Source organism: Rhodovulum tesquicola (genome assembly GCF_024128855.1).
In the GTDB taxonomy this organism is placed as follows: Bacteria; Pseudomonadota; Alphaproteobacteria; order Rhodobacterales; family Rhodobacteraceae; genus Rhodovulum; species Rhodovulum tesquicola.
Genome location: NZ_JAMYDV010000002.1, coordinates 1 through 57,671, shown reverse-complemented (window position 1 = coordinate 57,671; position 57,671 = coordinate 1). Strand labels below are relative to the sequence as shown.

At 68.3% G+C, this 57,671-nt stretch carries 46 protein-coding genes (1 of these 46 running past the window's edge); 28 read left to right on the top strand and 18 right to left on the bottom strand.

Features of this window, described 5'->3' with window-relative positions:
- Positions 1-2,718: the 3' portion of an error-prone DNA polymerase gene (locus tag NHN26_RS02795; RefSeq protein WP_253088010.1), read on the top strand. The gene continues 171 nt to the left of window position 1, outside the view; 2,718 of the gene's 2,889 nt are visible here — the last part of the coding sequence; its start codon lies off the left edge, out of view; it ends in the stop codon at positions 2,716-2,718.
- 242 nt (positions 2,719-2,960) lie between these two features.
- On the opposite strand, the gene NHN26_RS02790 is transcribed toward NHN26_RS02795, so the two are convergent.
- The 7 genes from NHN26_RS02790 to thrC form a co-directional block, all read right to left on the bottom strand.
- Positions 2,961-4,232, bottom strand: coding sequence for a lytic murein transglycosylase (locus NHN26_RS02790; protein ID WP_253088009.1), 1,272 nt, complete (start codon positions 4,230-4,232; stop codon positions 2,961-2,963).
- Between the two features lie 138 nt (positions 4,233-4,370).
- Entirely contained in the window at positions 4,371-6,623 is a 2,253-nt protein-coding gene (rnr, locus tag NHN26_RS02785) for a ribonuclease R (RefSeq protein ID WP_253088008.1), read from the bottom strand.
- Positions 6,624-6,677: 54 nt separating this feature from the next.
- Positions 6,678-7,826 (bottom strand): succinyl-diaminopimelate desuccinylase, encoded by a 1,149-nt coding sequence (gene dapE, locus NHN26_RS02780; protein WP_253088007.1) that lies wholly within the window; start codon positions 7,824-7,826, stop codon positions 6,678-6,680.
- Between the two features lie 82 nt (positions 7,827-7,908).
- Positions 7,909-9,081, bottom strand: a complete 1,173-nt coding sequence (locus NHN26_RS02775) for a type III PLP-dependent enzyme (protein ID WP_253088006.1) — start codon at positions 9,079-9,081, stop codon at positions 7,909-7,911.
- Positions 9,082-9,304: 223 nt separating this feature from the next.
- Complete coding sequence (locus NHN26_RS02770) at positions 9,305-9,895, bottom strand: GNAT family N-acetyltransferase (RefSeq protein WP_253088005.1); 591 nt, start codon at positions 9,893-9,895, stop codon at positions 9,305-9,307.
- Complete coding sequence (locus tag NHN26_RS02765; RefSeq protein WP_435594169.1) at positions 9,895-11,136, bottom strand: M16 family metallopeptidase; 1,242 nt, start codon at positions 11,134-11,136, stop codon at positions 9,895-9,897. The genes NHN26_RS02770 and NHN26_RS02765 overlap by 1 nt, the downstream gene beginning before the upstream one ends.
- A 17-nt stretch (positions 11,137-11,153) precedes the next feature.
- Positions 11,154-12,545, bottom strand: coding sequence for a threonine synthase (thrC, locus tag NHN26_RS02760; RefSeq protein WP_253088003.1), 1,392 nt, complete (start codon positions 12,543-12,545; stop codon positions 11,154-11,156).
- Between the two features lie 331 nt (positions 12,546-12,876).
- Between thrC and tldD the strand changes: the two genes are divergently transcribed.
- From tldD to NHN26_RS02720, 8 genes are all read left to right on the top strand, one after another.
- A complete protein-coding gene (tldD, locus tag NHN26_RS02755) occupies positions 12,877-14,298 on the top strand; it encodes a metalloprotease TldD (RefSeq protein WP_253088002.1) in 1,422 nt (473 codons plus the stop codon).
- Positions 14,299-14,726: 428 nt separating this feature from the next.
- Positions 14,727-15,881, top strand: a complete 1,155-nt coding sequence (gene dprA / locus NHN26_RS02750) for a DNA-processing protein DprA (protein WP_253088001.1) — start codon at positions 14,727-14,729, stop codon at positions 15,879-15,881.
- Positions 15,882-16,018: 137 nt separating this feature from the next.
- Positions 16,019-18,640: a type I DNA topoisomerase gene (gene topA, locus NHN26_RS02745; RefSeq protein ID WP_253088000.1), complete on the top strand. Its 2,622-nt coding sequence runs from the start codon at positions 16,019-16,021 to the stop codon at positions 18,638-18,640.
- A gap of 87 nt (positions 18,641-18,727) precedes the next feature.
- Positions 18,728-19,423 carry a CoA transferase subunit A gene (locus NHN26_RS02740; RefSeq protein WP_253087999.1) on the top strand — a complete coding sequence of 232 codons (696 nt, stop codon included), beginning with the start codon at positions 18,728-18,730 and terminating at the stop codon, positions 19,421-19,423.
- A 10-nt stretch (positions 19,424-19,433) separates the two neighbouring features.
- Entirely contained in the window at positions 19,434-20,063 is a 630-nt protein-coding gene (locus NHN26_RS02735) for a 3-oxoacid CoA-transferase subunit B (RefSeq protein WP_253087998.1), read from the top strand.
- A 113-nt stretch (positions 20,064-20,176) separates the two neighbouring features.
- The gene (locus NHN26_RS02730; protein ID WP_253087997.1) at positions 20,177-21,175 is read left to right on the top strand and encodes a lysylphosphatidylglycerol synthase transmembrane domain-containing protein; all 999 of its coding nucleotides are present in this window, start codon (positions 20,177-20,179) and stop codon (positions 21,173-21,175) included.
- Positions 21,156-22,472, top strand: coding sequence for an FAD-binding protein (locus NHN26_RS02725; RefSeq protein WP_253087996.1), 1,317 nt, complete (start codon positions 21,156-21,158; stop codon positions 22,470-22,472). Before NHN26_RS02730 ends, NHN26_RS02725 begins: the two co-directional genes overlap by 20 nt.
- The gene (locus NHN26_RS02720) at positions 22,469-23,206 is read left to right on the top strand and encodes an SDR family NAD(P)-dependent oxidoreductase (protein WP_253087995.1); all 738 of its coding nucleotides are present in this window, start codon (positions 22,469-22,471) and stop codon (positions 23,204-23,206) included. The genes NHN26_RS02725 and NHN26_RS02720 overlap by 4 nt, the downstream gene beginning before the upstream one ends.
- A 114-nt stretch (positions 23,207-23,320) precedes the next feature.
- Here NHN26_RS02720 and NHN26_RS02715 read toward each other — a convergent pair whose 3' ends face one another.
- Positions 23,321-24,754, bottom strand: coding sequence for a UbiA family prenyltransferase (locus NHN26_RS02715; RefSeq protein ID WP_253087994.1), 1,434 nt, complete (start codon positions 24,752-24,754; stop codon positions 23,321-23,323).
- Positions 24,755-24,756: 2 nt separating this feature from the next.
- On the bottom strand, positions 24,757-25,587 hold the full coding sequence (locus tag NHN26_RS02710) for a lytic transglycosylase domain-containing protein (protein WP_253087993.1): 831 nt from the start codon (positions 25,585-25,587) through the stop codon (positions 24,757-24,759).
- 362 nt (positions 25,588-25,949) lie between these two features.
- Between NHN26_RS02710 and NHN26_RS02705 the strand changes: the two genes are divergently transcribed.
- The 11 genes from NHN26_RS02705 to NHN26_RS02655 all read left to right on the top strand — a co-directional run bounded on the left by NHN26_RS02705 (position 25,950) and on the right by NHN26_RS02655 (position 36,456).
- On the top strand, positions 25,950-26,153 hold the full coding sequence (locus NHN26_RS02705; protein WP_253087992.1) for a Flp family type IVb pilin: 204 nt from the start codon (positions 25,950-25,952) through the stop codon (positions 26,151-26,153).
- A gap of 231 nt (positions 26,154-26,384) precedes the next feature.
- Positions 26,385-27,221: a Flp pilus assembly protein CpaB gene (cpaB, locus tag NHN26_RS02700; RefSeq protein ID WP_253087991.1), complete on the top strand. Its 837-nt coding sequence runs from the start codon at positions 26,385-26,387 to the stop codon at positions 27,219-27,221.
- Positions 27,222-27,428: 207 nt separating this feature from the next.
- Positions 27,429-28,799, top strand: a complete 1,371-nt coding sequence (locus NHN26_RS02695; protein ID WP_253087990.1) for a type II and III secretion system protein family protein — start codon at positions 27,429-27,431, stop codon at positions 28,797-28,799.
- Positions 28,800-28,803: 4 nt separating this feature from the next.
- Positions 28,804-29,430: an OmpA family protein gene (locus tag NHN26_RS02690; RefSeq protein WP_253087989.1), complete on the top strand. Its 627-nt coding sequence runs from the start codon at positions 28,804-28,806 to the stop codon at positions 29,428-29,430.
- A gap of 210 nt (positions 29,431-29,640) precedes the next feature.
- Positions 29,641-30,888 carry a CpaE/TadZ family protein gene (locus tag NHN26_RS02685; protein WP_253087988.1) on the top strand — a complete coding sequence of 416 codons (1,248 nt, stop codon included), beginning with the start codon at positions 29,641-29,643 and terminating at the stop codon, positions 30,886-30,888.
- A gap of 19 nt (positions 30,889-30,907) precedes the next feature.
- The gene (locus NHN26_RS02680) at positions 30,908-32,320 is read left to right on the top strand and encodes a TadA family conjugal transfer-associated ATPase (RefSeq protein ID WP_354595917.1); all 1,413 of its coding nucleotides are present in this window, start codon (positions 30,908-30,910) and stop codon (positions 32,318-32,320) included.
- Between the two features lie 3 nt (positions 32,321-32,323).
- Entirely contained in the window at positions 32,324-33,292 is a 969-nt protein-coding gene (locus NHN26_RS02675; RefSeq protein ID WP_253087986.1) for a type II secretion system F family protein, read from the top strand.
- 11 nt (positions 33,293-33,303) lie between these two features.
- Positions 33,304-34,293 (top strand): type II secretion system F family protein, encoded by a 990-nt coding sequence (locus tag NHN26_RS02670; RefSeq protein ID WP_253087985.1) that lies wholly within the window; start codon positions 33,304-33,306, stop codon positions 34,291-34,293.
- On the top strand, positions 34,256-34,858 hold the full coding sequence (locus NHN26_RS02665) for a tetratricopeptide repeat protein (protein ID WP_253087984.1): 603 nt from the start codon (positions 34,256-34,258) through the stop codon (positions 34,856-34,858). Before NHN26_RS02670 ends, NHN26_RS02665 begins: the two co-directional genes overlap by 38 nt.
- A gap of 29 nt (positions 34,859-34,887) precedes the next feature.
- A complete protein-coding gene (locus NHN26_RS02660; protein ID WP_253087983.1) occupies positions 34,888-35,739 on the top strand; it encodes a tetratricopeptide repeat protein in 852 nt (283 codons plus the stop codon).
- 96 nt (positions 35,740-35,835) lie between these two features.
- On the top strand, positions 35,836-36,456 hold the full coding sequence (locus tag NHN26_RS02655) for a prepilin peptidase (RefSeq protein WP_253087982.1): 621 nt from the start codon (positions 35,836-35,838) through the stop codon (positions 36,454-36,456).
- Here the strand turns inward: NHN26_RS02655 and NHN26_RS02650 are convergent.
- Entirely contained in the window at positions 36,411-38,021 is a 1,611-nt protein-coding gene (locus tag NHN26_RS02650; RefSeq protein ID WP_253087981.1) for a hypothetical protein, read from the bottom strand. The two genes, NHN26_RS02655 and NHN26_RS02650, sit on opposite strands and share 46 nt — an antisense overlap.
- A gap of 147 nt (positions 38,022-38,168) precedes the next feature.
- On the opposite strand from NHN26_RS02650, the gene NHN26_RS02645 reads away from it, so the two are divergent.
- The 5 genes from NHN26_RS02645 (at position 38,169) to NHN26_RS02625 (ending at position 45,441) form a co-directional block, all read left to right on the top strand.
- Complete coding sequence (locus NHN26_RS02645) at positions 38,169-39,479, top strand: DUF8689 domain-containing protein (RefSeq protein WP_253087980.1); 1,311 nt, start codon at positions 38,169-38,171, stop codon at positions 39,477-39,479.
- 543 nt (positions 39,480-40,022) lie between these two features.
- Positions 40,023-42,767: a methyl-accepting chemotaxis protein gene (locus NHN26_RS02640; RefSeq protein WP_253087979.1), complete on the top strand. Its 2,745-nt coding sequence runs from the start codon at positions 40,023-40,025 to the stop codon at positions 42,765-42,767.
- A 53-nt stretch (positions 42,768-42,820) separates the two neighbouring features.
- On the top strand, positions 42,821-43,801 hold the full coding sequence (locus tag NHN26_RS02635) for a CheB methylesterase domain-containing protein (RefSeq protein ID WP_253087978.1): 981 nt from the start codon (positions 42,821-42,823) through the stop codon (positions 43,799-43,801).
- A complete protein-coding gene (locus tag NHN26_RS02630) occupies positions 43,798-44,364 on the top strand; it encodes a chemotaxis protein CheD (RefSeq protein WP_253087977.1) in 567 nt (188 codons plus the stop codon). The genes NHN26_RS02635 and NHN26_RS02630 overlap by 4 nt, the downstream gene beginning before the upstream one ends.
- 306 nt (positions 44,365-44,670) lie before the next feature.
- Positions 44,671-45,441 carry an HpcH/HpaI aldolase family protein gene (locus tag NHN26_RS02625; RefSeq protein ID WP_253087976.1) on the top strand — a complete coding sequence of 257 codons (771 nt, stop codon included), beginning with the start codon at positions 44,671-44,673 and terminating at the stop codon, positions 45,439-45,441.
- Positions 45,442-45,448: 7 nt separating this feature from the next.
- On the opposite strand, the gene NHN26_RS02620 is transcribed toward NHN26_RS02625, so the two are convergent.
- From NHN26_RS02620 to NHN26_RS02585, 8 genes are all read right to left on the bottom strand, one after another.
- Positions 45,449-45,988 carry a 2-oxoacid:acceptor oxidoreductase family protein gene (locus NHN26_RS02620; protein ID WP_253087975.1) on the bottom strand — a complete coding sequence of 180 codons (540 nt, stop codon included), beginning with the start codon at positions 45,986-45,988 and terminating at the stop codon, positions 45,449-45,451.
- Positions 45,988-46,836, bottom strand: coding sequence for a 2-oxoacid:ferredoxin oxidoreductase subunit beta (locus NHN26_RS02615; RefSeq protein ID WP_253087974.1), 849 nt, complete (start codon positions 46,834-46,836; stop codon positions 45,988-45,990). Before NHN26_RS02615 ends, NHN26_RS02620 begins: the two co-directional genes overlap by 1 nt.
- Positions 46,833-47,975, bottom strand: a complete 1,143-nt coding sequence (locus NHN26_RS02610) for a 2-oxoacid:acceptor oxidoreductase subunit alpha (protein WP_253087973.1) — start codon at positions 47,973-47,975, stop codon at positions 46,833-46,835. The genes NHN26_RS02615 and NHN26_RS02610 overlap by 4 nt, the downstream gene beginning before the upstream one ends.
- Entirely contained in the window at positions 47,972-48,865 is an 894-nt protein-coding gene (locus tag NHN26_RS02605; RefSeq protein ID WP_253087972.1) for a 2-oxoacid:acceptor oxidoreductase family protein, read from the bottom strand. The genes NHN26_RS02610 and NHN26_RS02605 overlap by 4 nt, the downstream gene beginning before the upstream one ends.
- A 9-nt stretch (positions 48,866-48,874) precedes the next feature.
- On the bottom strand, positions 48,875-50,686 hold the full coding sequence (iorA, locus tag NHN26_RS02600; RefSeq protein ID WP_253087971.1) for an indolepyruvate ferredoxin oxidoreductase subunit alpha: 1,812 nt from the start codon (positions 50,684-50,686) through the stop codon (positions 48,875-48,877).
- A gap of 95 nt (positions 50,687-50,781) precedes the next feature.
- Positions 50,782-52,125 carry a TRAP transporter large permease gene (locus NHN26_RS02595; protein WP_253087970.1) on the bottom strand — a complete coding sequence of 448 codons (1,344 nt, stop codon included), beginning with the start codon at positions 52,123-52,125 and terminating at the stop codon, positions 50,782-50,784.
- The gene (locus tag NHN26_RS02590) at positions 52,122-52,631 is read right to left on the bottom strand and encodes a TRAP transporter small permease (RefSeq protein ID WP_253087969.1); all 510 of its coding nucleotides are present in this window, start codon (positions 52,629-52,631) and stop codon (positions 52,122-52,124) included. Before NHN26_RS02590 ends, NHN26_RS02595 begins: the two co-directional genes overlap by 4 nt.
- Before the next feature lie 52 nt (positions 52,632-52,683).
- Positions 52,684-53,706, bottom strand: a complete 1,023-nt coding sequence (locus NHN26_RS02585) for a TRAP transporter substrate-binding protein (RefSeq protein WP_253087968.1) — start codon at positions 53,704-53,706, stop codon at positions 52,684-52,686.
- A 294-nt stretch (positions 53,707-54,000) separates the two neighbouring features.
- Here NHN26_RS02585 and paaI point away from each other — a divergent pair, with 294 nt between their 5' ends.
- The 3 genes from paaI (at position 54,001) to NHN26_RS02570 (ending at position 57,201) form a co-directional block, all read left to right on the top strand.
- Complete coding sequence (paaI, locus tag NHN26_RS02580) at positions 54,001-54,426, top strand: hydroxyphenylacetyl-CoA thioesterase PaaI (RefSeq protein WP_253087967.1); 426 nt, start codon at positions 54,001-54,003, stop codon at positions 54,424-54,426.
- 39 nt (positions 54,427-54,465) lie between these two features.
- Positions 54,466-55,776 (top strand): phenylacetate--CoA ligase PaaK, encoded by a 1,311-nt coding sequence (gene paaK, locus NHN26_RS02575; RefSeq protein ID WP_253087966.1) that lies wholly within the window; start codon positions 54,466-54,468, stop codon positions 55,774-55,776.
- A 108-nt stretch (positions 55,777-55,884) separates the two neighbouring features.
- The gene (locus tag NHN26_RS02570; protein WP_253087965.1) at positions 55,885-57,201 is read left to right on the top strand and encodes a hypothetical protein; all 1,317 of its coding nucleotides are present in this window, start codon (positions 55,885-55,887) and stop codon (positions 57,199-57,201) included.
- The last annotated feature ends 470 nt before the right edge of the window (positions 57,202-57,671 follow it).

Here is a 57,671-nt window from a genome sequence, read left to right as displayed (position 1 = left end):
CGCGAGGTGGCGCTGGTGCAGGCGGCCGCGCCGATCGGCCCGCCCTGCCCCGCCCATCTGCCCCGCCCGCCCTCGGCCCCGATCCATACCGTGCCGCGCCTGCTGCCCGCCGCGCGGCTGGTGCTGACCGACGGGCTGGCCGCGACCGTCCTGCCGCGCGACCGTGCCGCCTGGGGACGGCTCTGCCGGATGCTCTCCATCGGCAGGCTGCGGGCGGCAAAGGGCGGCTGCACGCTGACGCTTGACGACCTGCTGGACTGGGGCGACGGCCTCGAAATCCTGCTCCACCCGCCACAGGCCCCGACCTCCCGGCGCGGCGCGGGCGAATGGCGGCCACAGGCGCAGCGGCTGACGCGCCGCTTCCCCGGACAGGTGTCGCTCCTGATGGCGCCCGCCTATGACGGGCAGGACGCCGCTCGCTTCGACCGGCTCGCCTCCCTCGCGCGCGCGACCGGCCTGCCCGCCATCGCCTCGGCCGCCCCGCTGATGCATCACGGCCGCCGCCGTCGGCTGGCCGATGTGCTGACCGCGATCCGCACCAGCACCCGCGTCGACGCGCTCGGCCATGCAGCGCTTGCCAATGCCGAACAGCGCCTGCGCAGCGGGCCCGAGATGCTGCGCCTCTTCGCCGGTCACGAAGCCGCCGTGCACCGCACCGCCGAGATCGCCGCGCGCTGCACCTTCTCGCTGGACGAGCTGCGCTACGAATACCCGTCCGAAGGCGCGCAGGGCGAAACCGCCGCCGCGCGGCTCGCCCGCCTCGCCCGCGAAGGCCTGGCCCGCCGCTACCCGGACGGCGCCTCCGACCGGGTGCAGGCCATGCTCGCCCATGAACTCGCGCTGATCGCGAAACTGCGCTACGAACCCTATTTCCTCACCGTCCACGACATCGTCGATTTCGCCCGGTCCCGCGGCATCCTCTGCCAGGGCCGCGGCTCGGCCGCCAATTCGGTGGTCTGCTATGCCCTGGGCATCACCTCCGTCTCCCCCGAGATCGGCACCATGGTCTTCGAGCGTTTCGTCTCCGAGGCCCGGGGCGAGCCCCCCGATATCGACGTCGATTTCGAACATGAGCGCCGCGAGGAGGTGATCCAGCACATCTATGACCGCTACGGCCGCCACCGCGCCGGGCTCTGCGCCACCGTCATCCACTACCGCGGCAAGCGCGCCGTGCGCGAGGTGGGCCGCGCCATGGGCCTGTCCGAAGACACGCTGGCCGCCATGTCCAGCCAGGTCTGGGGCTGGGGCTCGGGCGCCATCGAGGACCACCGCCTGCGCGAGATCGGCCTCGACCCCGCCGACCCGCGCCTGCGCCGCACGCTCGACCTGATCGCGGAAATCCAGGGCTTCCCCCGCCATCTCAGCCAGCATGTCGGCGGCTTCGTCATCACCGAAGGCCGGCTCGACGAACTGGTGCCGGTCGAGAATGCCGCGATGGAGGGGCGCACCCTGATCTGCTGGGACAAGGACGATATCGACGCGCTGGGCATCCTCAAGGTCGACATCCTCGCGCTGGGCATGCTGACCTGCATCCGCAAGGCGTTCGAGCTGATCGAGCGCCAGCATGGCCACCGGCTCGACCTCGCCACCCTCCCGCCCGAGGATCCGGCGACCTACGACATGCTCTGCCGCGCCGATTCGCTGGGCGTCTTCCAGGTCGAAAGCCGGGCGCAGATGAATTTCCTGCCCCGGATGCGGCCGCGCTGCTTCTACGACCTCGTGATCCAGGTCGCGATCATCCGCCCGGGACCGATCCAGGGCGACATGGTCCACCCCTATCTCAGGCGCCGCAATGGCGAGGAGCAGGTGCGCTTCCCCTCCGACGCGCTGGGCGCGGTGCTGGCCAAGACGCTGGGCGTGCCGCTCTTCCAGGAACAGGCGATGCAGATCGCCATCACCGGCGCGGGCTTTTCACCCGACGAGGCCGACCGCCTGCGCCGGTCGCTCGCCACCTTCAACAAGCACGGCAATGTCTCCGAATTCCGCGACCGCTTCCTCAGGGGCATGGCGCGCAACGGCCATGACCGCGCCTTCGCCGAACGCTGCTTTTCCCAGATCGAGGGCTTCGGCTCCTACGGCTTCCCCGAAAGCCACGCCGCCAGCTTCGCGCTGCTGGTCTACGCCTCGGCCTGGCTCAAGCGCCACCACCCCGCGATCTTCGCCTGCGCGCTGCTGAACGCCCAGCCCATGGGCTTCTACGCCCCCGCCCAGATCCTGCGCGACGCCCGCGAACACGGGGTCGAGATCCGCCCGGTCTGCATCAATGCCAGCCAATGGGACAACGGCGTGGAATCCGACGACCGGGGCGGGCTCTGCCTGCGGCTGGGCTTCCGCCAGATCAAGGCGATCCCCGAGGAAGAGGCCGCCTGGATCGTCGCGGCCCGCGGCAACGGCTATGCATGCGTCGAGGATGTCTGGCGCCGCGCCGGCCTGCCCCCCGCGCTGGTCGCCGCCCTGGCCGAGGCCGACGCCTTCGCCGGGCTGGGGATCGACCGCCGCGCCGCGCTCTGGGCCGCGCGCGCGCTGTCCGGCCCGAAACCGCTGCCGCTCTTTCCAGGCGATCTCGACGGCGAGGGCATCGCCGAACCGCCCGTCACCCTGCCCGCCATGAGCGAAGCCGAAGAGGTGGTCGAGGATTACCTCGCGCTGCGCTTCACCCTGCGCCGCCATCCGGTGGCCCTGATCCGCGACCGCCTGACCCCCGGCGTCGCGCCGTGACGCACCCTGCCTCCGGCGGGGATATTTAAGGCCAGAAGAAGCAACGAAACATTAACCTTGATGCGCCAGTCTGACAGGGCGGTACAGGCGGGGACGCCGATGACCGCGCCAGGAGAAGACCCCCTGTCCCCCCTTCCCGTTCCCCCCCGTGGAAGGCCCGGACAGGGGGTCCACCCTGTCCTTCTTCCGGCTGTAAATATCCTCGCCGAAGGCAGCCGACGCAGTCGGCTTCCCGGGCGGGCTCAGCGCAGCCGGTTCAGCAGATCGAGGCTTGCATAGCCGTCCGGGATCAGGCCCGCGGACCGCTGGAAGGCGCGCACCGCCGCGATGGTGTTCGGCCCGATCCGGCCGTCGATCCCTCTGGTGTCAAAGCCCGCCCGCGTCAGCCGCTCCTGCAATTCCTGCCGCTCGGCAAAGACCAGCGCCCGGTCCTCGCGCGGCCATTCGGACTGGAACGGCCCGCCGCCCGCGATCCGGTCGGCCAGATGCCCCACCCCGATCACATAGGCATCCGCCGTGTTGTAGCGCTCGATCACCGCGAAATTGTCGAAGATCATGAAGGCCGCACCGCGCGCCCCCGCGGGCAGCAGGATCGAGGCGCGCCCGTGATCGGGCACCGCCCGCCCGGCCATGTCGCGCACGCCCAGCGCCGCCCAGTCCGAGGGCATCCGCATCTCGCTGCGCGCGGCAAGCTGGTAGTCGAACCCGCCGGGCAGCCGCACCTCGACGCCCCAGGGCTGGCCCGCCTTCCAGCCGAACCGCGCCAGATAGGCCGCGGTCGAGGCCAGCGCATCGGAGGGATCCTCCGACCAGATGTCGCGCCGCCCGTCGCCGGTGAAATCCACCGCATAGGCCAGATACGAGGTCGGGATGAACTGGGTGTGCCCCATCGCCCCGGCCCAGCTTCCGGTCATGCTCCGCGCATCCGTGTCGCCCGATTGCACGATCTTCAGCGCCGCGACCAGCTGCTCCTCGAAGAATGCGCCGCGCCGCCCGTCATAGGCCAATGTTGCCAGCGCCTCGATGATCGGCGTGGTGCCGCGGAACGTGCCATAGGCGCTTTCCAGCCCCCAGATCGCGACCACCACCTCCTTGTCGACGCCAAAGCGCGCCTCGATCCGGTCCAGCAGGGCGCGGTGACGCGAAAGCGCCTCGCGCCCGTTGGCCACCCGCGTTTCCGAGGCCGCGCTGTCGAGATAGTCCCAGATCGTCTTGGTGAATTCCGACTGGTTGCGGTCGCGCCCGATCACATCGGCATTGTAGCCCACCCCCCGGAAGGCCCGGTCGAAGACCGCCGGCGCGATGCCCTGGGACAGCGCGCGGCCGCGAAAGCCCTCGATCCAGCGCTGGAACCCGATATGCGCCGTCGAATGCTGCGCCTGGTCCATTGCGGCCTCCCTCGTGACGGTGGCGCGGAGCGCGGGGCGCGCGCTTTCGGCCAGGTCGGCCAGCGCGGGGCGCGGCGTCGGGCGCGGCGAGGTTTCCAGCGCCTGGGCCGGGGCGGTCATGCTCATGGCGCACAGCAACGGGACAAGGGCCGCAGCCCGGGCGGGGGAGAATGACATCTGCTCGGACCTTTCCGGTTTTGCCGCAAATGTACCCGCTCTCCGGCCGAACGCAAAGCGCCATTCCCGCCGCCCGCCGGATTTCGCCTAGCGTTTGCGCGTCAGCTTGCGCTTCGCCTTGTCGGCCCTCGCCTTCGACCGGCCGAGGTTGCGTTTCGGGGCCTTGCCACGGGTCTTGCGCGGGCCGGGGCGCATCGCCTTGTCCTCGATCGACAGCAGTTCCAGCACCAGCCCGCCGGTGACCGGCACCGCCTCGGACAGCCGCACGGTGACCCGCTGGCCGATGCCGATGGTCAGCCCGGTATCGGCGCCCATCAGCGTCTGCGCCTCGCGGTCATGGTGGAAATATTCCTGCCCCAGTTCGCGGATCGGGATCAGCCCGTCGGCGCCGGTCTCGTCCAGCTTCACGAACACCCCGAACCGCGCGATGCCCGACACCCGCCCCGCGAACTCGTTGCCCACCCGTTCGGACAGATAGGCCGCGAGATAGCGGTCGGTCGTGTCGCGCTCGGCTTCCATCGAGCGGCGCTCGGTTTCCGAAATATGCTGCGCGGTCGCCTCCAGTTCCTCGATCTCTTGCGCCGACAGCCCGTCCTTGCCCCAGCCATGCGCCGTGATCAGCGCGCGATGCACGACCAGGTCGGCATAGCGCCGGATCGGCGAGGTGAAATGCGCATAGGATCGCAGCGCCAGCCCGAAATGGCCGAAATGTTCCGGCGTGTAATAGGCTTGCGTCATCGAGCGCAGCGTCGACAGGTTGATGAGTTCGGAAAACTCGGTCCCCATCGCCTGGTCCAGCAGGTTGTTCAGGTGCCGGGTCTGCAACACCTGCCCCTTCGCCAGCGTGAAGCCCGAGGCGGCGGCCACCTCGCGCAGCGCGTCCAGCTTCTCGGGGCTGGGTTCCTCATGCACGCGAAAGATCAGCGGGCGGCGCAGCCGGGTCAGTTCCTCGGCGGCCGAGACATTGGCCAGCACCATGAACTCCTCGATCAGCCGGTGCGCCTCCAGCCGGTCGCGGAAACTGACCGAGGTCACATGGCCATCTTCGGACAGCACGATCCGCCGCTCCGGCAGGTCCAGATCCAGCGGCTGGCGGGCCTCCCGCGCCCGGGCCAGCGCCCTGTAGGCGGCATAAAGCGGGCGGATCACGTCGTCGAGCAGCTCCGCGCTGCGTTCGTCCGGCTGGCCATCCTGCGCCGCCTGCACCTGGGCATAGGTCAGCGCCGCGGCCGAGGCCATCAGCCCCCGGGTGAAGCGATGCGACAGCTTGTTGCCATGCGCGTCGATCACCATGCGCACCGCGATACAGGCCCGCGGCACGCCCTCATGCAGCGAACACAGATCGCCCGACAGCCGGTCGGGCAGCATCGGCACCACGCGGTCGGGGAAATAGGTGGAATTGCCGCGCTCGCGCGCCTCGCGATCCAGCGCCGAGCCGGGCCGGACGTAATGGGCCACATCGGCGATCGCGACCCACAGCACATGCCCGCCCTCGTTCTTCGGGTCGTCATCGGGCATCGCCAGCACCGCGTCGTCGCGGTCGCGCGCATCGGCCGGGTCGATGGTCACCAGCGGCAGATGGCGCAGATCCTCGCGATCCCCCAGCCCCGCGGGTTTCGCCCGGTCGGCCTCGGCGATGGCGTCGTCGGAAAAGACATCGGGGATGCCATGCTGGTGGATCGCGATCAGGCTGACGGCCTTGGGAGCCGACGGATCGCCCAGCCGGTCCACGACACGCGCCCGCGGCAGGCCCATGCGGGTGCGCGGGCCGATCTGCTCGGCCTCGACCAGTTCGCCATCCTTCGCGCCATGGGTCGCATCGCGCCCCACCATCCATTCCAGATCGGCGCCCTTGTCGATCGGCACGATCCGCCCGCCCTCGGCGCCGGTGCGAAAGATGCCCAGCACCCGTTTCGGGTTGACGCCGATCTTGCGGATCAGCCGCGCCTCGTATTGGTGATCCTCGCCGCGCACCTCCTGCAGGCGGGCGAGGATCCGGTCGCCCTCGGCCAGCGCGGGTTCTTCCTTGCGCGCGACGAACAGAACGCGCGGCTCCGCCCCCTCGCCATGCCATTCCAGCGGTTTCGCGAACAGATCGCCATCGCGGTTCGGCGCCAGGATCTGCAACACGCTCACCGGCGGCAGCCGGTCGGGGTCGCGATAGCTCCGGCGCCGTTTCTCCAGATGGCCCTCGTCCTCCAGCTCCTTGAGCACGCGCTTGAGGTCGATCCGGTCGGCCCCCTTGATGCCGAAGGCCCGGGCGATGTCGCGCTTCGAGCTTTCGCCGGGATGCGCGGCGATCCAGTCGAGGATTTCGGTCTTGGACGGTATCTGGCTCATGCACGCAGAGCTAGCACGCGCGCCCGCCCCCGTCAGCCGGAAAGCGGGGCCGGATCAGGCGAAATAGGTGGCAAGGATGCGGCCATAGACCCGTTTCAGCGCCTCGATCTGGGCCGGTTCCACCCGCTCGTCCACCTGGTGCATCGTCTTGCCCACCAGCCCGAACTCGACCACCGGGCAGAAATCCTTGACGAAGCGCGCATCCGACGTCCCGCCCGAGGTCGACGGCTCGGGCCGCAGCCCGGTTTCCGCCTCGACCGCGCCCGCCACCAGGTCGGACAGCGCGCCCGGCGGCGTCAGGAAGCTTTCGCCCGAAACCTTCACCTCCAGATCGAAACGGATGCCGGTCTCGCCGGTCACGCGATCCGCCTCGGCGCGCAGCCACTCGGTCAGGCTGTCGGACCCGTGCGCCTCGTTGAAGCGGATATTGACGGTCGCCCGGCACAGCCCAGGGATCACGTTGGTCGCGGGATTGCCGGTGTCGAAACTGGTGACCACCAGCGTCGAGGGATCGAAATGGCGCGTGCCCTCGTCCAGCGGATAGGCCGACAGCCGCTCGACCAGCCGCGCCAGCGCCGGAATCGGGTTCTGCGCGCGCTGCGGATAGGCCGAATGGCCCTGCACGCCATGGGCGGTGAACCAGGCCGTCATCGACCCGCGCCGCCCGATCTTCATCATGTCGCCAAGGCGTTCGCGCGAGGTCGGCTCGCCCACCAGACAGACATCCATCCGCTCGCCCTCTGTCGCCATCCAGTCCAGCAGCGCCACGGTCCCGTCCGTCGCGTCGCCCTCCTCGTCGCCGGTGATCGTCAGCACGATGGCCCCCTCGGGCGGCGTGTCGGTCACAAGGTCGATGGCCGCCGCGACAAAGGCCGCAACCCCCGACTTCATGTCGGTCGCACCGCGCCCCCACAGATAGCCGTCGCTGATCTCTGCCCCGAACGGGTCATGGGTCCAGGCCGCGGTATCGCCCGCGGGCACGACATCGGTATGCCCGTTGAAGCCGAAGGTCCGCGGATGCCCCTTCGCCCCCCAGCGCGCGAACAGGTTCGGCACGCCGCCGCGGTCGACCCGCCGACATTGGAACCCCGCCGCGGCCAGCCGGGTTTCCAGCAGGCGCAGCGCGCCCGCCTCGCTCGGCGTGACCGACGCGCAGCGGATCAGATCGGCGGTCAGGGCAACGGGGTCGGTGGGTCGGGTCATGGGCGCGGATCCTGATGATGCGCCCCAGCGATAGCCCGACCCGCGCCGCGCCGCAATGCAGCAGCGCGGCGCGCAGGCCGTGTCAGATCACCACGACATCAAGCGGCGGAAAGCCGTTGAAGCCGACCGAGGCATAGCTCGACGTATAGGCCCCCGAATTGCGGATGATGACCCGGTCGCCCGCGCTCAGCCCCAGCGGCAGCAGGACGGGGCGCTTTTCATACAGCACATCCGCGCTGTCGCAGGACGGCCCGGCCAGGATGCAGGGGCCGACCGGCTCATGCTCGCGCCCGGTCAGGAACTGGTAGCGGATCGCCTCGTCCATCGTTTCGGCCAGCCCCGAGAACTTGCCGATGTCCAGATAGACCCAGCGATAGGCATCGGTGTCGCATTTGCGCGAGACCAGCATCACCTCGGCTGCGATCGCGCCCGCCTCGGCCACCATGCCGCGCCCGGGTTCCGCCATCACGCGCGGCACCGCCCCGAACAGGTCGGTGACCAGCCGCATCACCTGGGCGGCATAGATCTCGGGCTGCTCGACCTCTTCGCCGTAAAAGGCCGGGAACCCGCCGCCGATATTCAGCAGCTCCAGATCGAACCCGGCGCCGCGCGCGGCATGCCAGACGCCCGCCACCTCGTCCAGCACCGACAGCCACATCCGCGCCACGCGCGTCTGGCTGCCGACATGGAACGACAGGCCCACCGGCCGCAGCCCCGCCGCAAGGGCGCGCGCCAGCAGCGGCTGCACCTTGCCCGGCGCACAGCCGAACTTGCGCGACAGCGGCCAGTCGGCCTCGCTCGCGGTGACCAGAACGCGGATATAGACCTGCGCGCCGGGGGCATGTTCGGCGATCTTGTCGATCTCCTCCTCGGCATCGGCCGCAAACAGCGTGATCCCCGCCTGATGGGCAAAGGCGATGTCCGAGGCCCGCTTGACCGTGTTGCCGAAGGAAATCGCGGACGGTGCCGCCCCTTGCGCAAGGCACAGCTCGATCTCGGCGCGCGAGGCGGCGTCGAAGCCCGAGCCCAGCGCCGCCAGACGCGCCACGATCTCGGGCGCGGGGTTGGCCTTGACGGCATAATGGATCGCCGCCCGGCCCAGCCCGGCCTTCAGCGCGGCATAGCGCTCGGCCACCGCCTCGATGTCCAGCACCAGAGTCGGCCGCTCGAAGCGATGCGCGCGGATGAAGTCTTCGGCGCGGGAGGAGGACAGGACAGAGGATCGACCGACGAAGTCGGTTTGCGTAGCGTACATGGTCATCTCCAATAGACCCGGCCATGACATGGCCGCTCAGTTCCAAGGGAGACGTTACCGTCGCTACGTAACCCGTGAGGGGACAGAGGCGCGTGCGTTGGCGTCCGTAACGCGGGCACATATGGACTTGCGTGAGTCGGTGCAACAGAAATTCGGTTAAAGCCCGATATTTCCACCCCTTGCGCGCGAGAACGTGACCCCGCCGCACCAGAACGGCGCGGCGTCAGGCCAGCCCGGTCTCGGTCCGCCCGCGCCGGTCGCTGCGCAGGTTCGCGTAGAGGACGTGGTTGCGCCAGCGATTGTTGATCTGCAGATAGCTCTGCGCCACGCCCTCATACTTGAAGCCGGATTTCTCCAGCACGCCCCGCGAGGCGACGTTCTCGGGCAGGCAGGCCGCCTCGATCCGGCTCAGATCCCGCATGGCAAAGGCATGGTGAACCACCGCCTCGATCGCCTCGCGCATATAGCCCTGCCGGGCAAAGGGCTCGCCGATCCAGTAGCCCAGCGTCCCCGATTGCGACGGCCCCCGCCGGATATTGTCCAGCGTGATCGCGCCCAGCAGCACGTCATCGGCCCGCCGGAACAGGAACAGCGGGATCGCCGAGCCCGTGCCCATCGCCCGCTGCGCCCAGTAGACCCGGTTGGTGAACGCCTTGCGTGTCAGGTGATCGGGCGCCCAGGCCGGTTCCCACGGCGTCAGGAAGGCGGCACTCGCCGCCCGCAGCGCGGCCCAGTCGCGGAAATCGGCATGGACCGGCGGGCGCAGGAACATCCGGTCCGTCTCGATCCGGACCTTGCGCCTGAGGCCCAGCATCAGGCCGCAAGCCTGCCCTGCAACGCGTCCAGCCCCGGCGCCTTCGAGACAGGGCCATATAGCGCAAGCGCGGCCTGCCCCGCCCCGGCCATCCGCCCGGCGAAGTCGCGCACATCGCCCGTGGTCACCGCGTCGATATGGGCGATGGTCTCCTCGATGCCGGGCACCCGGTCCCAGATCGACACCAGCCGCGCCAGCCGCTCGGTCCGGTTCGACGGGCTTTCCAGCCCCATCAGCAACCCCGCCTTCATCTGCGCGCGCGCCCGGGCCACCTCGGCGGGCGTCATGTCCTGCGCCGAACGCGCGATCTCGGCCATGGTCAGTTCCGCCAGTTCGCCGATCTGCGCCGCGCTGGTGCCCGCATATAGCGTGATCAGCCCGGTATCGGCATAGGCCCCCGCCTGGGCAAAGACGGTATAGCAAAGCCCCCGCTTTTCCCTGAGTTCCTGGAACAGCCGCGAGGACATGCCCCCGCCCAGCGCTGTGGCAAAGATCTGCGCGGTATAGATCGCGGGGTCGCGATAGCTGGGGCATTCGAAGGCCAGCGCCATATGCGCCTGTTCCAGCGTCTTGACCTCGCGCCGCTCGCCGCCGGTAAAGCGGGCGGGCTCATGCACCCCATGCGTGCCGGGCGCCAGATGGCCGAACAGCCCCTCGGCCAGCCGCACGATCTCGTCATGGTCCACCGCACCGGCCGCCGACAGGATCATCCGATCGGGCGTGTAATGCCGCCCGATGAAGGAAAACAGATCGTCGCGCGTGAAGCCGCGCACCCGTTCCGCCGGCCCCAGCAACGTGCGCCCGATGGACTGGCCGGGATAGGCGACCTCCTGCAACCAGTCGAAGATCACGTCGTCGGGCGTGTCCAGCACCTGCCCGATCTCCTGCAGGATCACGCCGCGCTCGACCTCGATCTCGGCTTGCTCGAACAGCGGGTTCAGCAGGATATCGGCCAGCACGTCGAGGGCCAGCGGCACGTCCGCCTCCAGCACGCGGGCGTAATAGGCGGTCATCTCGCGGCCCGTGTAGGCGTTGATATAGCCGCCCACATCCTCGATCGCCTCGGCGATCTGCAAGGTGCTGCGCTTGTCGGTGCCCTTGAAGGCCATGTGCTCCAGGAAATGGGCGATGCCGTTTTCCTCGGCCCGCTCGTCGCGGCCGCCCGCCATGATCCAGATCCCGATGGAGGCCGATTTCAGCCCCGGCATCCGCTCGGTCACAACGCGGAGTCCGTTGGGCATCCTGTGCAGCTCTACGCTCAACCCGCGCGCCTTTCCTCGATCAGGGACTCGATCGCGCCAAGGTCGTTATCGACGACCGTCACGCGCTCGGGGCGCTCATACAGATCCGCCATGCGCTTGGGAAGGGGCGGCCTGATCCCGGTGGCCGCCGCGACCGCATCGGGGAATTTCGCCGGATGCGCGGTCGCCAGCGTGATCATCGGCGTGGCGCTGGCGGGCTGGTCCTGCGCCACCTTCACGCCCACCGCCGAATGCGGGCACAGGATCTCGCCCGTCGCTTCATGGGTGGCGCGGATCGTGGCGCCGGTCTCCTCCTCGGAGGCCCGGCCCGAGGCGAAGACCTCGCGCAAGGCTTCCAGCGCGCCCTGGCTGATGGTGAACCCGCCCTGGTCCTTCAGCGCCTGCATCTGCTGGGCCACCGCCGCCCCGTCGCGGCCATAGGCCTCGAACAGCGCACGCTCGAAATTCGAGGAGACCTGGATATCCATCGACGGGCTGATCGAGGGCGCAACCCCATGGGTTTCATAGGCCCCCGTCGACAGCGCCCGGTGCAGGATGTCGTTCTGGTTCGTCGCGATCACGAGGCGTTCGATCGGCAGCCCCATCCGCCGGGCGATGTATCCGGCAAAGATGTCGCCGAAATTGCCCGTGGGCACGGTAAAGCTGACGGCCCGGTGCGGTGCCCCCAGCGCCACGGCCGAGGTGAAGTAATAGACCACCTGCGCCAGCACCCGCGCCCAGTTGATCGAGTTCACCCCCGCCAGCCCGACGGCATCGCGAAAGGCGAAATCGTTGAACATGTCCTTCACGCGCGCCTGGCAATCGTCGAAATCGCCCCGCACGGCCAGCGCATGCACATTCGCCTCGGACGGCGTGGTCATCTGGCGGCGCTGCACCTCGCTGACGCGGCCCTCGGGGAACAGGATGAACACATCCACATTGTCCAGCCCCCGGAACGCCTCGATCGCCGCCGACCCGGTATCCCCGCTGGTCGCCCCCACGATGGTCACGCGGCTCCCCGACCGCGCCAGCGCGGCCTGAAAGAGCTGGCCGATCAGCTGCATCGCGAAATCCTTGAAGGCCAGCGTCGGCCCGTGGAACAGCTCCAGCAGGAAATGATTGGCCCCAAGCTGCACCAGCGGCGCGCGCGCGGCGTGGCCAAAGCCTGCATAGGCGCGGCCGATGATCGCCTCGAACTCGGCATCGGTGAAGGCATCGCCGATGAAGGGCCGCATCACCCGGAAGGCGGCCTCCTCATAGGACAGCCCCGCCAGCCCCGCGATCTCGCCGGGCGCCATCGCGGGCACGGTCTCGGGGACATACAGCCCGCCATCGCGCGCCAGCCCCGTCAGCATCGCCTCTTCGAATGTCAGGATCGGGGCCGTTCCCCGCGTGGATACATAGCGCATCTGCCTGCCTTCTCTCGCTCTGCGGCCTGATACGCCAGACGCGGGGCGCTGTCACCCCGGACGGAAACGAGATTTTCAGGAGGGTGTGCGGGGGGAGGGGCGTCCGGGCCGCGGGAGCGCGCGGCACCGGACAAGATCAGGGAAAACCCGGCAGTCGAAGTCCGGGCCTCGCGCTGGGCGCTATTCCCCGGTTCCCTTGTGGGCGTTGTCCGCCCTTGGTCGCGATCTCTGCGGAGACAGTTGTATCGCCCCGCCAAAGAAACATATTGAGCGGCAGGATACAAGCGAAAGCTGCGACATTCTGCCGCCTTTCTTCACCCCGAGGACGCGCATGACCCAAGGCCCCTTCCGCCCCTTCGAGACGCTGCTCGACCGCGACCGCGCGCTGGCGCTTCTGCAACAGGCGACCGCCGGGGCCGATGACGGCGAATTGTTCCTCGAACGCACCCGCTCCGAGGTGCTCAGCTTCGATGACGGCCGTGTGCGCACCGCCAGCTATGACGCCACCGAAGGCTTCGGTCTGCGCGCCGTGCGGGGCGAGGCCGCGGGCTATGCCCATTCGACCGAAATCTCCGAAGCCGCGCTGAAACGCGCCACACAGACCGCGCGGCTTGCCGTGGCCGAGGGCGGCGGCACGCTGGCCGATCCGCCGCAGCCGACCAACCGGCGGCTCTATTCGGATGACGACCCGATGGCCGACGCCACATTCGGGGTCAAGCTCGACACGCTGCGCGAGATCGACGCCTTCGCCCGCGCGCTGGACCCGCGCGTGGTGCAGGTGACCGCGACGCTGGCGGCGTCCTTGCAGGAGGTGGTGATCCTGCGCCCCGACGGGCTGCTGTTCACCGATATCCGCCCGATGACCCGGCTGAATGTCGGCGTGATCGTCGAACAGGGCGGCCGCCGCGAATCGGGCAGCCATGGCGGCGGCGGGCGGCACGGCCTTGCCGGGCTGATCGCGCGCACGAACTGGGAGGCCGCAACCCGCGAGGCGCTGCGCATCGCGCTGGTCAATCTCGACGCCGAAGCCGCACCCGCGGGCGTGATGGATGTGGTCCTCGGCCCCGGCTGGCCGGGCGTGTTGCTGCACGAGGCCGTGGGCCACGGGCTGGAGGGCGATTTCAACCGCAAGGGGAGTTCGGCCTTCGCCGGGCTGATGGGCCAGCGAATCGCCGCACCGGGCGTCACGGTGCTTGACGACGGCACGATTCCCGACCGCCGCGGCTCGATCAGCGTCGATGACGAGGGCACGCCATCGGGCCGCACGGTGCTGATCGAGGACGGAATCCTGGTCGGCTACATGCAGGACCGCCAGAACGCGCGGCTGATGGGCGTCACCCCAACCGGCAACGGACGGCGCCAGAGTTTCGCCCACCCGCCGATGCCGCGCATGACGAATACCTGCATGCTGTCCGGAAACGCGGCTCCTGCCGATATCGTCGCGGATCTCAAGGACGGCCTCTATGCCGTTGGATTCGGGGGCGGACAGGTCGACATCACGAACGGCAAGTTCGTCTTCTCCTGCACCGAGGCCTATCGCGTCAGGAACGGAAAGGTCGGCGCGCCGGTCAAGGGCGCCACGCTGATCGGCGACGGGCCGACCGCGATGCAGCAGATCCGCGCCATCGGCAACGACATGGCGCTCGACCCCGGCATCGGCAATTGCGGCAAGCAGGGGCAATGGGTGCCGGTGGGCGTGGGACAGCCGACCCTGATGATCGGCGGGCTGACCGTGGGCGGGGCCGCGTCCTGATCGGGGCGCCCGGGGATTGGCAAAAATCCGCCGATCTTTGCCCGAAGGCGGCTGAAAAAACTCTCCTTTAAGGAGAATTTTTTGAATCTGTTCACCTTGTGTTAACCATTTGCAGCGAAAACTTGTCTCACGGATGAGCGAAGCTGCGAAAACGTGGAGAATTTTTCTTCCTACCACCCCCTCGCACCACCCACCCGGGAAGGCTCCCTGGTCTAGCAGCTTCGTCTCATCCGGTCGCGCCCCCTCGGGCGCGACACGACTTTCAGGCCCCGCCACATGGCCTCCATTCCCTCCCCCCCGACCATTTCCTCCCCCCAACCACAGCCACCCCCCTCGGCATCCGTTCCGCCCCCCGAAGCGCGCGGATTCACCTTCCGTTAACCCTGGCTGCGGCACTCTCCGCCGGTCCCCGACCGGAGTCCCGCGCCGTGCCCGCCCAAGCCGCCCTGCCCCTCATCGCCGCCCCCCTCCCCGAGGATGACCTTGTCGACCGCCTGCGGCTGATCCGCTCGCGCCGCGTCGGCGCGACCACCTATCACCGGCTGATGGCCGAGCATGGCACCGCCCGCGCCGCGCTGGACGCCCTGCCCGACATCGCCCGCGCCGCCTGCATCGACAGCTATGAACCCTGCCCCGAAGGCGTCGCCCGGGCCGAACTCGCCAAGGGCCGCGCGCTGGGGGCCGTGCCGCTGATCCATGGCGGGCCGGGCTATCCGGCGGCGCTGGCCGACCTGCCCGACGCGCCCGCGATCCTCTGGGCGCTGGGCCGGACCGATCTGCTGGACCGGCCCATGGTGGCGCTGGTCGGCGCGCGCAACGCCTCCTCGCTGGGCACGCGCATGGCGCGCAAGCTGGCCGAGGGGCTGGCGGGTGCCGGCCATGTCGTCGTCTCGGGGCTGGCGCGCGGCATCGACCGCGCCGCGCATCTGGCCGCGCTGGAAACCGGCACCATCGCCGTTCTGGCGGGCGGCGTGGACGTGGTCTATCCGACCGAGAACGAGGCGCTGTTTCACGACATCGGCGCCCGCGGCCTGCGCCTGTCCGAACATCCCGCCGGGCTGCACCCGCAGGCCCGCCATTTCCCGCAACGCAACCGCATCATCTCGGGCCTCGCCCGCGCCGTCGTCGTGGTCGAGGCCGCGGCGCGCTCGGGCAGTCTCATCACCGCGCGCTCCGCGCTCGACCAGGGGCGCGAGGTGCTGGCGGTGCCGGGCCATCCCTTCGACGCCCGCGCCTCGGGCTGCAACCTGCTGATCCGCGACGGCGCGACGCTGGTGCGCGGCCCCGAGGACGTGATCGAGGCGCTGGACAGCACGCCAACCCGCGTGCCGCCCCCCAAGGCCCCCCCCCGCATCACCGAGGTGCCCGCCACCCCCGCCCATGCCAGCCGCCCCGCCCCCGCGGATCCGGCCGCGCTGCATGCCCGGATCCTCTCGCGCCTCGGCCCCTCGCCGCTGGCCGAGGACCAGCTGATCCGCGACCTCGCCCTGCCCGCGGGCCACATCGCGCCCGAGTTGCTGACCCTCGAAATGGAAGGCCGGATCGCGCGCGCGCCGGGCGGTCTGCTGTCCCGCCTGGATTGATCCGCCAGCACCGCACACGACCAGGGCGCGCGCCCGACCCGGCGCGCCCTTCTCATTGACAATCCCCCGCTCCCCCCCACATTTTCGCCCGCCTAGGCCGCCCGCCCCCGCCAGCGGCCCGAGTCGAAAGGAAGTCCATGCCCGTCGTCGTCGTCGAATCCCCGGCCAAGGCCAAGACAATCAACAAGTATCTTGGCGACGACTACACCGTTCTGGCCTCCTACGGGCATGTCCGCGACCTGCCGCCCAAGGATGGTTCGGTCGATCCCGACCACGGCTTCGAGATGAAGTGGGAGGTCGCCGCAGAGTCGAAAAAGCACATCAAGGCCATCGCCGACGCCCTGAAAGGCGACAATGCGCTGATCCTCGCCACCGACCCCGACCGCGAGGGCGAGGCGATTTCCTGGCATCTGGAAGAGGCCCTGCGCGCCCGCAAGGCCATCGGCAAGGATACCCAGGTCAGCCGCGTGGTCTTCAACGCCATCACCAAATCCGCCGTGACCGAGGCGATGAAGAACCCCCGCCAGGTGGACGAGCCGCTGGTGCACGCCTATCTCGCCCGCCGCGCGCTGGATTACCTCGTGGGCTTCAACCTCAGCCCGGTGCTCTGGCGCAAGCTGCCCGGCGCGAAATCGGCGGGCCGCGTGCAATCGGTCTGCCTGCGCCTGATCGTCGAGCGCGAGATGGAGATCGAGGCGTTCCGCGCCCGCGAATACTGGACCGTCAAGGCGATCCTCGCGACCCCCCGCGGCCAGAGCTACGAGGCGCGCCTGGTCACGCTGGGCGGCCGCAAGCTCGACAAGTTCGACATCGCCACCGAAACCGCCGCCGAACTGGCCGTGCAGGCGATCCATTCTCGCGACTTCACCGTTTCCTCGGTCGAGGCCAAGCCCGCCCAACGCAACCCCGCGCCGCCCTTCATGACCTCGACCCTGCAACAGGAGGCCAGCCGCAAGTTCGGCTTCGGCGCGCGCCAGACCATGCAGGCGGCGCAGCGGCTCTACGAGGCGGGGCACATCACCTATATGCGGACCGACGGCATCGACATGGCGCCCGAGGCGGTGATGGCCGCGCGCGATGCGATCAGGGACCGCTTTGGTGCCGATTACGTCCCGAAATCCCCGCGGATGTACAAGAACAAGGCCAAGAATGCGCAGGAAGCGCATGAATGCATCCGCCCCACCGAGATGGCCCGCGATCCCTCGAAACTGAAACTCACCGATGAGGATCAGCGCAGGCTCTACGACCTGATCTGGAAACGCACGCTGGCCTCCCAGATGGAGGCCGCGCGGCTGGAACGCACCACCGTCGACGTGACCAGCGCCGACGCCCAGGTGGCCCTGCGCGCCACCGGCCAGGTGGTCCTGTTCGACGGTTTCCTGCGCATCTACGAGGAAGGCCGCGACGATGTCATCGACGACGAGGACGGCAACCGCCTGCCCCAGATCACCCAAGGCGAACCCGCCCGCAAGGAACAGGTGACGCCCGAACAGCATTTCACCCAGCCGCCGCCGCGCTATACCGAGGCGACGCTGGTCAAGCGGATGGAGGAACTGGGCATCGGGCGGCCCTCCACCTATGCCTCGATCGTCACGACCATCCAGGATCGCGGCTATGTGCTCAAGGACAAGAACCGCCTGATCCCCGAGGACAAGGGGCGGCTGGTGACGGCCTTCCTGTCCAACTATTTCAGCCGCTATGTCGGCTATGAATTCACTGCCAATCTCGAGGACGAACTCGACGACGTGTCCGCGGGCAGCCGCGAATATCTTGATGTTCTGTCCCGCTTCTGGCGCGATTTCTCGGCCGCACTTGCCGAAACGGCGGATCTGCGCATTTCCGAGGTGCTGGAAAAGATCGACGAGGTTCTGGCCCCCCATCTCTACCCCCCGCGCGAGGATGGCAGCGACCCGCGCATCTGCCCCAGATGCGGGGTGGGACGGCTGAACCTCAAGACCGCGCGCTCGGGCGGGGCCTTCATCGGCTGCGGCAACTATCCCGACTGCCGCTATACCCGCCCGATCTCCGCCCCCAATGGCGATGACGGCGCGGCCGAACTGGACGGCAAGGTGCTGGGCATCGACGAGGGCGAGCCGATCACCCTGCGCAATGGCCGCTTCGGCCCCTATGTGCAGAAGGGCGAACCGACCGAGGACCAGCCAAAGCCGCCCCGCGCCAGCCTGCCCAAGGGCTGGGCGCCCGAGGCGATGGATCTGGACAAGGCGCTGATGCTGCTCTCCCTGCCCCGCCCCATCGGCCCGCATCCCGAGGATGGCGAACCGGTCGAGGCCAGCATCGGCCGCTATGGCCCCTATGTCCGGCACGGCAAGACCTATGCCAACCTGCCCGAGGTGGACGAGGTCTTCACCATCGGCATGAACCGCGCGGTCGAGGTGCTGGCCCAGAAGAAATCCCGCGGCCGGGGCGCCACGACCGCCGCCCCCCTGCGCGAACTGGGCGAACACCCCGAACAGGGCGGGCCGGTCAACGTGATGGCGGGCCGCTACGGGCCTTATGTCAAATGGGCCAAGGTCAACGCCACCCTGCCCAAGGGCATGGAACCCGAGGATGTGACGCTGGACCTTGCCGTGCAGATCATCGCCGAAAAGGCCGCGAAACCCGGCGGCAAGAAACCCGCGGCAAAAAAGCCCGCGGCCAAGCCGAAGGCCGCCGCGCCGAAGAAGACCGCCGCCAAGAAACCCGCCGCCACCAAGAAGACGGCGGCGAAAAAGCCCCCCGCGAAAAAGGCCAGCGGCTGACCGCCCCCCGCCGCGCCGCGGCGCCAAGTTGACAGGGCGGGGTGGCTTCGCCACTACTCGGACCGACGGTTCAGAGGGGAGCGATCCATGAGCAAGGTATATGGCAGCGCCGCAGAGGCCCTGGACGGGCTTCTGTTCGACGGCATGTTCATCGCGGCAGGCGGCTTCGGGCTGTGCGGCATTCCGGAACTGCTGATCGACGCGATCAGGGCGGCGGGCACGAAGGATCTGACCTTCGCCTCGAACAATGCGGGCGTGGACGATTTCGGCATCGGCATCTTGCTCCAGACCCGGCAGGTGAAAAAGATGATCTCCTCCTATGTGGGCGAGAATGCCGAGTTCATGCGCCAGTATCTCTCGGGCGAACTGGAACTTGAATTCAACCCGCAGGGCACGCTCGCCGAACGCATGCGCGCGGGCGGCTGCGGCATCCCCGGTTTCTACACCAAGACCGGCGTCGGCACCGTGATCGCCGAGGGCAAGGAACACAAGGAGTTCGACGGCCAGACCTATATCCTGGAACGCGGCATCGTGGCCGATCTGTCCATCGTCAAGGCATGGAAGGCCGACACCACCGGCAACGCCGTCTTCCGCAAGACCGCGCGCAACTTCAACCCGCCCGCGGCGATGTGCGGCAAGATCTGCGTGATGGAGGTCGAGGAAATCGTCGAACCCGGCACGCTCGACCCCGACAAGATCCACCTGCCCGGCATCTATGTGCACCGCCTGATCCAGGGCAGCCACGAAAAGCGCATCGAACAACGCACCACCCGCGCGGCGTAAGGAGGACATCATGCCCTGGGACCGCAACCAGATGGCGGCGCGTGCCGCGCAGGAACTCAAGGACGGGATGTATGTCAATCTCGGCATCGGCATCCCGACGCTGGTGGCCAATTACATCCCCGAGGGCGTCCATGTGACGCTGCAATCGGAAAACGGGATGCTGGGCATCGGCCCCTTCCCGACCGAGGACGAGGTCGATGCCGACCTCATCAACGCGGGCAAGCAGACCATCACCGAACTGCCCCATTCGGCCTATTTCGACAGCGCGCAAAGCTTCGGCATGATCCGCGGCGGCAAGATCGCCATGGCGATCCTGGGCGCGATGGAGGTGGCCGAGAATGGCGACCTGGCGAACTGGATGATCCCCGGCAAGCTGGTCAAGGGCATGGGCGGCGCGATGGATCTGGTGGCCGGCGTCGGCCGCGTGGTCGTCGTGATGGACCACACCAACAAGGCCGGCGAATCGAAGGTGCTGAAAGCCTGCACCCTGCCGCTCACCGGCAAGGGCGTGGTGAACCGCATCATCACCAATCTGGGCGTGCTCGACGTGGTCGAGGGCGGGCTGAAAATCGTCGAATGCGCCGATGGCGTGACCGAGGACGAGCTGCGCGCCGCGACCGAGGCCGCGATCGTGAACTGACAGCCCGGGCGGGGGCCGCGCGCCCCCGCCTGCCGGGCCGGGGGCCGCGGCTGTTGCCGAAACCGCAACGGCTTCAAAAAATCGCCCCAATCTGTTGCTATGCGCGCGGTGACATGACGATGAACCGCCTTGCCCCCCCTGCCCCCCCGCACCCGTGGCGCGACCCGCTGCTGATGGCGGGTCTGCTGCTGCTGGTCATCGCCGGGCTGGCGGGACTGGCCGCCGCGACCGGCTGGCAGGCGACGCGCGACCAGATCCTGCGCCTCGGCGCGCTTCAGGTCGCGGCCCTTCTGGCGCTGTCGGTCCTCAACTACCTGATGCGCGCGCTGCGCTGGCATGTCTTCGGCCGCTGCGCGGGCCTGCCGCCCGGGCTGGTCCGCGACCTGCGCCATTATCTCGGCGGCTTCCTGATGAGCGTGACGCCCGGCCGCGTCGGCGAACTGGTGCGCATCCGCTGGATCCGGCGCGAGACGGGCCTGACGCTGGAACGCAGCGCGCCGCTTGTCCTGATGGACCGGGCGGGCGATCTGGTGGCGATGGGGCTGTTGCTGGCCGGGGCGCTGGCGCTCTCGACCAGCGGCATCGCGGGCGCGGCCCCGCTGGCGCTGATCGCGGTTCTTGCGGCGCTGGCGTTGACCCGCGCGCGGCTGCTGACCGCATTGGTCACCCGCCTCTACCGCGTGCTCGGCCTCTGGCCGCGGCTGTTCGGGCGGCTGCGGGCGATGGCGCGGATGCTGGCGCAATTCTCCCATTCGGGCGTGCTGGCGGGCGCGGTCGGGCTGGGCCTGATCGGCTGGGCGGCCGAGGGCTATGCCTTCCACCTGCTGCTGGACTGGATGGGCGCCGAAACCGGGCTCTGGACCGCGATGGCGATCTTCACCTTCGCCACGCTTGCGGGCGGGCTGACCGGGGCGCCGGGGGGCCTGGGCGGGGCCGAGGCCGCGATGATCGCACTCCTGACACTCGAAGGGGTGCCGCCCGAAACCTCGGTGGCGGCGACGGCGGTGATCCGGGTGACAACCCTGTGGTTCGCCGTCGGGATCGGGGCCATGGTCTTCCCCATCGCTGAACGGCTGTCGAAAAGGAACAGGCATGCAGTGGAAAACCGCTGATTACGCGGGCTGGGGCCGGGCGGTCCGGGCGCGCGGCACGCTGGCGCGGCCCGAACGGCTGCCCGCCCTTGCCGCGGCGCTGACCGCGCGGGGGCCTGCCATCGGCAATCGCCGCTCCTATGGCGATGCGGCGCTGAACGCGGGCGGCGCCGCGATCCAGATGACGCGGCTCGACCGGCTGCTGTCCTTCGACGCCGAGACCGGCGTGATCGAGGCCGAGGCGGGCATCCCCATCGCCGAGTTGCTGCGCCTTTTCGCGCCCCGCGGCTGGATGCCGCCGGTGATGCCCGGCACCGGGTTCGCCACGCTGGGCGGCTGCATCGCCTGTGACGTGCATGGCAAGAACCACCATGGCGCGGGCAGCTTCGGCCAGCATGTGCTGGCCGTCACGCTGATGACCGATACCGGCCCGCGCGCGGTGACGCCCGGGACCGATCCGGGCCTGTTCCGCGCGACCATGGGCGGGCTGGGCCAGACCGGCGCGATCCTGTCGGCCCGGCTGCAATTGCGCCCCATCCCAGGCCAGCGGATGCGCGTGGTGGAAACCCGCATCCCCGATTTCGACGCCTTCATCGCCGCGCTCGACGCCTCGACCGCCGAATTCGCCGTGGGCTGGGTCGATGCCACCGCCCGGCGCAAGCGGCTGGGTCGCGGCATCCTCGAAGAGGGCGAATTGCTCGACGGCAGCCGCCCCGGCCCCATCCGCCGGGCGAAATCCGTGCCGCTGGACGCGCCCGGCCTGCTGCTGTCCTGGCCCGTCATCCGGCTGTTCAACCGCTGGCGGCTGTCGCGCATCCCCGACTCGGGACGCAAGCGCATCCGCGCGCTGGACGAATTCTTCTTCCCGCTCGACGCCCTTCAGGACTGGAACCGGCTTTACGGCAAGCGCGGCTTCCACCAGTTCCAATGCGTCGTCCCGCAGGACGCCGCCCCCGCGCTGCGCGAGATCCTCGCGGCAATCGCGAAATCCGGCATCGCCTCGCCGCTGGCGGTGCTGAAACGGATGGGACCGGGCCGCGCGGGGCATCTGTCCTTCCCGATGGCGGGCTATACGCTGGCCGTCGACCTGCCCGCGCGCAAGACCCGCGCCGCCCCCCTATACGCACGGCTCGAAGACATGGTGCAGGCCGCGGGCGGGCGGCTTTACCTGGCCAAGGACGCGCTGGCCCGGCCCGCCACGATCGCGGCGATGTATCCCGAGCTTGACGACTGGCGGGCCGAAATCGCCCGCGCCGACCCCGAGGGGCATATGACAACCGACCTCATGCGCCGGTTGAAACTCAGGAGTGCGGCATGAGCGAGACCTGGCTGATCCTCGGCGCCTCCTCCGCGATGGCGCGCGCCTTCGCCCGCAAGCTGGCCGAACGCGGCGACGGGCTGATCCTTGCGGGCCGCGACACCGCCGATCTGGACCGCGACGCGGCCGACGCCCGCTTGCGCGGCGCGGCGCTGGCCGAAACGATCCGCGTCGACCTGCGCGACCCGGCCGGTTTCGACGCAATCCTCGCCCGCATGACCGAATGCGAGGGCACGGTTTCGGTGGCCGTCTTCACCGGCTCGATGCCGCCGCAATCCGAAATCGACGCCGACCCCGCGCTGATCGAGGGCGTGGTGATCGACAATTTCACCGGACCCGCGCGGCTCTTGCTGATGCTCGCGCCGCTGATCGAGGCGCGCGGCGCGGGCACGATCGTCGGCGTCGGCTCGGTCGCGGGCGACCGGGGGCGGATCGGCAATTATGTCTACGGCGCGGCCAAGGCGGGCTTTGCCACCTGTCTCTCGGGGCTCAGGAACCGGCTGACGCGGGCGGGCGGGCATGTGGTCACGGTCAAGCCCGGCTTCACCGATACCGCGATGACCTGGGGGGTCGAGGGGATGTTCCTTGTCGCGCCCCCCGACAAGGTGGCCGCCGACATCCTGAAAGCGGTCGAGAGGAAGCGCAACGTGATCTACACGCCGATCTTCTGGCTGGCGATCATGGGCGTGATCCGCGCGATCCCCGAACCGATCTTCAAGAAGCTGTCGATCTGATGAACGCCCCGCCCGCAGGCGCGGGCCGGGCGCGCCTCAGTCGCGACCTGCCATATCGAAGTCCGATGGAATTCCGATGAAAGTCCGATGGAAGTCCGATTTCGGAAACGGCCCTCAGAACCCGAACCAGCGCTGCCACAGACCGGCACCGTAGAACATGAAGGACAGCGCGAAGAAGATCAGTCCCAAGCCCACCCGATCGCGCAGCGCGAACACGATCGGATCGTAATCCTGCTTGCCGCGATGGCCCAGAATGACCATTCGGATCAACCAGATGGCCAGCGGCACCAGCGTCAGCCACAGCAGCCAGCGCGTCGGATAAAGCGCATGCGCCTGCTCGGAGAAACTGTAGGCGAAGAACACCACCAGCGCCCCCACCACCCCGATCCAGGCCACATTCAGCAGATCCCCCCGATCCCCGCGCCCATATCCCCGCCCCGGCAGGCGATCGTCACTTTCCGCCAGCGCCAGTTCCGTCATCCGCTTGACACAGCCCAGCGACAGGAAGACCGGGAAGACGAAGACCAGCATCAGGATCGAGGCCCCCATCCCCGTCGCCACCGCCCCGGCCAGCACCCGGATCGTGTAAAGGGCTGCCAGCGTTGCAATATCCACCCAGCGCAGCCGCTTGAGCCTCAGCGAATAGGCCAGCGACAGCCCCATGTAGAGCACCAGCACGCCAAGGAACGCCCAGCCCAGCGCGGCGCCGATACCCAGCGCCAGAAGCCCCAGGAGCAGGCTTGCCACCATGCCCACCCCGATCGGAACCGCCCCCGCCGCGAAGGGCCGGTTGCGCTTGGTCGGATGCAGCCGGTCGGCCTCGAGATCCAGAAGATCGTTGACGACATAGATGCAGGACGCCGCCGCCGAGAAGGCGACCATGCCCAGAAGCACCAGCAGCAGCGTGGGCAGCGTGAAATCATGCGCGGCCAGCACGGGCAGGAACAGAAGGATGTTCTTGACCCATTGATGCGGCCGCAAGGCCTGCACCAGATCGCGCCAGCGCCAGCCGCCCGGCACCACCTCGACCCGGCGTCCGGCGGCCTGCAACTCGGCCAGCAGGCGCGGTTGCCCGCCCACCACCACCGCCCTGTCGGCCGCCAACCACGCCGCCCGGTCACCCGCGCTGTCCCCGGCATAATCGTAGCCGCGCAACCCGAAGGCCGATTTCAGCACCGCCGCCCGCCCCTCGCCCGCCACGTCGCGTCGCCCGTCGGCGCCCATCCCGGCGGTGAACCCGTAATGCCCGGCCAGCCTGTCGATCAGCCCGTCATCGCCCCCCGAAACCAGCACCACCTCGCGCCCCGCCTCGCTTGCGGCCAGCGCCCGCTCGGCGATCTCGACCCGGATCGGCAGCAGATCGACCCGCGGCGGGACCAGGCGCGTCACCTCGCGTCGGAACGCAGCGGGACGGCCCAGCGTGGCCCGGACGGCGGCAAGGGTTTCCCGCGGCGCGCGACCAAGCCCGGCCCAGAGCGATTCCAGCATCAGGTCGGTGCGCAGGAAGGTGCCGTCGACATCCAGCACCAGCGGCTTCTCCGCGCCCATGCCTAGCTGGCCCCCCGCGCGCGGAAAACGCATCCATCGGTGATCAGTTCGGGCGGCGTCAGACACAGGCCCCGGGCGACCGACCAGGCGGCCAGCACGCGGGGCACATAATGCCGCGTCTCGGCATAGGGCGGCACGCCCGCATGGGTGCGAACTGCCCCCTCTCCAGCGTTGTAGGCCGCCAGCACCAGCACCGGATCATTGCCGAATTCCCGCATCAGCCAATCGAGATAGGCCACCCCGCCGCGGATATTGGCCACCGGATCAAGGCTGTCGGACACACCGAACCGTGCGGCGGTGGCGGGCATCAGCTGCATAAGCCCGGTCGCGCCCTTGGGGCTGACCGCGGCCCGGCGCCCACCGCTTTCCACGCCGATCACCGCCAGCGCCAGAGCAGGCGAGACCCGCGTGCCGACCGTCGCGCTCAGGATGTCGGTGCCGTAGGAGGCGGCGATGTCCTGAAGATGCTGCAATCGCGGCTCCGGAATCGCGGCGCCGTCCACCGGCGGGCTGGAGATCGCCGCGAGCGCCAGGCCAAGCCGTCCGGGCCCGCCATCGGCCAGCGCAGGCGAAACCCGCGCCCAGAACCAGTCCGGCCCGGGGCCCGGCTTGTGGTCACGCTCCGGCGCCGCCTCGCGCATCGCGGGCGGTTTCGGGGGGGGAGCGAGCCGCGGCTGGACGGGCGGCACCTGCACCGTGATCCGCTTGACCGCGCCCGGTTCGGGCGGCTTGACCCGCTTGAAGGTGAAATCCGGCCATGGCGGCGGATCGGCCGCTGCCGGTGTCGCCACGAAGAGCGCGGCAATCGTCGCCACGATGTATTTCGTCGCCATGACCTTTTTCTGCCCTGCTCGATCATAAGGTCTTGCCGGAATCTTGCAGAATCCGTCGCCAAAAGCCACCACCAATGGCCGATCGTCCACCGCCAGGATCAGAACCCGACACGTCCGGAGGGCGAGCCAGCGTCGGAATACCTAAAATTTTACGACTTTTCGTCCCTTTTTTCATGGAGTTGTAGGCAAATTCCGCAAACTTTGCCCTTTGGCGGAAAATGACAAGCCTCAGCCCAACTCCTGCCCGATTCGGATGGCCTTATCCGCCCATGCCGAGGTGGTTTCGGGCGAGGATGATGGCAGACCCCGCGATCCCCGACATGGCAGGTGAAGTGACCGGACATCCTATTGGAGGGACCAAAATGAAACTGTTCGATCTGATCAAGCGTTTCCACAATGACGAATCGGGCGCCGTGACCGTGGACTGGGTCGTTCTGACCGCCGCGATCGTGGGCCTGGGCATCGCCGTTCTCGCCTCGGTGCGGACCGGCGTGGACCATGTGGCCGGCGAAATCGAATCCGCCCTGACCTCGGCCAAGGTCAATCAGCTCGGCACGCTGAACTGATCCTCAGCGCACCGACCGAATAGCTGGCAAGGCCGCGTCCCCGGATGCGGCCTTCCGAGTTCAAACGGCCCCGGAAGCGAACCGGACATTGTTTCGCCATCCTTCGAAATCCTTGCGCTCGCCAGGCAATCACCCCGATTTCGCCGCATTCGCCTGTCAGCCTGCAATCGCAAGACTGGATTGGACATGCCTGCGCGTCTGGGCGCGGGGGTGAGCTGGAAAGGACACGCCATGCGTTTGATCTTCGGACTGGTGCTTCTGGTGGGCCTCGGCCTTGCAGGCTTTGCCGTCTACATGGCTCAGGACTATATCCACAGCTACGAGCGCCAGCTTGCCGAGGAGCGTGCCGCCCGCGCCAACCAGGTGGAACTGGTGCCCGTTGTCGTGGCAAAGGAGGCCCTGCGCTACGGACAGCAGGTGACAGTGGAAAATCTCCAGCTTGTGGAATGGCCCAAATCCTCGCTGCCCACGGGCGTCTTCCAGTCGGGCGCAGAGGTGTTCCCCGAGGGCAAGCCCAAGTTCCGCACCGTGCTGCGCGCGATGGAGGCGGGCGAACCGCTGCTGGCAGTCAAGGTCACCGAACCCGGCACCGATGCGGGCCTGACGTCGCGCCTTGGCCGTGGCATGCGTGCCTTCGCGATCCGCGTCGACGTCGCCTCGGGCGTTTCGGGCTTTCTGCGGCCGGGCGATCAGGCCGATGTCTACTGGACCGGCCAGGCGCAGAACAAGCAGGTGACCCGGCTGATCCTGCCCGGAATCCAGCTGATCGCAATCGACCAGATGGCCGACGAGGACAGCTCGCGCCCGGTGATTGCGCGCACCGTCACCGTCGAGGCCACGCCCCAGCAGGTCGCCGCGCTGGCCCAGGCGCAATCGACGGGACGTCTGTCGCTGTCGCTGGTCGGTTCGGGCGATGACACGGTGGCCGAGGTGATCGAGGTCGATCAGAAATTGCTGCTGGGGATAGAGGATGCACCGATCGTCGTCGAGGACAAGGCGCCGGTCTGCACCATCCGCACCCGCCGCGGCGCCGAGGTGGTCGAGATTCCGATCCCCTGCACCAACTGACCTGCCTACACATTATCTGGCGCATCGGACTGCATCTTGCGGTCGCGGTGCGCCCGCCTGCCTGATCTCGTGGTTGTTGCGGGATATCCACATAAAGGAAATTCGTTAATTAACTGAAGATTGATTTAAATCTTCGGTTGACGCATCCTCTGCGGGAATTTGGGCGAAAAGACCCATCCTGAGGCGTGATCGGAAAGGCAGGATCACATGAAAACCAAGAGTGTTCTGGTGGCGGGGCTGGTGGGCCTGGCCGCCGCGACCGGCCCCGTCACGGAAACGCAGGCCCAGAGCCTGCGCACGCTGAGCGGCCAGGCGACCGGCCAGTTGACCGTCCCCATGAACCGTGCCGTCGTGGTCGAAAGCGACGAGGTGTTCGCGGAACTGTCGATCTCGAACCCGCAGATCGCCGACATCTCGACCCTGTCGGACCGCACGATCTATGTGCTGGGAAAATCGCCGGGGCGCACGACCCTGACGCTTCTTGGTCCCAATGGCCGGCTGATCACGAATGTCGAGGTCCGCGTCACCCCGGACATGAGCGAACTCAAGGAACGCCTGCGCGAGGTTCTGCCGGGCGAGCCTATCGAGGTGCGCTCGGCCAATGACGGGCTCGTGCTGTCGGGCACGGTCAGCTCCGCGCAGGCGCTTGACCGGGCGCTCGACCTCGCCTCGCGCTATGCGCCCGAGCGGATTTCCAACCTGATGATGGTCGCGGGCAGCCAGCAGGTCATGCTGAAGGTGCGCTTTGCAGAGATGTCGCGGAACGTCTCCAAGGCGCTCGGCTCGCGGCTGGGGATCAATGGTTCCTTCGATGGCGGCGACGGAACCATCATCGGCGGCCTCGGCGCAGGACTGACGAGCAGTACCGGGAACCTGACGATCAGCGGCGATCTGGGCGCATTTCAGCTCAACCTTGCGCTGCAGGCGCTCGAGGGCAAGGGCTTCGTGCGCACGCTGGCCGAGCCCAACCTGACGGCGCTCTCGGGCCAGGAGGCAAGATTCCTCGCGGGGGGCGAGTTTCCGATCCCCGTCCCGCAGGAGGGCGGAACGATCTCGATCGACTACAAACCCTTCGGCATCGGCCTCAACTTCACCCCGCGCGTCGTGGGCGAGAACATCAACCTGCGTCTCGACGCCGAGGTCAGCGGCCTGGACGATAGCGCAAGCTACAATGTCGGCGACGTCACCTATCCCGGCTTCCGCACCCGCCGCACTTCGACCACGGTCGAACTGCACGATGGCGAGAGCTTTGCCATCGCGGGCCTGCTGCAGGATGATTTCTTCGCGAACAACGCCCAGGTACCCTGGATCAGCGACGTGCCGGTTCTTGGTGCGCTGTTCCGCAGTTCCGAATATGAACGCCGCAACAGCGAACTGGTGATCATCATTACCGCCCATCTGGTCAGCCCCACCCGCGGCGAGGCGCTGGCGCTTCCGACCGACCGCGTTCAGCCACCCAGCGAGCGCGACCTGTTCCTGTCGGGCAAGCTGTCCTCGCCGAGGACACCGAAATCGGGCGCGGCCGGCGAGGTCGCCCGCCAGGATTTCAGCGGTTCCTACGGCTATGTGATGGAGTGAGATCATGCGCGCCAAGCTTGTATTCCTGACGCTGGGCGCCGCGGTCGCGCTGTCCGGCTGTTCGACGGACAGTTACCGCGACTTTACCCAAGAAGCCGGCGCAAGCCTTGACGATGGGGCCTTCGGCAATGCGACCATGAACAACACGATGGTTCACAGCGGCGAAAGGGCGATGGCGATCGACCTGAACCACCGTTTCGCCTCCGAGGTCGACACGACGATCACCTTCGCCTTCGACAGCGCCGTTCTGGACGCCGAGGCGCGGGCCACGCTGGACCGCCAGGCGGCGTGGATCGCGCGCTATCCCCATGTCAAGTTCCGCGTCTACGGCCATACCGACCTGGTCGGCCCGGGAGCCTACAACAAGGCGCTGGGGATGCGGCGGGCGCGGGCAACGGTGGATTACCTGGTCTCGCGCGGTGTTGCCCGCGCACGGCTCGAAGCCGCCGTTTCCTATGGCGAGACACAGCCGCTGGTGGTGACCGAGGGCCGCGAGCGGCGCAACCGCCGCACGGTCACCGAGGTCTGGGGCTTCCTTGAACCCAAGCGCATGCTGCATGACGGCAAGTACATGCAGCGCACCTACGGCATCTATCTCGACAGCGCGAGAGAAGAGCACACGGTCGAATAGGGCCGATACCCCGCCACCGCGTCGGGTTCGTCCCCCGGCGCGGCGCGGCCGGACTTCCAACAATTTCGGCTTTTGGGCCGTAATGTTGCCCAGTTTGGACTTCACATTCCCTTCCTGAGAGCGGTGCGCGCGGCGGCGAGTCGCGCGCGGGCGGTGTCCGACGCGGCCAGAAGGCTGGCGGAGCCGTCCGCAAGGAGGGATTTGGACGACATGACGAGTACGGCGGCATTGCATTCCGACCCGGCCCCGGTGATCGCCTGCACGGTGTCCAGGGACATCCAGAACTTCGACCTGCTGATCGAGGACATGGAGGCCGAACTGGGCGAATGTTGGGGCGATCTTGCCTTTCAGGACGCCAACAGCTTCTTCGACCAGCCCGACGCAAGGTCGCTGGAATTCATCGCGGTCGCCGTCGACGACCAGGACGAGGACAACATCGCCTTCATCGGCGAGATCGTCCGCAACGCCAAGCGCCGCAATGTCAAGGTCATTGTCATCGCCGAGGAACTGAGCCCGATCGCGCTGCACCAACTGATGCGCGTCGGCGCCGACGATTTCGTGCCCTACCCGCTGCCGGAGGGCGCGCTGCACGACGCGATCGACCGGGTGCGTCGGCCGGCCCCGGTTGCGCCGGTCCCGGGCAATGGCGCCTCGGTTCCCGCGGTGTCGCGATCGAACCGCGATGGCGTGGTGCTGCCGGTGCACGGGCTGGCGGGCGGGGTCGGCGCCTCGACCTTCGCGGTCAACCTCGCATGGGAATTGTCCCTTGCAGCCAGGGCGACGCATGGCCGTGTCTGCCTGCTCGATCTCGACCTGCAATTCGGTTCGGTCTCGACCTATCTCGACCTGCCGCGCAGGGAAGCCGTGTTCGAGATGCTCTCGGACATCCCCTCGATGGACAGCGAGAGCTTCATGCAGGCGCTTCAGACCTACAAGGACGGTCTGCATGTGCTGACCGCGCCCGCAGACATCCTGCCTCTGGACCTGGTCACACCGGACGACATGAAGCGGCTGATCGAGATGGCGCGATCGCAGTTCGAATTCGTCGTGATCGACATGCCGACGACGCTGGTGCAATGGACCGAAACGGTGCTGAGCCAGTCGCATGTCTATTTCGGCCTGCTCGAGCTTGACATGCGCTCGGCCCAGAACGCGCTGCGCCTGATCCGGGCGCTGAAATCCGAGGATCTGCCGCATGAGCGGCTGCGCTACGCGATGAACCGGGCGCCGAAATTCGCCGATCTCTCCGGCAAGAGCCGGGTCAAGCGGATGGCCGAGAGCCTGGATATCGACATCGAGATCCATCTGCCCGATGGCGGCAAGGTCGTCACCGAGGCCGGGGATCACGGCCTGCCGCTGGCCGAGACAGCCGCCAAGGCGCCGCTGCGCAAGGAAATCCAGAAACTCGCCACCTCGCTTTTCGAGCTTGGCCAGATGTCGGCCACGGCCGAGGCGTGACAGACAGGACGCAAGAGCGATGTTTTCCAGATACAAGAAAGCCGATGCCGGAGCCGCACAACCGGCGAGCGCGCCCCAGGGCCAGGACATGGCCACCCCTGCTCCGGTGCCGAAGGCAGCCCCTGCCAAGCCGGCGCCCGTCGACAAGGAGCGCAAGCGCAAGGAGCGACTGGGCGAACTGAAGGTCGAGCTGCACAAGCGCCTTCTGGAAAACCTCAACCTCGCTGCGCTGGAACATGCCGAGGAAAAGGAGCTCCGCGGAGAGATCCAGGCCATCGCCGCCGAGGCGCTGGAAGAGTTGGGCATCGTTCTCAACAAGGAGGACCGCCAGCAGCTCAACCAGGAGCTTTACGACGAGGTGGTCGGACTCGGTCCGCTGGAACCGTTGCTCAAGGACGAGAGTGTCAACGACATTCTGGTGAACGGCCCAAAGCAGATCTTCGTCGAACGCTCGGGCAAGCTGACGCTGACCGACATCACCTTCAAGGACGAACGCCACCTGCTTCGGATCATCGACAAGATCGTGTCCGCGGTGGGCCGCCGCGTCGACGAGTCGAACCCCTATGTCGACGCGCGCCTGGCCGACGGCTCGCGCTTCAACGCGATGGTGCCGCCGATCGCGGTGGATGGCAGCCTGGTCTCGATCCGGAAATTCAAGAAGGACAAGCTCGGGATCGAGGATCTGGTGAAGTTCGGCGCCTTCACCGAGGAAATGGCCGCCTATCTGAACGCCGCCGTTGCAACCCGCCTGAACATCATCGTCTCGGGCGGGACCGGCTCGGGCAAGACCACGACGCTGAACGCGCTGTCCTCCTTCATCGACAATTCCGAACGCATCCTGACCATCGAGGATACCGCGGAACTGCAATTGCAGCAGACCCATGTCGGCCGGATGGAAAGCCGCCCGCCCAATGTCGAGGGCAAGGGCGCGGTGACCCAGCGCGATTGTCTGAAGAACGCGCTCAGGATGCGGCCCGACCGCATCATCGTCGGCGAGACGCGCGGCGAGGAAGTGATCGACATGCTGCAGGCCATGAATACCGGTCATGACGGTTCGATGACCACGATCCACGCCAACAACGCGCGCGACGCTGTTTCGCGGCTTGAAAACATGGTGGCCATGGCCGGGATCGAGATGCCGCTCAAGGCGGTGCGCAGCCAGATCGCCTCGGCCGTGAACCTGATCGTGCAGGCCTCCCGCCTGCAGGACGGCTCGCGCCGGATGGTGTCGATCACCGAGATCACGGGAATGGAGGGCGAGGTGATCTCGATGCAGGAAGTGTTCCGCTACGAGCGCCTCGGCCTGGCCCCGGACGGAAAGATCATCGGCCGCTTCACCGCGACCGGCGTGCGCAGCCATTATTCCGAGCGCTTCCGGCAGTGGGGCTATGACCTTCCCGCCAGCCTCTTCGAACCCAACAGGGGGATGTAAGCCATGCAGATCGGCGCGGACGCGATCATCTACGGCCTGATCTTCGTCGCGGTGCTGGCCCTCGTCGAGGGGCTGTATCTCACCGTCTTCGGCAAGTCGATCAGCCTGAACGCCAAGGTGAACCGCCGGCTGGAAATGCTGGAAAAGGGCACCGACCGGGAAAAGGTTCTGGAACAGCTCCGCAAGGAGATGAGCCAGCACATGAACGCCCGCGGCATCCCGCTTTATTCGCTGCTCGCGGAGCGGGCGCAGAAGGCCAATATCGCCTTCACGCCGAACCAGCTGATCATGATCATGGCGCTCCTTTCCGGGATGGCCTTTCTCGGGCTGACCGTGGGGACGGATGCCGCGCTGCCGGTGCGGGCGCTGGTCGCGGTCGCGATGGGCGTGGGCGGGGTCTATGTCTGGGTCAACGGCAAGGCCAAGAAACGCCTAGGACTGATCGAGGAGCAATTGCCCGACGCGGTCGAACTGATGGTGCGCAGCCTGCGCGTCGGCCATCCCTTCGCCTCGGCGATCAACATCGTTGCCAAGGAGGTGCCCGACCCGCTGGGCACCGAGTTCGGCATCATCGCGGACGAGGCCGCCTATGGCCGCGATGTGGGCGAGGCGCTGAAGGATCTGGCCGAACGCGTGGACATGCAGGATCTGCGCTTTCTCGCGGTGGCGGTGACCATCCAGCAGCAATCTGGCGGCAACCTGGCCGAGGTGCTGGACGGGCTGGCCAAGGTGATCCGCTCGCGCTTCAAGCTGTTCCGCCGGGTCAAGGCGATAACGGCCGAGGCGAAATGGTCCGGCATGTTCCTGTCGGGCTTTCCGATCGCCGCCATCCTGATGATCTCGATGATCAAGCCCGACTACTATGACGAGGTCAAGCAGACCGCCGCCTTCATCCCCGCCGCCATCGCCGTCGGCGTGTTTCTGGTCGTGAACGTGGTCTTCATGCGGATCATGGTCAACATCAAGGTCTGAGGAGCCGGTCCATGGATATCATCGCCTCGCTGAACAGCCTGCTCATCGACCGTTTCGGCGCGCTCGGCCCGCTTTACGCCGTGGGTGTGCTGGGCTTCCTGATGATCGCGCTGACGTTGCCTGCGTTTCTGAAGAAACGTGTCGATCCGCTCGACAAGTTCAGGCGCGAGACCCGCGAGATGAAGGCGGCGTCCACCCGTGACCCGGCGACATCGCTCCGGCCCACCTCGCGCGCGGACAAGCTGGAACGGTTTTCCCATTTCCTCGAACCCCAGAACGAGGAAGAGTTCTCGGCCATCCGCCTCAAGATGATGCGGGCGGGCTATCGCACCAAGAACGCGATCCGGATCTTTCACTTCGCCCAGCTTGCGCTGGGGCTCGGTCTGCTCGTCCTCGGCGTCCTCTTCACCATCGTGAACAGCGCCAGTGGCGAGGTCGATACCACGAAACTGATCCTTTCGGTGATCATTCCGGGTGCGATCGGCTATTACCTGCCGCGCTACTGGGTCGAACGGCGGCTGCAGACCCGCCAGCAGGAGATCACCAACGGCTTCCCGGATTCGCTCGACATGATGCTGGTCTGCGTCGAGGCCGGCCAGTCGCTGGACCAGTCGATCGTCCGCGTGGCCCGCGAGATGCGCTCGGGCTTTCCGGATCTCGCCGAGGAATACGAGATCGTCGCCCAGGAGATGAAGGCCGGCAAGGACAAGGTGCAGGTTCTCAAGGACATGGCCGAACGCTGCGGCGTGACCGACATCTCGTCCTTCGTCACCGTGCTGATCCAGTCCGCCACCTTCGGGACCTCGATCGCCGAAGCGCTGCGCGTGTTCTCTGCCGAGATGCGCGACAAGCGTGTGATGCGCGCCGAGGAAAAGGCGAACGTCCTGCCGACCAAATTGACACTGGGCACGATGATGTTCACGGTTCCCCCGTTGCTCATCATCCTGATCGGCCCCTCGGTCTATGCGATCTACGACACCCTGTCGAATTCGAGCTTCTGACCTCGTCCGGCGCGGCCCGATCCTTGCCGCGCTGCTTGCGCTGGCGGCCTGCCAGCAGACCGGCCGACTGGTCCCCGGCTTTCAGGGCCTGCCCCCGCCCCCGGGCACGCCCAGGGTCACCGAGGCCGTCGACGGGCTGACCGTCGGCCACCGGCTGATGGCGGCAGGCGAATACGAACTGGCCCTCGACGCCTATTACCGCGCTGCAGCCGAGCAGGGGCTGAGCGTCGACGTTCTCTCGGCGGTCGGATCGGCCAATCTGCGCCTCGGTCGGCTTGGCCAGGCCGAGACCCAGCTGCGCCGCGCGCTGAAGAAGGACGAGCGCTTCGTTCCCGCCTGGAACAATCTGGGCGTCGTCCTGATGGAGAAGGGCGAGACCGGCGAGGCCCGGCGCGTGTTCGAGACGGCCTTCGCCCTCGATAGTGGCCAATCGGACGACATCCGGCAGAATCTGCTTCTGGCTATCGAAAAAACCGCCAATCCATCCTATGATCCCGTCAACGATAACGACTTCAAACTGGTGCGGCGCGGCAGCGGCCAATACCTGCTGATCGCCACGCCCTGAGGCCAGAGCAGCAGAGGACGCAGGATTCCATGCGCCATGTCTTTCTTGTCGCGATATGCGCTGCGAGCGCGTTGGCCCTGTCCGGCTGCCAGCGCCCCGGCGAGGCCGATGTCGACCGCGCAATCCAGGAGGTGCTTTCGGGCGACGAGAGCAGCATGAACGACATCATGCTGACCGTGGCCGATCCCGCCGAGGCGGTCAGCTATTTCCGCCGGGGACTGGAAGGTCAGCCCGACAATATCGCCCTGCAGCGCGGTCATGCCCAATCGCTGCTCAGGGCGGGGCGCAACACCGAGGCGGTGGGCGCATGGGCGCGGGTGACCAACCACCCCGAGGTGACCGCGGAAGACCGGGTCGCGTATGCCGATGCACTGATCCGCGCCGGTGAATGGAAGAAGGCCGAGGCGGTGCTGAACGCGATCCCGCCGACCCACGAGACCTATCGCCGCTACCGGCTGGAGGCGATGGTGGCCGACGCCAACAAGCAATGGGCAAAGGCCGACAGTTTCTACGAAACCGCCGCGGGGCTGACGACGCGGCCCTCGGGGGTGCTGAACAACTGGGGCTATTCCAAGCTGACGCGGGGCGATTTCAAGGGCGCACAGCGGCTGTTCACCGAGGCGATCACCTATGACCCGTCGCTCTTCACCGCCAAGAACAACCTCGTGCTCGCCCGCGGCGCGCAGCGCAATTACGATCTGCCGGTCGTCAGGATGACGCCGACCGAGCGGGCGCAACTCTACCACACGCTGGCCCTGACCGCGATCAAGCAGGGCGATGTGGGCATCGGCAAGGGGTTGTTGCAGGAGGCGATCGACGCCCATCCCCAGTATTTCGAACCGGCGGTGCGCGCGCTCGAGGCACTGGAGGCCCGCGGCTAGCCCGGCGCGACGCCGCGCCGAGGCCACCGGTCGGCCTTGCCCCTGCCCGAATTCGACCCGACCCTGCCTGCGTCGGATTTCGTCCCGGGAGACCGCATGACCTCGCTCGATCCTTCCGCAGATGGTGCCCGCGCAAGTGGGCGGCATCTTACCCTCGCCGTCGGGCTTGCCTTCGCCGCCATTCTCGCCGGGCTCGCCGCGCGGGCCATCACGCTTGGCACGCCGCTGGGCGCGGGCACCTTCCTGCCCTTCGTGCTGCCGATCGCGTTCTGGGTGGCCCGCAGCGACATGAAGACGATGAAGATTCCGAATCAGGCCGTTCTGGCACTGGTCTCCGTCTTCGCGCTGGTCGGGCCGGTCGCATTGCCGCTGGATATCTGGGCCTGGTGCTGGGTGCATCTGGGCGTCGTTCTGGTGCTGGGCTTTGTTATGAGCACATTCGGGATGATCGGCGCGGGCGACGCGAAATTCGCCGCCGCCATGGCGCCCTTCGTGGCGCTGGCCGATCTGGGCGGATTCCTGTTCCTGTTCGCCGCGGTGACCGTGTTCGCCTTCCTCGGCCACCGTCTGGTCCGCCGGAGTCCGGCGGTGCGGCGCGCGCTTCCCGGCTGGGAGTCCTGGGATAGACGCGATTTCCCCATGGGAATCGCGCTTGCGGGCGCGCTGGTCTGCTATCTCGCGCTCGTGGCGCTGGGCGCGATGCCGAGCAGCAGGTAATCATCAGTGCGGCGCAGTTCCGTCAGAACGACCCCCGCCTCGTCCAGTTCACGCAGGATATGCGCGCGTACATCCGGCCGCGCGGCGCATTGCGGGACCAGCACCAGTTCCGCCGCCTCAACCCCCGGCAACCCGCCGTAATACCACGGCGCACCGCCCGGCAGCGGCGCGACACCGCCATAAAGCCAGTAGGCGGTCAGGATATCCGCCACCAGAACCTGGCGCCCCCCGAAGCCCGCCGCGTCGATGTCTTCGGATATGGTGCGGAACCAGCCGACAAGCCCGCTGATCAGGCGGCAGGGCTCCAGCGGCACGCCTGCCACGACGGTCGGTTCGGGCATCATCGAGCCTTGCCACCAGGAATGGCCAACGGACATGGGACGGCTGACCCGGGTCAGGACATGGTCCACGCGGTCGGGCTGCATCCGGATGCCATGGTCGCCGGGCAGCACCTCGACCGGACCCGCGCTGCGGGCCATCAGGTTGCGCGCCTGGCTTTCGGCCATTGCCACAAGGATCGGCGCGACCAGGATCAGCGCCCCCCACCCGGTCACCGCCAGCCCCCGGCCGCCGCCCTCCGCCGGCCTGGGACATAGCGCCAGCGCGACGATTCCGAGGAAGAACAGCCAGACAGGATCGTTTCCGAAATTCTGGAAGGTGACATAGGTCAGCCCCGGCGCGGCAACCAGCAGCAACAGCCCCTCACGCGCCCGCCCCGACCGGCGGGCCAGGGTCACGGCGGCAAGATAGAGCAGGCTGCCGGCAAGGGCCGCCGGGGCGGTCAAGACATCGAGGACAGTGCCGCCGGGGAAGGGCCTGATCTCGGCCCGGGCCACGTCCAGCAGATCGCCTAGATAGGCCCCCCAGAACGCAGGCCCCGCCGCCGCCGTCACCGCCAGCATCACGCCAAATCCGGCCGACAGCGCCGTCGCCGCGCCCAGCCGGTCCCGCGTCAGCAGCAACGCAAGCGCCACGACCGGCACCGCGGCAAGGGCATAGGTCATCTTGATCAGCGCCAGTGCCGCAAGCCCCAGCCCCATCGCCAGCCCATCCGCAACCCGCGCGCCCGCCCCTTGCCGACGGCCGGGCAGCACCGCCAGCAGCAGAAGCACGAACAGGATCGCCCAGGCCCATCGGTTGTAGCTCATCGACAGCGAAATACCGGGATCGGGCGTGGCGGGCACCAGCGCAACCGCCAGCAGCATGATCCCCGTCCCGAAGAGATAGGCCCAGGGCCGCGGCAGCCGGTCATGCGCCGCCCACCAGGCCGCAGGCAGAAGCACCGCACCCACCAGCGCCTGGCCCAGCACGAAGGCCTCGGCGAAGGGATGGCCCAGCCGCACGAACAGCGCAACCGGCGCATAGGCCAGCACGCCCAGCGGCGTCATGAAGTCGAGATGCGGCCATTCGCCCGCGGCCTGGCGCAGCACGATCTGCACCATATGCAGCATGTCGCCCTCGTGCATGACAGGGTAGAGCCCGCCTGCGGCCAGCCCCGCCCAGGTCGCCGCAGCCAGCACCGCGGCCATCACGGCAGCAAGCCCCACCGGATCGTATCGCCTCATCCCCTGCCCTCGTCCTGTTGCGGCCCCGATGTCGACGGACAGGCGCGGTTCCCGCGATTGTCCCAAAACGCCCGGGCCGTCGCCCAAGAATTGCCCCAAAATGCGGTCAGTTTTGGGCAAGCACCGCAGCAGTTTCAGGGCAATCACATGAACATGCAGATTTCCTCCGTCATGGCGCCCCCCGCCCCCCGGTCGCTGGCCGAGATGCGCCTGCCGATGGTGATGATGCGCGACATCCTGCTGAAGACGATCTTTCGCAAGAATGTCGACACCGTGACAGAGATCGCCCGCGCGATCTGCCTGCCGGCCCCGGTCACGCAGGAACTGGTCGATCTTGCCCGCAGCCAGAAACTGCTCGAGGCGACCGGCACGCTCCATGCCGGGGCCGGCAGCGAGATGGGTTTCCAGCTGACCGATGCCGGCAAGGCCCGCGCGCTGGACGCGCTGAACCAGTCGGAATACTTCGGCGCGATGCCCGTTCCGCTCGAGGTCTATTCCGAGCAGGTCAGGCGCCAGTCGATCCGCAACATCCAGATCACCCGCGACCAGTTGACCGGCGCAATGGGCCACCTGATCCTGCCCGACGAGCTTCTGGATCATCTCGGCCCCGCTGTCAGCGCGGGGCGCTCGATCCTGATGTATGGCCCGCCGGGCAACGGGAAATCCTCGATCTCGAACGGCATCCGCGACGCGCTGGGCGACAAGATCTACATCCCTCGGGCGATCGAGTATTCCGGCCAGGTCATCACCGTCTACGATCCGATCGTGCATTCGGCGGCCGAGGAGCTGGTGGACGACCCGAATTCGCTGCGCCGCACCTCGGGACGCTTCGACACGCGATATGTGCTGTGCGAGCGGCCCACCGTGATCACCGGCGGCGAATTGTCGCTGTCGATGCTCGACCTGGTCTACAACCCCACGGCGCGCACCTATCAGGCGCCGCTGCAATTGAAATCGACCGGCGGCATCTTCATCGTCGACGACCTCGGCCGCCAGGAGGAACCGCCCCAGGCGCTGGTCAACCGCTGGATCGTGCCGCTGGAAGAGGCCAAGGACATCCTTGCCCTGCAATCAGGCGAGAAGTTCGAGGTGCCCTTCGACACGCTGGTGATCTTTTCCACCAACTTCCACCCGAACGAGATCTTCGACCGCGCCGCGCTGCGCCGGATCTTCTTCAAGATCAAGATCGACGGCCCCTGCCAGGAGGATTTCCTGAAGATCTTCGCCCTTGTCGCGCGCAAGAAGAAGATGCCGATCGACGAGGCGACGCTTATCTACCTGCTCAAAGAGAAATACCCCACGATCAACCACGAATACGCCAATTATCAGCCGGTCTTCCTGATCGACCAGATGATCGCGATCTGCGAGTTCGAGGGCATCCCCTACCAGATGAGTCCCGGTCTTATCGACCGCGCATGGGCCAACATGTTCGTGCGCGAAGAGGACATCCTGCACTGATCCCATGGCCTTCCCCGCGTTCCCGACAGCCCGCCCCCCCCGCCGGGCTGTCGGCGCACAGGCGCGATCTGACCCTCGCCGCACAATCCCCCGGCCCAGGCGACTGCTGCGATCTGACACCCGGGGTAAAAACCGCCCGTCAGTGGCCGCATCGGGGATCGCGGATCCGGACTGGGGGCGACCGGACATGCAGCGCATTGCAACGTCAGGCCCGGCACATTCGGTAAACTTTGCCGTTTTGCCCGGGCCTTCGGTCCGGACGGGACAACAGGTTCTTAACGCTTGGACTCCAAGGTCCGGCAGAATGACCTGGAGTTCCGGAGTCTGCCATATGTCTTTTTTCGATCCGCCGCCCGCTGCCCCCAGGCGCAGCGCCTCGGTGACGCCACCTGCGCCGATGCGCCTGGGGCGGTCCGCAGCCAGAGGACGGCACGACCACATCCACCGCTCTCGACATCGCGGAAGATGATCTCTGAACCGATGGCGCGGCGGAACCAAAACGCCGCTCCTTGAACCAACCAGAATACATGTTGCGAGGCAGCCATGCGCCGATTCCTTTCTTTCCTTTTCGGAAGCATCGCCATCAAGATCGGGGTCTCGATCGCCGCCATGGGTGCGATGACGGCGGCTGCTGTCTTGATCGGCCTTGCCATCTTCAACAGCCTGACGGGCTCGCTCAACACGCTCCTCGGCCAGCAATTGCCCGCGCTGCGTCACAGCGTGACGGTCATCGAACACAGCGCGGGCATCCGCGATGCTTTGTCCGAAATCCTTCTGGCCGGAACGCCCGAACAGGTCAGGAACGGCCATGACAACCTTGAGGCCGAGATGGCCGCGCTCGAAGACGGGATGCGCCACCTTCCTGACGCAGCGATCGCCGAGATGCGGCCGCTTCTGGCGGAGCTCGGCGCCGCGGCCCAGCGGATGGAGACCGCAATCGCCGAGCGGTTCGCGCGCCATGACGAGGTTGAAACCACAATCGCGGCCTATCGTGAACTGTCCGACGAGGCCCGCACGCAACTCATGAAGATGGCCGATGATGCGGTCTACGACATGGAACTCGCGGGCGCACAGACGGTCGAGGTGGTGACAAGCACGCTTGATTCGCTGATCGAATACGATTTCGCCGCGACCTCGCTGGTGCTCAAGGCCCGCAACGAGATCAACCTGCTCAGCGGCACGGCCATCGCGCTTGCAGAAACCGGCGATGACGCTCTGGCCGCGGGCCTGCGCGGTATCGCCCGGTCGAGCCTTGGCGAACTCGATGCGATTCTCGCAGGGCTCGAGGCGAACGGGGCAGGCCCCGAGCTTCTCCCGATGCTCGCCGAGATGCGCGGCCTTCTTGCCGAAACAACCTCGCCGGGTTCCCGCGCCCGACCGGATCAGATTCGCCGGCTGCTGGCGCTGCGCGATCCGACCGAGGCCGCGCTGGCCGAGGCCATTGATGCGTTGACCCGCAATCTGCTGGAAGGCGCCGAAGATACAGCGACCTTCAATGCAGAGGCGGTCGAGCGGCTGATCGGCAACGAGTTGCAGTTCATCCGCGATGCCGCGCGGCTGGAACTCGCCGTCGAAAACGTTGTCGCGATGGCCTTCCTGGGGGCCACGGCCAGCGACCCGGATGCCGCCGAGGCCGCCCAGCGAGACCTGGACGCGGTCGCCCAGGCGCTCGCGGCGCTGCTCGAAGAGGTCTTCGTGAACGACGAGTTGCGGGCGATCATCGAGGAAATCCTTGCATTCTCCGGTGGGGAAACGGGCATCGTCGCGACTCGGGCGGCCATGATCGAGGCACAGAACCAGGCCGAAACCACGTCCCGGGCGGCCTATTCTCTGCTGCGCCGGATCGGCGATGCGGCCGTCAACCACAGCGACGCGGCGCTTGCCGCGGCCGCGGCTGCGGGCGATACCGTGCTTGCACAGGCAGATCGCGCGGAAGCCCAACTCCATACGGTCGCGATGGCCAGCGTGGCACTGCTGCTGGCGGCTCCGCTCTTCACCTGGCTTCTGATCCTGCGGCCGATGTCGCGACTCGTCCGGGTCACGGAGCGCCTGTCGCGGGGCGATCTCGCACCGATCACCGGCTTTCACGTCTCAGGCGGCGAGATTGGCCGCATGGCAACGGCGCTGGGTGTCTTCCGCGAGGGCCTCATCGAACGCGCCCGCATGCAGGAGCAGGAGCGCGCCATCGAGGAGGAACGTCGGGAGCGTGCCGAGCAGCAGCAAACCGTCGTCAGCACGCTGGCCGATGGTCTGCAACGGCTGTCCTCCGGCGATCTGACGCATCGTCTGGACGAGGCTTTCGCGCCGGAATACGAGCAATTGCGCCATGATTTCAACGCGACGGTCGTGACGCTGAACGAGATGCTGGCCTCGATCGTCGAGAACGCCACCGAGATCCATGCCCGGGCCGAGGAGATCGGCGGGGCGTCGGAGGATCTGTCGCACCGGACCGAGAACCAGGCGGCGACGCTGGAGGAGACGGCGGCGGCGCTGGACGAGCTGACCTCGAGCGTGCGCTCGGCGGCCGACAGCGCGGCCGAGGTGGAGGGCGTGGTGCGCGCGGCGCGCGGCGATGCCGAGGCCTCGGGCCGGGTGGTGACCGATGCGGTCGGCGCGATGTCCGAGATCAAGCGCTCGTCCGACGAGATCAGCCAGATCATCGGTGTGATCGACGACATCGCCTTCCAGACCAACCTTCTGGCGCTGAACGCGGGCGTCGAGGCGGCGCGGGCAGGCGAGGCCGGGCGCGGCTTTGCCGTCGTGGCCTCGGAGGTGCGGGCGCTGGCGCAGCGCAGCTCGGACGCGGCCAAGGAGATCAAGACGCTGATCGGCACCAGTTCCGAGCAGGTCGAGCAGGGTGTGGCGCTGGTCAACCGCGCGGGCGAGGCGCTGAGCGACATCGTCGGGCGGGTGGCCAACATCGCCGAGCTGATGGCGGGCATCGCGACCGGCGCGCAGGAACAATCCGTGGGCCTGGGCGAGATCAATGTGGGCGTGACCCAGCTCGACCAGGTGACCCAGCAGAACGCGGCCATGGTCGAGGAGGCCACCGCGGCCAGCGCGACGCTGCGCCACGAGGCCGAGACGCTGCAGGGCCTCGTGGCCCGGTTCCGCCTGCAGGGCGGCGCGCCCGCCCGACCCGCACAGCCCGGCGCCATGACCCCGCTCCGCCTGGTCGACCCGGCCCGGCAAGCGGCGGGCAAGGCCGCGCCCGCCACCCCGGCCGCCGAACCCGCCCCCAGGAAAAAGGCCGCCGCCAACGACTTGACCACCTGGCAGGACTTCTGACCGAATAATCGCAACAGGCCATTCCGAAAGAAGAGAGTACCGCGATGCGGGTGATGATTGCAGATGGAAACGAGGAGGGGCGGCGCCGGCTCGCGAGCGCGGTCGGCACCATGCGCGGCGTCTCGCTGGGCATCTGTGCATCCGATCTGAGCGAGACCTATCACGCCGCCGAAAGCCGCCCGCCCCAGGCCGTGCTCGTCGCCGAGAACCTGGCCCGGCTGCCGGAATTCGAGGTGATGCAGACGCTGTTCCGCGCCCTCAACATCCGCTGCATCCTGGTCGCGGACACGCCGGTCAGTGCAGAACGGCTGGCGGCGCGGGCGGGCACCAGCGGGCTGCGGATGACCCATCAGGGTGCATCGCAGGACGAATTGCGCCAATGCCTGTTCGAGGTGCTGCTGGACCGGCCCGCCGTCGCCCCCCGCGAGCCCGTGGCCGAACGGATGGCCTTTCAGTCCGGCCGGCTGATCCTGATCGGCGCCTCGACCGGCGGGGTCGACGCGCTGATCCGGGTGCTGTCGGGCTTTCCTGCCGATTGCCCGCCCACGCTTGTCGTGCAGCATACCAGCGGCACCTTCAGCGCGGGTCTTGCAAGGCTTCTGGACCGGGCCAGCCCAGCCCGCGTGCTCGAAGCCGAGGACCGCCAGCCGCTGGTCCCGGGCACGGTGCTGCTTGCGCCGGGCAAGGACCATCACCTGGAGATCGCGCGCGGAAACGGGTCGCATTGCCGCCTGCGCGAGGGGCCGCCGGTCTCGGGGCACCGGCCCTCGGTCGATGCGCTGTTCCATTCGGCGGTGCCGGTTGCCGCCCGGGTCAGCGCGGCGATCCTGACCGGGATGGGCCGGGACGGGGCCGAGGGGATGCTGGCGCTGCGCCGCGCGGGTGCGCATACGATCGGCCAGGACCAGGCCAGCGCGCTGGTCTATGGCATGCCGCGCGCGGCCCATGAACTGGGCGCGGTTTGCGAACAATTGCCCATCGGCCGGATCGGCCAGGCGCTGCTGAAAAGCTGCGCGCGAAGGAGCGCGGCATGAGCATCCATTCCCCGGTGCCGAGGCCGGGCCAGGCGGATTGGCCAAGCCACCGGATCCTGCCCGTGATCCAGGGCGAATTCCGCGTGTCGCGCGATGCCGATGCGGTGTTGTCCACGGTTCTGGGCTCGTGCGTCTCGGCCTGCATCTACGACCCCGTCGCGCGGGTCGGCGGGATGAACCACTTCCTGCTGCCGGGCGACGAGGGGGCCAACAAGACCGAGCTGAAATACGGCGCGATGGCGATGGAACTGCTGATCAACGAGTTGCTCAAGAACGGGGCGCTGCGCGGCCAGCTCAGGGTCAAGCTGTTCGGCGGCGCGCGGGTCAGTTCGTCCTTCACCGATATCGGCGAGAAGAACGTGATCTTCGCCCGCTCCTACATGCGGCGCGAGGGATTCGAGGTGGTCTCGGAAAGCCTTGGCGGCCAGCAGGCAAGACGGCTGCATTTCCGTCCCGCGACCGGTGCGGCGCGGCTGGTCATGCTGCCACCGACCGAGGCCCCGCCGGAGCGGCTGCCGCCGCGCCCGGCAGCCGAGCGCGATCCGGGGATCACCCTGTTCTGACGGGCACGGCAGGCGGGCTGTGCGCGCCCCGACCTGGGCTGTGCGCGGCCGCGCGTGACGGGACGGGTTCGGTTGTGCGACATGGCTTGCGGGGATGGCCGGGCCCTGCGGCCGGGGCCGGACGGGCGTTGTGGCGCGTGCCGCGATCGGCCGCTTGACCGGGGCCGTCGGACGGGGTCTGTTCGCGGCAGGCGGCAGGCGGCAGGCGGCAGGCGGCAGGCGGCAGGCGGCAGGCGGCAGGCGGCAGGCGGCAGGCGGCAGGCGGCAGGCGGCAGGCGGCAGGCGGCAGGCAAAAAGGATCGCGCGATGGACAATCCCCCCAACCGGTTCAAGGCGGCGCTGCGGGCGGGTCATCCGCAGATCGGCATCTGGAACGCGATCCCCCAGCCGATGATCGCCGAATTGCTGGCGGGCTGCGGCTTTGACTGGGTGCTGGTCGATACCGAGCATGCGCCGATGGAGGTGCGCGACGTGCTGCCCGCGCTTCAGGCCATTGCCGCCCATCCGGCGGCCTCGGCGGTGGTGCGGGTTGCGATCAATGACTGGGTGCTGATCAAGCGCCATCTCGACCAGGGTGCGCAAAGCCTGATGGTGCCCTATGTCCAGTCGCGGCAGGAGGCCGAACAGGCGGTGCGCGCGATGCGCTATCCGCCGCGTGGCGTGCGTGGCGTTGCGGGGATCACCCGGGCCAGCCGCTTCGGGCTGATCCCCGATTACATCGCCTGCGCCGAACAGGAACTGTGCCTGATCGTGCAGGTCGAAACCCGCGCCGGGCTTGAGAGGCTGGAGGAGATCGCGACGGTCGAGGGGGTGGACGGCGTGTTCATCGGTCCCGCCGATCTGGCCGCGAGCCTCGGCTTTCCGGGCCAGGCCGGCCATCCCGAAGTGGTCGCCGCGATCGAGGGCGCGATCGCGCGGCTTGCGGCGGTGGGGGTGCCCTCGGGCATCCTGAGCACGGATGCCGCGTTCGCCCGGCGCTGCATGGCGCTGGGCACGGCCTTCACCGCGCTCGGGATAGACGTGGCGCTGCTGGCGCGCGCGGCGGGGGCGCTGCGCGCCGAGGTCGCTTGCGGGTAAGGTCGGCTCAGACCGGCTCGGGCACCGCCATGGCCAGACCGGCGGCAAAGGCGTCGCGGTTCAGCCGGTCGAATTTCGCGGGCGTCATCGCCAGCACGCGGTCAAGCAGCACCTCGGGCGGGCAGAGGCCGGACAGCGCGCACAGCGTGCCCAGCGCCACGATATTCGTCACCCGTGGATTGCCGAGGCTGCGCGCGGTTTCGACGAAGGGCAGGGCGCGCGTGGCGAAATCGCCGCGGGGCGGGTCGGGCACCAGTTCGGCATCGGCCAGCACCAGCGAGCGGGGCGAAAGCAGGTGATCGGACACGCCCAGCCCCGCCGCGTCGAGGATCAGCAGGTAGTCGAGGCGGCGGGCCAGCGGGAAATCGGCCTCGCCCTCGCTGATGACCAGATCGGACCGGCTGAGCCCGCCGCGCGAGACGGGTTCATAGGCGTTCGACTGCGCCACGTTGCGCCCCTGCCGGGCCAGTGCCGCGGCAAGGATGCGCGCGGACAGCAACAGCCCCTGGCCGCCGCTGCCCGAAAAGCGGATTTCCGTCGTCGCCATCACGCGCCCCCCCCCTCGCCGCGAAGCCCGGCCGCCATCGCCCGATAGGCCGCGCCATATTCCGGCCGGTCGCTGCGCGCGATCACGCCGGTGCGCAGGTGGTTCGGGCGGAAGGGCACATCGACCGTGTTGCGATAGGCGAAGGGGCGCATTTCGCTTTTCTTGGCCAGCATCATCTCGGGCGAGGCGCCCAGATCGTTCTTGCGGCCATAGATCTCGGTGCAGTCCGACAGCACCTCGACAAAGGAAAAGCCCTTATGGGCAATGGCCTGGCCGATCAGGTCGCGCAGGCCCAGCACCTGCATCGTGACCTCGCGCCCGACGAAACCCGCGCCCGCCGCGGCGGCCAGCGCGCAGGCATCGAAGGTGGGTTCGGTATTGCCCATGGGCGTGGTCGAGGTGTAGCGGCCCCCGGAGGTGGTGGGCGAGACCTGGCCGCCGGTCATGCCGTAGATCTCGTTGTTCAGCATCAGACAGGTGATATCCAGGTTGCGCCGCGCCGCGTGGATCAGGTGGTTGCCGCCGATCGCAAGGCAATCGCCGTCGCCGGTGATGACGACCACATGCAGGTCGGGGCGGGCGAGCTTCAGCCCCGTCGCGAAGGTCAGCGGGCGGCCATGCGTGGTGTGGAAGGTGTTCGCGTCGATATAGGCCGACAGCCGCCCCGAGCAGCCAATGCCCGAGACCACGGCCAGCCTGTCCTTGTCGATGCCCTGCTCGTGCAGCGCCCAGGCAAGGGCGCGCAGCGCGATCCCGTGCCCGCAGCCGGGGCAGAGGAAATGCGGCATCTGCTCCTGCCGGATCCAGTCGTTCACGTCGAAGGCGGCGGGTGCGGTCGTGTCCTTCATGTCAGCGCCTCCCGCGCGGCTGCGGCGATCTCGTCGGGGGTGATGGGCTGGCCGTCGATCCGGTTCAGCCGCAGGGCGGGGGCGCGGCCTGCCAGCACGCGCTCGACTTCGAGGACCAGCTGGCCCTGGTTCATCTCGGGCACCAGAACGGCGCGGGCGCCCGAGCGGGCGACGGTCTCGCGCAGGGCGTCCTCGGGGAAGGGCCAGAGGGTGACGGGGCGGACCAGCCCCACCTTCAGCCCCTCGGCGCGCAGGTCGCGCACCGCCTGCCGCGCGGCGCGGGCGGAAATGCCGATGGCCACGATCAGCAGATCGGCGTCCTCCGCGTCCTGCACCCGCCAGCTTTCGATCCGCGCGCGATGCAGCGCCAGCTTGTCGGTGGTCCGCGTGACGGCGGCGGTGGCGACCTCTGGCACCTGCGTCGGGAAGCCGCCGGGCGCATGGGTCAGCCCGGTGCAATGCGCGCGGTAACCGTCGCCCGGCCGCGGCATGGGCGGGATCAGGTCCTCGGTCACGGCATAGGGCTGGAACCCCTCGCGCGGGCCGGTGGCGAATTTGCGCCAGACCTCCGGCGTCTCGGGCACGGCGGCGAGGTCCACGGTTTCGGTCAGATGCCCGATCACCTCGTCCAGCAGCACCACGACCGGCACGCGCAGGGTTTCGGACAGTTCGACCGCGCGGATCGTCTCGGAATAGGCTTCGGCCACCGAGGCCGGGGCCAGCACGATGATCGCGTGATCGCCATGCGTGCCCCAGCGCGCCTGCATGATGTCGCCCTGCGCGGGCCGCGTGGGCATGCCGGTCGATGGCCCGCCGCGCATCACGTTGACGATCACGCAGGGGATTTCCGCGCCGCAGGCATAGCCGAGGTTTTCCTGTTTCAGCGAGAAGCCGGGGCCAGAGGTCGCGGTCATCGCCTTGACGCCGCCCATGGACGCGCCGATCACCGCGCCCATCGAGGCGATCTCGTCCTCCATCTGGATGAAGGTGCCGCCCACCTTGGGCAGTTCGCGCGCCATCACCTCGGCCACTTCCGAGGACGGCGTGATCGGGTAACCGGCGAAAAAGCGGCACCCGGCGCGGATCGCGCCCAGCGCGCAGGCTTCGTTGCCTTCGAGATTGCGGATCGTCGCGCTCATTCGGCGGGCTCCGTGACGGGGATATTGGTGACGCTGATCGCCTGGTCGGGGCAGAGCCAGGCGCAAAGCTGGCAGCCGGTGCACAGATCGGGCAGCGCGAGTTCGGCCTTGAGCCGGTCGTTCAGGCGCAGGCAGCGTTCGGGGCACATCTTGACGCAGATATCGCAGCCCTTGCACCATTCCTCGGTGATTTCGAGGATGGTATCGACCTGCGGGTGATGGACCTCGGAATGGGCCTTGTGCAGCCCGCTGGCGGTCACGTCGATGCGTTTCTCGCCGCCCATCGCCCAGGCGCGGCCCTCGGCAAAGGCGGCGCGGTTGACCTCGACCGATTTCGCGGGGACGGTGGCGGCGATGATCTCGACCCAGGCCTCTTCGGGGAAGTCGAGCACGGTGGACAGCGCCCCCAGCAGCACCGTGTTCGAGGCCCGCGCATTGCCCAGATTGGCGGCCATGCCGGTGGCGTCCATCACATAGCCCGCATGGACCTGCTCGATGATCTCCTCGGGCGTCTGGGGGGCATAGGCCGGTTCGGCGCCGCGCTTGCGGTTGCGGCAGGCGAAGGGCGGCACGATCTTCTGGCAATCGGCGATGAAGGTGCCGGTATCGGGTTTCAGATGCTTGAGCCAGCGCAGCCCCTCGGCCCATTCCAGCGCGACAAGGATATCCACCTCGCCCTCGGGGATGGTCGGCGACCAGACCTTGGGGCCAAAGCGGACATGGCTGAACACGCCGCCGCCGCGCTTGGCCATGCCGTGGACCTCGGATTGCTTCACGTCATGCCCGTCGGCCTGGCAAAGCTGCGCCAGCACCTTGGAGACCATGATGACGCCCTGGCCGCCGACGCCGACGATCAGCACGTTCATGGTGCGGTTCAACTTCTCGCCCATCATCTGCCCCTAATGGATCGGCCGGATCGAATGGCTGGTGCAAAGCTGCGCGCAGAGGCTGCAGCCGATGCAGGCCTCGGGGTCGATCTTCACCTTGTGCCGCCCCTCGTGCCAGCCCTCGGACCAGGTGATCGCCGGGCAGCCCAGGTTCATGCAGGCCTGGCAGGCGATGCAGCTGTCCTGTTCCACCTCCATCGCGGGGCCCTTGATGCGCACGGGGTCCAGCACGCAGGGCCGATCCGAGATCACGACCGACACGCCCTTGTGCGCCATCGCCTCGCGCAGGGTGCGTTGCAGGGTGGCGGTGTCATAGCTGTCGACCTTCTGCACCCAGCTCACGCCCAGCGATTTCACCAGATCCACGAAATCGACCCGGGGGGCGGGATCGCCGCGCAGCGTGCGGCCGGTGCCGGGATGGTCCTGCCCGCCGGTCATCGCGGTGATGTGGTTGTCGAGCAGGAAGACGGTGATATCCGCGCCGTTATAGACCGCGTCGATCAGCGGCGGGATGCCCGAATGCAGGAAGGTCGAATCGCCGATCGTGGCGACGATCGGCTTCGTCTCGGTGCCCGCCTTGGCCATGCCGACCGCGTTGGCGATGCTCGACCCCATCGAGACGCAGGTGTCGATGGATTTCAGCGGTTCCACCACCGCCAGCGTGTAGCAGCCGATATCGCCCGCGACGCGGGCATCCAGCGCGCGCAGCGCCATGAAACAGGCCGCATGCGGGCAGCCCGCACACAGCACCGGCGGGCGGACCATCGGCGCGAATTCGAAGGGGGCGGCGTTGACGCGCGGGACCAGCAGGCCAGCGCGGGCCAGCGCGTCATGCACCACCTCGGGCGAGAATTCGCCCTCGCGCGGGAAGAACGCCTTGCCCTCGGCCGGGATGCCCATGGCCTTCAGCGCGTCCTCGATCAGCGGTTCCAGTTCCTCGACCACGATCACGCGCTCGACGCCCGCGCAGAAGTCGCGGATCAGCCGGTCGGGCAGGGGCCATGTGACGCCGAGTTTCAGGACGCTGGCGTCGGGCATGACCTCCTTCACATAGGTATAGGGGATGCCCGAGGTGATGATGCCGACGCTTGTGTCGCCCGGCTCGACCCGGTTCAGGGGATTGTCCGCCAGCCAGTCCTTCAGCCGCCGTTCGCGCTCCAGCACGACGCCGTGCTGCATGCGGGCATGCGCCGGGATCATCACGTTCTTGCGGGGATTCTCGGCAAAGGCCCGCGGCGCGGGGGTCTCGCGCGCGCCCATCACCACGGCGCTGCGGGTATGCGACAGCCTTGTGGTGGACCGCACGAAGACCGGCGTGTCGAACTGTTCCGAGAGGTCGAAGGCCTGACGGGTGAAATCCAGCGCCTCCTGCCCGTCCGAGGGTTCCAGCACGGGCACCTGCGCGAAGCGGGCATAGATCCGGCTGTCCTGCTCGTTCTGCGAGGAGTGGATGCCGGGATCGTCGCAGATCGCGATCACCAGCCCGCCATTCACCCCGATATAGGAGAACGACATCAGCGCGTCGGCGGCGACGTTCAGGCCGACATGCTTCATCGCGGTGAAGGCGCGCACCCCGGCGAAGCTGGCGCCGATGGCGACATCCATCCCGGTCTTCTCGTTGGTGGACCATTGCGCGTGGATATCCGACGCGGGGTAGGTCGCGACGTTCTCCAGGATCTCGGTCGAGGGTGTGCCGGGATAGGCGGCGGCGACCCTTGCGCCGGCCTCCCACACGCCGCGGGCGATGGCCTCGTTGCCGGTCAGCGGGCGCGCGGCGCCCGCGGGGGACGGTTCGGCGGCGGTCTGCCGCAAGGCTTCGGTCATGGCTTTATGTCCTGCATCGCGCGTTCTGCCTAACAAAGTTACGACAGTTCTATGTTCCGGGCAATTTTATGACAGGGTGCGGATTGCCGCATCGCTCACGGCCCCATCTGGCCGGGCAGCACCAGCACCAGCCAGGGCAGCGCCACGATCAGCGCCAGCCGCAGGATGTCGGCGATCCAGAACGGCGTGACCCCGCGAAAGATCGTGCCGGTCGAGACATCGCCCACCACGCCGCGCAGCACGAAGACGTTCAGGCCAACGGGCGGCGTGATCAGGCTGATCTCGGTCACCACTACGACGACGATGCCGAACCAGACCGGATCGTAGCCGAGCGACACCACCAGAGGGAAAAAGATCGGCACCGTCAGCAGCAGCATCGACAGGCTTTCGAACACGCAGCCAAGCGCCAGATAGATCGCAAGGATCATCAGCATCACCGTGAAGGGTGCCACGTCATGGGCGGTGACGATCCCCAGCAGCGCCTCGGGCAGACCGGCGAGATTGACGAAATTGGAGAAGATCTGCGCCCCGATCAGCACCGCGAACAGGCTGGTCGCGGTCATCGCGGTTTCCTTGAGCACCCCGAACGTGCCGCGCAGCGTCAGCCCGCCGCGCGCCAGCGCGATCAGGAAGGCCCCCATCGCGCCCATGCCCGCCGCCTCGGTCGGCGAGAAGGTCAGGTTCAGCGGCGCCACGTCGAACAGCCCGTAAAGCCCGCCGATCACCAGGATGAACAGCAGCAGCACCGCCCAGATCGAACGCAGCGCGCGCAGCCGTTCGGGCCAGGGCGTGCGCGGGGCGGCGGGGCCGGCGGCGGGGTCGCGGAACACCACCCAGCGCACCGCGAACAGGTAGAACAGGATGCCGAGGCCGCCGGGGACGATGCCGGCGACGAAGAGCTTGCCGATCGAGGTTTCGGTCAGCAGACCGTAGATCACCAGGATCACCGAGGGCGGGATCAGGATGCCCAGCGTGCCGCCCGCCGCGATCGACGCCGTCGACAGCCGGTCGGCATAGCCGTAGCGGCGCATCTCGGGCATGGCGACCTTGGACATGGTGGCGGCGGTCGCCAGCGACGAGCCGCAGATCGCCGAGAACCCGCCGCAGGCCGCCACCGTCGCCATCGCCAGCCCGCCGCGCAGATGGCCGAGAAAGACATGCGAGACGGCATAAAGCTCGCGCGCCAGCCCGCCCTTGTTCACGAACAGGCCCATCAGGATGAACAGGGGGATTACCGAAAGCCCGTAATCCTGCGCGGTGTCGGTGATCTGGCGGCCCACCATCGACAGCGCGGCATTCAGCCCGCGTTCGTCGAAGATCGACCCGCCGCGGACATGGGCAAAGCCCAGCGTGCCGACCAGCCCCATCGCAAAGACGATGGGCATGCGCATCAAGACCAGCGCAAGGACCAGCGCGAACCCGATCAGCGCCTCGGTCATCGGGCGCGGTCCCCGTCCAGCAGATGCGGGGCGAAGACGTGGAACAGCCCGACCGCGACCATCACGGCGGCGGTCAGTGCGGCGGATATGGCGATGAAGCCGGTGACCAGATAGACCGGGATCGACAGGTATTCGGTCACGTCGCCATAGCCGCGCGCGCGCCCGGCAAGCATCCACAGCCGCTCGGCGGGCCAGATCAGCATCACCCCGCAGGCGATGTTGATCGCCGCCTCGCGCAGCCGGTTCAGGTGCAGCCGGTCGAAGATCCCGTCGAACAGATCGACCGCGATATGCCCGCCCTTTGCCGAGATCACCGGCAGGCAGGAAAACACCATCACGGCCATCAGCACGCGGGTCAGTTCGGTCGCCGCCTGGATCGGCGCGTTCAGCCCCGAGCGCAGGATCACGTCGGCAAAGGTCATCGTCATCAGCGCGAACAGCGCCAGACAGGCCAGCGCAACGGGCAGGCGGCTGGCCCCCCGGGCAAGCGCGATCAGCGTTTCCATATCCCCTCCCCCGAGGTGGCGCGGGGCCGCAGGTATCGGCCCCGCGCGCCTCTCACCAGGCGGCCATCTCGGCCCGGATCATGTCATGGGCGGCCTGGGCATCGACGCCGGTGGCGGCGACCTCCTCGATCACCCTGGCGCGGATGGTTTCGGCGATCTCGTCGAAACGGGCGGCATCTTCGGGGCTGGCCTGATGGATCGCGTTGCCCGGGGTGGCCTCGGTCAGCGCGATGCCCTCGGCGTCGCCCTCTTCCCAGATCGCGCCGATGGCCCGGCTCAGCGGTTCGCCGAAGACCTTTTCCTCCAGCGCGGTCCGGATGTCCTCGGGCAGGTCGGCAAAGGCGTCCTCGGACATGATGAAGGCGAAGGAGCCGCGGTAAAGCCCGCCGGGCAGCATGTACATGTTCTGCGCCACCTCGGTCAGCTTGAAGCCCACGCGCGACTCGATGGGGATCACCACGCCATCGGCGGCGCGCGAGGCCAGCGTCTCGTAGACCTTGGGCGCGGGCACCTGGATGCCGATCATGCCCAGCGCCGCGCCCAGATCGGTCGCGACGCCGCCGGGGATGCGCACCTTCATCCCCGCCATCTGGTCCAGCGTGGTCACCGGCGCGGCCGATTGCAGTTGCGCCCCGCCATGGCTGTGCAGCGCGATCACCTTGACGCCGCGATGCTCGTCGGCCTGTTTCAGATGGGCCTCGTAAGCGCGCCAATAGGCCACCGCCGCGGCCTCGGAACTGCCGACATAGCCCGGCAGCTCGATCATCTTGGTGGTGACGAAACGGCCCGGCTGATAGCCGTGAAAAATGATCGAGACATCCGCCGCGCCATCCATGACAAGGTCCATCTGCGCGGGCGCCTCGGCCAGGCCCAGCTTGACCTCGGCGGTCACGCGCCCGTCGGTGGCCTCCTCGATCATCTCGATGAATTTGGGCCACATCTTCGCGTTGATGTTGTGGGTGGGCGGCGCCCAGCTGGAAATCACCAGCGTGTGATCCGCGGCCCAGCCCGCGCTGCCCGCGATGGCCAGCGCCGCGCCGGCCAGAAGCGTGCCGAATGTCGTCCGTATCGCCATGATGTCCTCCCGGAATGCGATGTCGGATAGGGGGTGGGCCTGCCTGCCGGGCCTCCACTGCCCGGCGGTTCCGGCCCTTTGCGGGGTGGTTCAAGGTTGCGTCACTTGGCCCTCCCGGCCGTGATTGACCCGTCTCCGGCCCTGTGCATCATTCCGCAGGAAACGATCGGAAAGGCCGGGGCCAATGATCGGCAATTTTCTTGCGTCCCCGCGCAGGGTTCGGGGCGGGCATGGCGCCCAAGGTGACGGGCAGGCCGGGATGCGCCTAGGCGACCGAGCGCCGCAGGAGGCCCGATGACCCCGAAGGCGCGCGCCGAGGCCTGCGCGGCCGCCATCTCGGCCGCGACGCGGGCCGAGCACTGGCTGGGGATCGAACTGGTCGAGATCGACGCGGGCCATGCCGTCATGCGGATGCGCGTCGCATCCCATCATGCCAACGGGCAGGGGGTCTGCCATGGCGGGGTGATCTTCGCGCTGGCCGACAGCGCCTTTGCCTATGCCTGCAACAGCCGCAACGCCTCGACGCTGGCGCAGCACGGCACGATCAGCTTCGTCGCGCCCGCGCAGGTGGGCGAGGTGCTGACCGCCACCGCCTGCGAACGCTCGCTCGCCGGGCGCAACGGGATCTACGACGTGCGGGTGGAAACCGCGTCGGGGGCCGTGGTGGCCGAGATGCGCGGCATGTCGCGCAGCGTTCGCGGCCAGTGGATCGAGGAATGAGACGGCCGGGCAGGGCGCCGCGCCGGAACGGAGGGTGGAATGAAGGATCTGAGCATGGACCGGGACGGTCTCGACCCGATCGAGCTGGCCTCGCGCGACGAGATCGAGGCGCTGCAACTGGACCGGCTGAAATGGTCGCTGCGCCATGCCTATGACAATGTGCCGATGTATCGCGACCGCTTCGACGCCAGGGGCGTGCATCCCGACGATCTGAAGACGCTGGCCGATCTGGCGCTGTTCCCCTTCACGGTCAAGAACGACCTGCGCGACCATTACCCCTTTGGCCTGTTTGCCGTCCCGCGCGAGCGGATCGTGCGGCTGCATGCTTCGTCGGGGACGACCGGCAAGCCGACGGTGGTGGGCTATACCCAGCGCGATATCGACAACTGGGCCGACCTGATGGCGCGCTCGCTGCGCGCAGGCGGCGTGCGGGCGGGCGACGTGGTGCATGTGGCCTATGGCTATGGCCTGTTCACCGGGGGGCTGGGCGCGCATTACGGCGCGGAACGGCTGGGCGCGACGGTGGTGCCGGTCTCGGGCGGGATGACCGAGCGGCAGGTGACGCTGATCGAGGATTTCCGCGCCTCGGCGATCATGGTCACGCCCTCCTACATGCTGAACATCCTTGAGGAATATCACCGCCGGGGGCTGGACCCGAAGGACAGCCCCTTGCAGACCGGCCTGTTCGGCGCCGAGCCCTGGACCGACGCCATGCGCGCCGAGATCGAGGCGGCCTTCGACATGCACGCGGTCGATCTGTACGGGCTGTCGGAAATCCTCGGCCCCGGCGTCGCCAATGAATGCGTCGAGACCAAGGACGGCCTGCATCTGTGGGAGGATCATTTCTACCCCGAGATCATCGACCCCGAGACCGGCGAGGTCCTGCCCGATGGCGCGGTGGGCGAGCTGGTCTTCACCACGCTGACCAAGGAGGGGCTGCCGATGATCCGCTACCGTACGCGCGACCTGACCCGGCTGATGCCGGGCACGGCGCGCAGCATGCGGCGGATGGCGCGGATCACGGGGCGGTCGGATGACATGATCATCCTGCGCGGCGTGAACCTCTTTCCCTCGCAGATCGAGGAACTGGTGGTGGCGACCGGCGGGCTGACCAACCATTACCAGATCGAGCTTTACCGCGCGGGCCATATGGACGCGATGCGCGTGCATGTCGAATGCCGCCCCGACAGCGCGGACGAGCTGTCGCGCGCCGCCGCCGCGCGGATGCTGCACAAGCGGATCAAGGACGTGATCGGGGTGTCCACCGAGATCGAGGTCAGGGGCCCGGGCGAGGTGGCGCGCTCGCAGGGCAAGGCGCAGCGGCTGCTGGACAACCGGCCCAGGGGCTGAGCGCGGCGCGGGCGATGGGCGGAAACCTGCCGCTACATGCGTTCACCCTTTGGCAAGGATTCTGGCGCAGCTTGCCCGGAATGCCCCGTGCCGCTAAGGGTCAGACCCATGACGCAGGAGCGCCAGAAGGCCGCCCCAGGATCGGGCCGGGACCGCCAGGCCGACGATATCGCCCGGTCCTATGCCCGCCTCTTTCCCCGGACCGCCCGCCTGTCATGGCAGGGCGCGGCCGCGCTCTCCGCGGCGGTGGGCCTGTCGCTGACGGCACTGGCCTTCCTCGCGAGCGGCGAGCGGCCCTTTGCCCCGCCCGGACCGCCCGAGCTTCGGTTGGCCGAGACGGCGCCATCGGTGCCGTCGCAAGTGCCGCCGCCCGCGGCCGCGCCAGTGGTCCCCGCGCCGCAGGCGGCGCCAGCCTTGCCCCCTGCGCCCGATCCCGCCCCGCCCGCCATCGCCGTCCCGGTGCATGCCGGCGCGCCCGCCCTGGTGCCGCCGCCGCGCCCCGGGCCGCGGACGCTGGCCGCCGCGCCGCTGCGGCCCCGCGCGCGGCCTGAGGCGGGGCTGGTGGCGCGGGCGCCCTCGGCCATGGCCTCGCTGGCCGATCTGTCCGTGACCCCGCACGCGCCCCTGCCGCGCGGCACGGCCTGCGGGGCGCAGCTTGCCGCCGCCATTCCCGCCCGGCCCGGCGGCGCGGCCGCGGGCAGCGCGCTGGCCCGGGCGATGGACGGGCTGACCGGCAGCGGGCGCGACGGGCTGATCGCGCGGGAACTGCTCCGGGGCAACATCCCCGCCTTCCTGCGCGACCTGACGCCGGTGACGCTTGCCGGACGCATGCCCGATGGCCGTCGCGCCGAGGTGACGATCTGCGTGACGCCCGATTACCTGGCGCTGGGCAGCGACGCGGATTTCCTGCGCGTGCCGATGGGCCTGCCCGCGGCGGCGCTGGTGGCGGACCGCTTCGGCTTCCTGCTGCCGACGACGCGGATGGTGGACGCGGTGCATGCCCAGGCCGGGCTGCGGCTGGCGCCGCAACCGATGACACCGGGGGCCGAGATGACCTCGACCCGCTATTTCCGCCAGCATAACAGCACGGTGCAGGGCCAGACCCGCGGCCGGGCGGGGCTGCTGACGGCGGGGCAGAAAAAGGACCTGGTGCTGACCAACCGGCTGCGCGAGATGCCGGGCCGGGTCGCGATCTATGGCTGGCACCGCCCCGACGGCCAGCCGATCCAGCCGCTGTCCACGGTGCATGGCGCGCGCTATGCCGATTACAGCCACGGCGTGCGGCTGGTCAGCCAGACCGCCTTCGTGAAGGGTCGGCCGGTCGCGCTGGCCGCGCTGCTGGCCGATCCGGCCTTTGCCGCGATCCTGACCGGCGAAGGCCCGATCGCAGCCCCCGACCGCCTGCTGGCCTCGCTTTACCGCTAGACCGGGGCGCCGCCGGATCCCTGCCCCGCAGGAGCGCGGGGGGGGGTAGGGTGGGTGCCAACCCACCGTTGGCCGGGTGGTGGGTTGGCACCCACCCTACGGGTGCACGGCGAGCGCCGGGGCGGCGAGGGTCAGGGCAAGGGCAAGCGGGCGCAGCATGGGGGCTCCGTCGGGTCGGTTTCTCAGGAAGTAGGGCGGGGATGGAGGGAGGGTAGGGTGGGTTTCAACCCACCATTGGCCGGGTGGTGGGTTGGCACCCACCCTACACGTGACCGTCATTGCGGTCACGGAGACCTAACTGTCACATCCCGCGTGATTATACGGTCGTTTCTTGAAGATGTCCGTAAGCGCAGCCTGACCACCCTTCGGCTTGCCGCGTGACTATTCAGCGAAGTTCCAGGGCATAAGCTCGGCGATATCGCTCTGCATGTGCTGGTCGAGGATCTTGCGGAGGGTTGCCGCGATATAGG

Excerpts from the sequence above, each read along its gene's own strand:
- NHN26_RS02790 (WP_253088009.1), bottom strand. The coding sequence starts at position 4,232 with ATGAGCATGACCGCCCCGGCCCAGGCGCTGGAAACCTCGCCGCGCCCG.
- rnr (WP_253088008.1), bottom strand. The coding sequence starts at position 6,623 with ATGAGCCAGATACCGTCCAAGACCGAAATCCTCGACTGGATCGCCGCG.
- dapE (WP_253088007.1), bottom strand. The coding sequence starts at position 7,826 with ATGACCCGACCCACCGACCCCGTTGCCCTGACCGCCGATCTGATCCGC.
- NHN26_RS02775 (WP_253088006.1), bottom strand. The coding sequence starts at position 9,081 with ATGTACGCTACGCAAACCGACTTCGTCGGTCGATCCTCTGTCCTGTCC.
- NHN26_RS02770 (WP_253088005.1), bottom strand. The coding sequence starts at position 9,895 with ATGCTGGGCCTCAGGCGCAAGGTCCGGATCGAGACGGACCGGATGTTC.
- NHN26_RS02765 (WP_435594169.1), bottom strand. The coding sequence starts at position 11,136 with ATGCCCAACGGACTCCGCGTTGTGACCGAGCGGATGCCGGGGCTGAAA.
- thrC (WP_253088003.1), bottom strand. The coding sequence starts at position 12,545 with ATGCGCTATGTATCCACGCGGGGAACGGCCCCGATCCTGACATTCGAA.
- tldD (WP_253088002.1), top strand. The coding sequence starts at position 12,877 with ATGACCCAAGGCCCCTTCCGCCCCTTCGAGACGCTGCTCGACCGCGAC.
- topA (WP_253088000.1), top strand. The coding sequence starts at position 16,019 with ATGCCCGTCGTCGTCGTCGAATCCCCGGCCAAGGCCAAGACAATCAAC.
- NHN26_RS02740 (WP_253087999.1), top strand. The coding sequence starts at position 18,728 with ATGAGCAAGGTATATGGCAGCGCCGCAGAGGCCCTGGACGGGCTTCTG.
- NHN26_RS02735 (WP_253087998.1), top strand. The coding sequence starts at position 19,434 with ATGCCCTGGGACCGCAACCAGATGGCGGCGCGTGCCGCGCAGGAACTC.
- NHN26_RS02730 (WP_253087997.1), top strand. The coding sequence starts at position 20,177 with ATGACGATGAACCGCCTTGCCCCCCCTGCCCCCCCGCACCCGTGGCGC.
- NHN26_RS02725 (WP_253087996.1), top strand. The coding sequence starts at position 21,156 with ATGCAGTGGAAAACCGCTGATTACGCGGGCTGGGGCCGGGCGGTCCGG.
- NHN26_RS02720 (WP_253087995.1), top strand. The coding sequence starts at position 22,469 with ATGAGCGAGACCTGGCTGATCCTCGGCGCCTCCTCCGCGATGGCGCGC.
- NHN26_RS02715 (WP_253087994.1), bottom strand. The coding sequence starts at position 24,754 with ATGGGCGCGGAGAAGCCGCTGGTGCTGGATGTCGACGGCACCTTCCTG.
- NHN26_RS02710 (WP_253087993.1), bottom strand. The coding sequence starts at position 25,587 with ATGGCGACGAAATACATCGTGGCGACGATTGCCGCGCTCTTCGTGGCG.
- NHN26_RS02705 (WP_253087992.1), top strand. The coding sequence starts at position 25,950 with ATGAAACTGTTCGATCTGATCAAGCGTTTCCACAATGACGAATCGGGC.
- cpaB (WP_253087991.1), top strand. The coding sequence starts at position 26,385 with ATGCGTTTGATCTTCGGACTGGTGCTTCTGGTGGGCCTCGGCCTTGCA.
- NHN26_RS02695 (WP_253087990.1), top strand. The coding sequence starts at position 27,429 with ATGAAAACCAAGAGTGTTCTGGTGGCGGGGCTGGTGGGCCTGGCCGCC.
- NHN26_RS02690 (WP_253087989.1), top strand. The coding sequence starts at position 28,804 with ATGCGCGCCAAGCTTGTATTCCTGACGCTGGGCGCCGCGGTCGCGCTG.
- NHN26_RS02685 (WP_253087988.1), top strand. The coding sequence starts at position 29,641 with ATGACGAGTACGGCGGCATTGCATTCCGACCCGGCCCCGGTGATCGCC.
- NHN26_RS02680 (WP_354595917.1), top strand. The coding sequence starts at position 30,908 with ATGTTTTCCAGATACAAGAAAGCCGATGCCGGAGCCGCACAACCGGCG.
- NHN26_RS02675 (WP_253087986.1), top strand. The coding sequence starts at position 32,324 with ATGCAGATCGGCGCGGACGCGATCATCTACGGCCTGATCTTCGTCGCG.
- NHN26_RS02670 (WP_253087985.1), top strand. The coding sequence starts at position 33,304 with ATGGATATCATCGCCTCGCTGAACAGCCTGCTCATCGACCGTTTCGGC.
- NHN26_RS02665 (WP_253087984.1), top strand. The coding sequence starts at position 34,256 with ATGCGATCTACGACACCCTGTCGAATTCGAGCTTCTGACCTCGTCCGG.
- NHN26_RS02660 (WP_253087983.1), top strand. The coding sequence starts at position 34,888 with ATGCGCCATGTCTTTCTTGTCGCGATATGCGCTGCGAGCGCGTTGGCC.
- NHN26_RS02655 (WP_253087982.1), top strand. The coding sequence starts at position 35,836 with ATGACCTCGCTCGATCCTTCCGCAGATGGTGCCCGCGCAAGTGGGCGG.
- NHN26_RS02650 (WP_253087981.1), bottom strand. The coding sequence starts at position 38,021 with ATGAGGCGATACGATCCGGTGGGGCTTGCTGCCGTGATGGCCGCGGTG.
- NHN26_RS02645 (WP_253087980.1), top strand. The coding sequence starts at position 38,169 with ATGAACATGCAGATTTCCTCCGTCATGGCGCCCCCCGCCCCCCGGTCG.
- NHN26_RS02640 (WP_253087979.1), top strand. The coding sequence starts at position 40,023 with ATGCGCCGATTCCTTTCTTTCCTTTTCGGAAGCATCGCCATCAAGATC.
- NHN26_RS02635 (WP_253087978.1), top strand. The coding sequence starts at position 42,821 with ATGATTGCAGATGGAAACGAGGAGGGGCGGCGCCGGCTCGCGAGCGCG.
- NHN26_RS02630 (WP_253087977.1), top strand. The coding sequence starts at position 43,798 with ATGAGCATCCATTCCCCGGTGCCGAGGCCGGGCCAGGCGGATTGGCCA.
- NHN26_RS02625 (WP_253087976.1), top strand. The coding sequence starts at position 44,671 with ATGGACAATCCCCCCAACCGGTTCAAGGCGGCGCTGCGGGCGGGTCAT.
- NHN26_RS02620 (WP_253087975.1), bottom strand. The coding sequence starts at position 45,988 with ATGGCGACGACGGAAATCCGCTTTTCGGGCAGCGGCGGCCAGGGGCTG.
- NHN26_RS02615 (WP_253087974.1), bottom strand. The coding sequence starts at position 46,836 with ATGAAGGACACGACCGCACCCGCCGCCTTCGACGTGAACGACTGGATC.
- NHN26_RS02610 (WP_253087973.1), bottom strand. The coding sequence starts at position 47,975 with ATGAGCGCGACGATCCGCAATCTCGAAGGCAACGAAGCCTGCGCGCTG.
- NHN26_RS02605 (WP_253087972.1), bottom strand. The coding sequence starts at position 48,865 with ATGGGCGAGAAGTTGAACCGCACCATGAACGTGCTGATCGTCGGCGTC.
- iorA (WP_253087971.1), bottom strand. The coding sequence starts at position 50,686 with ATGACCGAAGCCTTGCGGCAGACCGCCGCCGAACCGTCCCCCGCGGGC.
- NHN26_RS02595 (WP_253087970.1), bottom strand. The coding sequence starts at position 52,125 with ATGACCGAGGCGCTGATCGGGTTCGCGCTGGTCCTTGCGCTGGTCTTG.
- NHN26_RS02590 (WP_253087969.1), bottom strand. The coding sequence starts at position 52,631 with ATGGAAACGCTGATCGCGCTTGCCCGGGGGGCCAGCCGCCTGCCCGTT.
- NHN26_RS02585 (WP_253087968.1), bottom strand. The coding sequence starts at position 53,706 with ATGGCGATACGGACGACATTCGGCACGCTTCTGGCCGGCGCGGCGCTG.
- paaI (WP_253087967.1), top strand. The coding sequence starts at position 54,001 with ATGACCCCGAAGGCGCGCGCCGAGGCCTGCGCGGCCGCCATCTCGGCC.
- paaK (WP_253087966.1), top strand. The coding sequence starts at position 54,466 with ATGAAGGATCTGAGCATGGACCGGGACGGTCTCGACCCGATCGAGCTG.
- NHN26_RS02570 (WP_253087965.1), top strand. The coding sequence starts at position 55,885 with ATGACGCAGGAGCGCCAGAAGGCCGCCCCAGGATCGGGCCGGGACCGC.